The 57,671-nt window shown below is 40.4% G+C and carries 51 protein-coding genes and 3 pseudogenes; 21 read left to right on the top strand and 33 right to left on the bottom strand.

What is annotated here, in order from left to right:
* Window positions 1-58: 58 nt before the first annotated feature.
* From Xind_RS10350 to Xind_RS10325, 6 genes and pseudogenes are all read left to right on the top strand, one after another.
* A pseudogene (locus Xind_RS10350) lies at window positions 59-301 on the top strand (glycosyltransferase family 9 protein); the annotation flags it as partial.
* Window positions 298-1,428: a glycosyltransferase family 4 protein gene (locus Xind_RS10345; RefSeq protein ID WP_187650021.1), complete on the top strand. Its 1,131-nt coding sequence runs from the start codon at window positions 298-300 to the stop codon at window positions 1,426-1,428. The pseudogene Xind_RS10350 and the gene Xind_RS10345, both read left to right, overlap by 4 nt.
* Entirely contained in the window at window positions 1,425-2,528 is a 1,104-nt protein-coding gene (locus Xind_RS10340; RefSeq protein WP_187650020.1) for a glycosyltransferase, read from the top strand. Before Xind_RS10345 ends, Xind_RS10340 begins: the two co-directional genes overlap by 4 nt.
* Before the next feature lie 31 nt (window positions 2,529-2,559).
* Window positions 2,560-3,660: a glycosyltransferase family 9 protein gene (locus Xind_RS10335; RefSeq protein ID WP_246432508.1), complete on the top strand. Its 1,101-nt coding sequence runs from the start codon at window positions 2,560-2,562 to the stop codon at window positions 3,658-3,660.
* Between the two features lie 36 nt (window positions 3,661-3,696).
* Window positions 3,697-4,662 carry a polysaccharide deacetylase family protein gene (locus tag Xind_RS10330; protein ID WP_187650019.1) on the top strand — a complete coding sequence of 322 codons (966 nt, stop codon included), beginning with the start codon at window positions 3,697-3,699 and terminating at the stop codon, window positions 4,660-4,662.
* A 97-nt stretch (window positions 4,663-4,759) separates the two neighbouring features.
* Window positions 4,760-5,650, top strand: coding sequence for a GNAT family N-acetyltransferase (locus Xind_RS10325; protein ID WP_187650018.1), 891 nt, complete (start codon window positions 4,760-4,762; stop codon window positions 5,648-5,650).
* Here Xind_RS10325 and rfaC read toward each other — a convergent pair.
* The 3 genes from rfaC to rfaD are packed head-to-tail and all read right to left on the bottom strand — an operon-like array spanning window position 5,630 to window position 8,607.
* On the bottom strand, window positions 5,630-6,607 hold the full coding sequence (rfaC, locus tag Xind_RS10320; RefSeq protein WP_187650017.1) for a lipopolysaccharide heptosyltransferase RfaC: 978 nt from the start codon (window positions 6,605-6,607) through the stop codon (window positions 5,630-5,632). The genes Xind_RS10325 and rfaC overlap by 21 nt on opposite strands.
* Window positions 6,607-7,659 (bottom strand): ADP-heptose--LPS heptosyltransferase RfaF, encoded by a 1,053-nt coding sequence (gene rfaF / locus Xind_RS10315; protein WP_187650016.1) that lies wholly within the window; start codon window positions 7,657-7,659, stop codon window positions 6,607-6,609. Before rfaF ends, rfaC begins: the two co-directional genes overlap by 1 nt.
* A gap of 9 nt (window positions 7,660-7,668) precedes the next feature.
* Entirely contained in the window at window positions 7,669-8,607 is a 939-nt protein-coding gene (rfaD, locus tag Xind_RS10310; protein ID WP_187650015.1) for an ADP-glyceromanno-heptose 6-epimerase, read from the bottom strand.
* Window positions 8,608-8,844: 237 nt separating this feature from the next.
* Between rfaD and kbl the strand changes: the two genes are divergently transcribed.
* Both kbl and tdh read left to right on the top strand, forming a co-directional pair.
* A complete protein-coding gene (gene kbl / locus Xind_RS10305; protein ID WP_187650014.1) occupies window positions 8,845-10,041 on the top strand; it encodes a glycine C-acetyltransferase in 1,197 nt (398 codons plus the stop codon).
* Window positions 10,042-10,050: 9 nt separating this feature from the next.
* A complete protein-coding gene (tdh, locus tag Xind_RS10300) occupies window positions 10,051-11,076 on the top strand; it encodes an L-threonine 3-dehydrogenase (protein WP_187650013.1) in 1,026 nt (341 codons plus the stop codon).
* Window positions 11,077-11,120: 44 nt separating this feature from the next.
* Here tdh and Xind_RS10295 read toward each other — a convergent pair whose 3' ends face one another.
* A complete protein-coding gene (locus Xind_RS10295; protein WP_338114347.1) occupies window positions 11,121-12,104 on the bottom strand; it encodes a divergent polysaccharide deacetylase family protein in 984 nt (327 codons plus the stop codon).
* A 117-nt stretch (window positions 12,105-12,221) separates the two neighbouring features.
* On the bottom strand, window positions 12,222-13,523 hold the full coding sequence (envC, locus tag Xind_RS10290; protein WP_187650012.1) for a murein hydrolase activator EnvC: 1,302 nt from the start codon (window positions 13,521-13,523) through the stop codon (window positions 12,222-12,224).
* Between the two features lie 390 nt (window positions 13,524-13,913).
* Here envC and Xind_RS10285 point away from each other — a divergent pair, with 390 nt between their 5' ends.
* The 4 genes from Xind_RS10285 (at window position 13,914) to cysE (ending at window position 16,994) form a co-directional block, all read left to right on the top strand.
* Entirely contained in the window at window positions 13,914-14,351 is a 438-nt protein-coding gene (locus Xind_RS10285) for a rhodanese-like domain-containing protein (protein WP_047682729.1), read from the top strand.
* A 197-nt stretch (window positions 14,352-14,548) separates the two neighbouring features.
* A complete protein-coding gene (gene secB / locus Xind_RS10280) occupies window positions 14,549-15,019 on the top strand; it encodes a protein-export chaperone SecB (protein ID WP_187650011.1) in 471 nt (156 codons plus the stop codon).
* Window positions 15,019-16,038, top strand: a complete 1,020-nt coding sequence (gene gpsA / locus Xind_RS10275) for an NAD(P)H-dependent glycerol-3-phosphate dehydrogenase (protein ID WP_187650010.1) — start codon at window positions 15,019-15,021, stop codon at window positions 16,036-16,038. Before secB ends, gpsA begins: the two co-directional genes overlap by 1 nt.
* 134 nt (window positions 16,039-16,172) lie before the next feature.
* Complete coding sequence (gene cysE / locus Xind_RS10270; protein ID WP_099136550.1) at window positions 16,173-16,994, top strand: serine O-acetyltransferase; 822 nt, start codon at window positions 16,173-16,175, stop codon at window positions 16,992-16,994.
* Between the two features lie 176 nt (window positions 16,995-17,170).
* On the opposite strand, the gene Xind_RS10265 is transcribed toward cysE, so the two are convergent.
* The 12 genes and pseudogenes from Xind_RS10265 to Xind_RS10210 all read right to left on the bottom strand — a co-directional run bounded on the left by Xind_RS10265 (window position 17,171) and on the right by Xind_RS10210 (window position 30,932).
* On the bottom strand, window positions 17,171-18,655 hold the full coding sequence (locus Xind_RS10265) for a hypothetical protein (protein WP_187650009.1): 1,485 nt from the start codon (window positions 18,653-18,655) through the stop codon (window positions 17,171-17,173).
* Window positions 18,656-18,687: 32 nt separating this feature from the next.
* Complete coding sequence (locus tag Xind_RS10260; protein ID WP_187650056.1) at window positions 18,688-19,602, bottom strand: glycosyltransferase family 2 protein; 915 nt, start codon at window positions 19,600-19,602, stop codon at window positions 18,688-18,690.
* Complete coding sequence (locus Xind_RS10255) at window positions 19,602-19,964, bottom strand: GtrA family protein (protein WP_187650008.1); 363 nt, start codon at window positions 19,962-19,964, stop codon at window positions 19,602-19,604. Before Xind_RS10255 ends, Xind_RS10260 begins: the two co-directional genes overlap by 1 nt.
* A 146-nt stretch (window positions 19,965-20,110) precedes the next feature.
* A pseudogene (locus tag Xind_RS10250) lies at window positions 20,111-20,705 on the bottom strand (IS5 family transposase); the annotation flags it as partial.
* Window positions 20,706-20,980: 275 nt separating this feature from the next.
* Window positions 20,981-22,054, bottom strand: a complete 1,074-nt coding sequence (locus Xind_RS10245; protein WP_187650055.1) for an IS110 family RNA-guided transposase — start codon at window positions 22,052-22,054, stop codon at window positions 20,981-20,983.
* A 568-nt stretch (window positions 22,055-22,622) separates the two neighbouring features.
* The gene (trmL, locus tag Xind_RS10240) at window positions 22,623-23,126 is read right to left on the bottom strand and encodes a tRNA (uridine(34)/cytosine(34)/5-carboxymethylaminomethyluridine(34)-2'-O)-methyltransferase TrmL (RefSeq protein WP_187650007.1); all 504 of its coding nucleotides are present in this window, start codon (window positions 23,124-23,126) and stop codon (window positions 22,623-22,625) included.
* 109 nt (window positions 23,127-23,235) lie between these two features.
* Window positions 23,236-24,708, bottom strand: a complete 1,473-nt coding sequence (wbaP, locus tag Xind_RS10235; protein ID WP_081989057.1) for an undecaprenyl-phosphate galactose phosphotransferase WbaP — start codon at window positions 24,706-24,708, stop codon at window positions 23,236-23,238.
* Between the two features lie 67 nt (window positions 24,709-24,775).
* Window positions 24,776-26,209, bottom strand: coding sequence for a phosphomannomutase (locus Xind_RS10230; protein ID WP_187650006.1), 1,434 nt, complete (start codon window positions 26,207-26,209; stop codon window positions 24,776-24,778).
* Window positions 26,202-27,638, bottom strand: coding sequence for a mannose-1-phosphate guanylyltransferase/mannose-6-phosphate isomerase (locus Xind_RS10225; protein ID WP_187650005.1), 1,437 nt, complete (start codon window positions 27,636-27,638; stop codon window positions 26,202-26,204). Before Xind_RS10225 ends, Xind_RS10230 begins: the two co-directional genes overlap by 8 nt.
* A 16-nt stretch (window positions 27,639-27,654) precedes the next feature.
* Window positions 27,655-28,821, bottom strand: a complete 1,167-nt coding sequence (locus Xind_RS10220) for a glycosyltransferase family 4 protein (protein WP_187650004.1) — start codon at window positions 28,819-28,821, stop codon at window positions 27,655-27,657.
* Window positions 28,805-29,815, bottom strand: coding sequence for a glycosyltransferase family 4 protein (locus Xind_RS10215; protein ID WP_187650003.1), 1,011 nt, complete (start codon window positions 29,813-29,815; stop codon window positions 28,805-28,807). Before Xind_RS10215 ends, Xind_RS10220 begins: the two co-directional genes overlap by 17 nt.
* Before the next feature lie 79 nt (window positions 29,816-29,894).
* The gene (locus tag Xind_RS10210) at window positions 29,895-30,932 is read right to left on the bottom strand and encodes an IS630 family transposase (RefSeq protein WP_187650002.1); all 1,038 of its coding nucleotides are present in this window, start codon (window positions 30,930-30,932) and stop codon (window positions 29,895-29,897) included.
* Between the two features lie 102 nt (window positions 30,933-31,034).
* Between Xind_RS10210 and Xind_RS10205 the strand changes: the two genes are divergently transcribed.
* Window positions 31,035-31,798, top strand: a protein-coding gene (locus Xind_RS10205; RefSeq protein ID WP_476756467.1) for an IS1 family transposase whose coding sequence is annotated in 2 segments (ribosomal slippage) — window positions 31,035-31,278 and window positions 31,278-31,798 — 765 coding nt in all. Because the reading frame shifts where the segments join, the coding sequence is not laid out codon by codon here.
* 194 nt (window positions 31,799-31,992) lie between these two features.
* Here the strand turns inward: Xind_RS10205 and Xind_RS10200 are convergent.
* The 11 genes and pseudogenes from Xind_RS10200 to cpxR form a co-directional block, all read right to left on the bottom strand.
* Complete coding sequence (locus Xind_RS10200) at window positions 31,993-33,222, bottom strand: O-antigen ligase family protein (RefSeq protein ID WP_187650001.1); 1,230 nt, start codon at window positions 33,220-33,222, stop codon at window positions 31,993-31,995.
* Window positions 33,223-33,747: 525 nt separating this feature from the next.
* Window positions 33,748-34,017: pseudogene (locus tag Xind_RS10195) on the bottom strand (DUF4277 domain-containing protein); the annotation flags it as partial.
* Between the two features lie 412 nt (window positions 34,018-34,429).
* Window positions 34,430-35,431, bottom strand: coding sequence for a glycosyltransferase family 2 protein (locus tag Xind_RS10190; RefSeq protein WP_187650000.1), 1,002 nt, complete (start codon window positions 35,429-35,431; stop codon window positions 34,430-34,432).
* A complete protein-coding gene (locus Xind_RS10185) occupies window positions 35,428-36,717 on the bottom strand; it encodes an MATE family efflux transporter (RefSeq protein ID WP_187649999.1) in 1,290 nt (429 codons plus the stop codon). The genes Xind_RS10190 and Xind_RS10185 overlap by 4 nt, the downstream gene beginning before the upstream one ends.
* Before the next feature lie 51 nt (window positions 36,718-36,768).
* Window positions 36,769-37,662, bottom strand: a complete 894-nt coding sequence (locus Xind_RS10180) for an SDR family oxidoreductase (protein WP_187649998.1) — start codon at window positions 37,660-37,662, stop codon at window positions 36,769-36,771.
* 23 nt (window positions 37,663-37,685) lie between these two features.
* The gene (gene rfbH, locus Xind_RS10175; RefSeq protein WP_187649997.1) at window positions 37,686-38,999 is read right to left on the bottom strand and encodes a lipopolysaccharide biosynthesis protein RfbH; all 1,314 of its coding nucleotides are present in this window, start codon (window positions 38,997-38,999) and stop codon (window positions 37,686-37,688) included.
* A 141-nt stretch (window positions 39,000-39,140) separates the two neighbouring features.
* Window positions 39,141-40,214, bottom strand: coding sequence for a CDP-glucose 4,6-dehydratase (gene rfbG / locus Xind_RS10170; RefSeq protein ID WP_187649996.1), 1,074 nt, complete (start codon window positions 40,212-40,214; stop codon window positions 39,141-39,143).
* Window positions 40,215-40,219: 5 nt separating this feature from the next.
* Window positions 40,220-40,993: a glucose-1-phosphate cytidylyltransferase gene (gene rfbF, locus Xind_RS10165; protein ID WP_187649995.1), complete on the bottom strand. Its 774-nt coding sequence runs from the start codon at window positions 40,991-40,993 to the stop codon at window positions 40,220-40,222.
* 11 nt (window positions 40,994-41,004) lie between these two features.
* A complete protein-coding gene (locus tag Xind_RS10160; protein WP_187649994.1) occupies window positions 41,005-41,982 on the bottom strand; it encodes an FAD-binding oxidoreductase in 978 nt (325 codons plus the stop codon).
* 582 nt (window positions 41,983-42,564) lie between these two features.
* Window positions 42,565-43,935, bottom strand: a complete 1,371-nt coding sequence (gene cpxA, locus Xind_RS10155; protein WP_187649993.1) for an envelope stress sensor histidine kinase CpxA — start codon at window positions 43,933-43,935, stop codon at window positions 42,565-42,567.
* Window positions 43,932-44,624, bottom strand: coding sequence for an envelope stress response regulator transcription factor CpxR (gene cpxR / locus Xind_RS10150; protein WP_047682683.1), 693 nt, complete (start codon window positions 44,622-44,624; stop codon window positions 43,932-43,934). Before cpxR ends, cpxA begins: the two co-directional genes overlap by 4 nt.
* A gap of 153 nt (window positions 44,625-44,777) precedes the next feature.
* Here cpxR and Xind_RS10145 point away from each other — a divergent pair, with 153 nt between their 5' ends.
* From Xind_RS10145 to Xind_RS10125, 5 genes are all read left to right on the top strand, one after another.
* Window positions 44,778-45,263 (top strand): Spy/CpxP family protein refolding chaperone, encoded by a 486-nt coding sequence (locus Xind_RS10145; RefSeq protein WP_187649992.1) that lies wholly within the window; start codon window positions 44,778-44,780, stop codon window positions 45,261-45,263.
* A 361-nt stretch (window positions 45,264-45,624) separates the two neighbouring features.
* Complete coding sequence (locus Xind_RS10140) at window positions 45,625-46,266, top strand: lysophospholipid acyltransferase family protein (RefSeq protein WP_047682679.1); 642 nt, start codon at window positions 45,625-45,627, stop codon at window positions 46,264-46,266.
* A complete protein-coding gene (locus tag Xind_RS10135; RefSeq protein ID WP_187649991.1) occupies window positions 46,263-47,207 on the top strand; it encodes a phosphatidate cytidylyltransferase in 945 nt (314 codons plus the stop codon). The genes Xind_RS10140 and Xind_RS10135 overlap by 4 nt, the downstream gene beginning before the upstream one ends.
* 419 nt (window positions 47,208-47,626) lie before the next feature.
* A complete protein-coding gene (pfkA, locus tag Xind_RS10130; protein WP_187649990.1) occupies window positions 47,627-48,604 on the top strand; it encodes a 6-phosphofructokinase in 978 nt (325 codons plus the stop codon).
* A gap of 268 nt (window positions 48,605-48,872) precedes the next feature.
* Complete coding sequence (locus Xind_RS10125; protein ID WP_187650054.1) at window positions 48,873-49,856, top strand: sulfate ABC transporter substrate-binding protein; 984 nt, start codon at window positions 48,873-48,875, stop codon at window positions 49,854-49,856.
* A gap of 84 nt (window positions 49,857-49,940) precedes the next feature.
* Here the strand turns inward: Xind_RS10125 and tpiA are convergent, their stop codons facing one another.
* On the bottom strand, window positions 49,941-50,708 hold the full coding sequence (gene tpiA, locus Xind_RS10120) for a triose-phosphate isomerase (protein ID WP_047682669.1): 768 nt from the start codon (window positions 50,706-50,708) through the stop codon (window positions 49,941-49,943).
* Between the two features lie 132 nt (window positions 50,709-50,840).
* On the bottom strand, window positions 50,841-51,461 hold the full coding sequence (locus tag Xind_RS10115; protein ID WP_047682667.1) for a DUF1454 family protein: 621 nt from the start codon (window positions 51,459-51,461) through the stop codon (window positions 50,841-50,843).
* 79 nt (window positions 51,462-51,540) lie between these two features.
* On the opposite strand from Xind_RS10115, the gene Xind_RS10110 reads away from it, so the two are divergent.
* Entirely contained in the window at window positions 51,541-51,987 is a 447-nt protein-coding gene (locus Xind_RS10110) for a DUF805 domain-containing protein (RefSeq protein WP_047682665.1), read from the top strand.
* A gap of 123 nt (window positions 51,988-52,110) precedes the next feature.
* Here the strand turns inward: Xind_RS10110 and fpr are convergent, their stop codons facing one another.
* Window positions 52,111-52,857, bottom strand: a complete 747-nt coding sequence (gene fpr / locus Xind_RS10105) for a ferredoxin--NADP(+) reductase (protein WP_047682662.1) — start codon at window positions 52,855-52,857, stop codon at window positions 52,111-52,113.
* Between the two features lie 393 nt (window positions 52,858-53,250).
* Between fpr and emrD the strand changes: the two genes are divergently transcribed.
* Window positions 53,251-54,438, top strand: a complete 1,188-nt coding sequence (gene emrD, locus Xind_RS10100) for a multidrug efflux MFS transporter EmrD (protein ID WP_187649989.1) — start codon at window positions 53,251-53,253, stop codon at window positions 54,436-54,438.
* 138 nt (window positions 54,439-54,576) lie between these two features.
* Here emrD and glpK read toward each other — a convergent pair whose 3' ends face one another.
* Both glpK and Xind_RS10090 read right to left on the bottom strand, forming a co-directional pair.
* Window positions 54,577-56,100: a glycerol kinase GlpK gene (gene glpK, locus Xind_RS10095; protein ID WP_187649988.1), complete on the bottom strand. Its 1,524-nt coding sequence runs from the start codon at window positions 56,098-56,100 to the stop codon at window positions 54,577-54,579.
* A 70-nt stretch (window positions 56,101-56,170) separates the two neighbouring features.
* A complete protein-coding gene (locus Xind_RS10090) occupies window positions 56,171-56,968 on the bottom strand; it encodes an MIP/aquaporin family protein (RefSeq protein WP_187649987.1) in 798 nt (265 codons plus the stop codon).
* Between the two features lie 323 nt (window positions 56,969-57,291).
* Between Xind_RS10090 and zapB the strand changes: the two genes are divergently transcribed.
* Complete coding sequence (gene zapB, locus Xind_RS10085; protein ID WP_047682650.1) at window positions 57,292-57,534, top strand: cell division protein ZapB; 243 nt, start codon at window positions 57,292-57,294, stop codon at window positions 57,532-57,534.
* Window positions 57,535-57,671 lie beyond the last annotated feature (137 nt).

Raw genomic sequence — 57,671 nt, 5'->3', positions numbered from 1 at the left:
TATTTACAGATTCTGTTACAGGTTCTGTACAACTTATAGGATTGGATTCCCTAAAATTATTGGCGTTGATTCTGTTCCTGTGCCTATGGCTGCTGCATTAAAAACACTTTGTATTGCGTTAATGGGGCCATCTAAGATGATCTTTTGGCGCCCATGTCAGGGCAATGGGGAAGTGATCTGGGCAGGAAATTACGGTAAATTACCGGACCCTGATGAAATTGATATTAAAACAGATAATCGCTATTTAAGTTTGATCCCGACAGATGTTGTGATTAAAACGGCTCGGAGATATTTATCATGAAACCTGTTCGTCTTGCCATTGTTCGGCAAAAATATCGCCCTGATGGTGGTGCTGAACGTTTCATTTCCAGAGCTTTAGAAGCATTGGGTAATGAAAATCTACAATTAAATGTTATTACCCGCTCTTGGCAGGGAAGCATAAATCCAAACTGGCATGTGCACTTGGCCAATCCGTTGAAATGGGGACGCATTAGCCGTGAGAAGGGGTTTGCTGATGCATCCAGAACTCTTTGGCAAAAGGAACAATTCGATATCGTCCAAAGTCATGAACGAATAGCGGGATGTGATATTTATCGGGCTGGTGATGGCGTACATCAGCGGTGGTTGCAGCAAAGATCAAGAATCCTGCCAGCTTGGAAAAGTAAACTGCTTTTTGTCAGCCGTTACCATCGTTATGTCATGGATGCGGAGAAGAGAATGTATTTGTCTCCAGAGTTGAAGAAAGTTATCTGTAACTCTGAGATGGTCAAACAGGAAGTTATGGAAGATTTTGAGCTACCAGAAGAGAAAATTTCTGTGATTTATAATGCTATTGACCAGTCACAGTTTTTTCCTGCCGGAGAAGAGGAACGAATTGTGTTGCGACAGCAATATGCCATCCCAGCACGAGCTAAATGTCTGGTATATGTTGGGTCAGGTTTTGAAAGAAAAGGGCTGAAAGCCGCAATTAAAGCAATTAGTAAGACGGAAGCGTATCTATTGGTGATCGGGCAGGACAAGGAAGAAAATAAATATAAACAACTTGCTCATTCTCTTGGTTGCTATACTCGCATTAGGTTTCTAGGTGTACAAAAAAAGACGCTGCCATTTTATCAAATGGCTGATGGTTTATTACTACCGACATTATATGATCCTTTCCCGAATGTCATACTGGAAGCAATGGCATGTCGCTTACCAGTTATAACCAGTAAAACCTGTGGAGGAGCTGAGTTCATTGATTCGGGAGTAAATGGCTTTGTCTGTGATGCTTTGGATATAACGGGATTATCTGAAAGAATTTCCTTAATACCTTCGGATCATTTGACCAGTAAGATCGCTATGTCAGCAAAAGAAAAGATAACGGGTTATACTCCGGCTTATTTATCTCAGCAGCTTACTGAACTGTATAGCAAGGTGCTTTCTTTATGAAAGGGCATATCCTGTTTATCATTGATGGATTGCCGGGTGGTGGTGCTGAAAATGTCGTAGTTCGCCTGTGCCGTGGATTGCAACAGAGGGGCTTTGATATCACATTATTATCATTGTCTGATAAATGCGAATATTCGATTCCTGAACATGTTGATTTGGTTATTGATGCTGATAAGTATGCAGGTCCTTTTAGAAGACAGACTGAAATTTTTCGTAGAGCGAAATCAATGGATAAGGTTTTGGAAAAAATCTTGCGGCAAAAAGGAATTCCTGCGCTGGTAATATCCAATTTACACAAAACCGATCGTATAGTTGCAAGGTCTAAAGTATTAGAAAATTTGAATGTATGGTTTTGTATTCATGGTGTATTTTCTAAATCTTACCTCGAAAATAAAACAGGTCTGGCACGTTGGCTTAAAAAGCATAAAATCCAGCGTGTTTATCAGAATCGTAATTTAATTTGTGTTTCTGATGCAGTTGGCTTGGATTTACAGGAAAATCTATCTGTTGCTGCCAGAAGAATGGTCACTATTTACAACCCATTCAACATAACTGAAATTAAATTGAATTCCTTAGAAAACAATCCATATTCAGGTCAAAATTATATTCTCCATCTTGGACGATTTCACGAGGTGAAACGTCATGATCGCTTGTTAGAAGCATTTGCCATGGCTGCTATTCCTTGCAACTTATTAATTGCTGGTCATGGCGATGAAGAAATGACTGATAAAATTAAACAGAAAATTGTGGAACTTGGTTTACAATCCAGAGTTAAGCTAATTGGGTTTTTAACAAATCCTTTACCCGTAATACGTGAAGCTAAAGCTGTTGTTCTGAGTTCAGATAGTGAAGGATTAGGTAATGTATTAATTGAGGCGTTGATCTGTCAGACTCCAGTTGTCAGCACAGATTGTCCTGGTGGAATCAGTGAAATTATGGTGGGGGAATTAGAACAATATAAATCAGAACTTACTTCAGAATCATTGGCAGAAAAAATGCGTTTGGTTTATCAGAATCCCCCTTTAATTACGGAAAAAATGTATAAGAAATTTGATTTGGATATTGTACTTGATGAGTATTTTTCCTTGATAAAGCAGTAAAATTTTTGATGTTATCCTTTGAGATGTTCTAATGACTGAAAAAAAATTTAAAAAATTACGTGAAATAAATAGAAGAAAAAATTATTTTTTCAAAAAAATAAGGTTTAGTATAGGTAAAATATTTATTGATAAATGGAAAAAAAGAGAATTTTCTCTTATAGGTGTCAAAAAGGTTCTTTTTTTACGAGATGATAATAAAATTGGTGACATGATTGTATCCACACCAGTTTTAAAAGCATTGTCTCAGCAAGGTTATGAATTACATGTATTATCAGGCCGAACTAATTATTGTGTGATAGAAAATAATCCACATATAGATAAGGTATATTTCTATCCTGATAAAAATACAGATATACTTAAGTTAGGATTGAAATTGAAACAGGAAAAGTATGATCTTATTATTGATATGGGTGATCAAATTCCTGTTATCTATCTTTTGTTTATAAGACTAATTAATTCTAATCATGTAATTGGGTTTAATAAAGATAAAATAAATATTTATAACAAAAACATAACTTATTTAGGTTATAATTTACATATTACAGAAAGATATAAATCTTTGATGAATCATATGGAGATTTATAATTATAATATGCAGTATGACATATATGTTCCTGATGGTATCAAGGATAAAGTGCGTGATTTTTACTCTCGTTTGCCAGGAGCGGTAACTGTTGTCATTAATCCCTTTGCTGCTGATGAAAGGAGAAATATTTCTAAAGAACAATTGATTGGAATAACTTCTCATATTGGTTATTCATATCAGTCAGTCAATATTATATTGATTGGTAGTCCTGAAAAAATAAGTATGATTTCATATTTAGATAACTGTATTTTCAACCCATTTTGCGATTTTCTCAGTGCTGTAGAAATAATAAAATATGCTGATTTGATTATTTCGCCAGATACCTCAATTGTACATGTTGCTGCTGCATATGAGAAAAATACAATCGCACTATATGGTAATGATAAGCATGGAAATTATATCAATAATGATGTATGGGGACCGGGAAATAAAAACGCTATCCAATTAGTTCAGAAAAATATTAATAGCAAAATCAGTGAAATGCCTCTAGAGGTTATCTTAGAAAAGATAGATGTCTTTTTGTCCTTGTATACTTTTACTGAGTAATAATATTTCATATTTCTGTAATAAGGTATCTTTCTTATGACCAAACCAGCATTCATCATCACAATTGATACTGAAGGTGATAACCTTTGGCAAAATAGCGATAAAATTTCTACCGAAAATACTCAATATCTGCCCAGGTTCCAAAGCCTTTGTGAACGTTTTGGATTCAAACCCGTCTGGCTAACAAACTATGAAATGGCGATAGATGATAGCTATATCGAATTTGCTAAGGATGTCATTGCCAGAAACACAGGTGAAATCGGTATGCATTTGCATGCCTGGAACAATCCACCTATTATTCCTCTGACTGATGATGATATGTGCTATAAGCCTTATCTGATTGAATATCCTAAAAATCAGATAAAGGCAAAAATTGATTTAATGACAAATCTTCTTGAAGAAAAACTTCAGACTAAGATGCTGAGTCACCGTGCTGGACGCTGGGCATTTAACGAATATTATGCGCAATTATTGGTCGAGTATGGTTATCAGGTAGATTGTTCTGTTACTCCGAAAGTTAACTGGCGTTTTACCAAGGGAGATCCGAATGGAAATGGCGGAACAGATTATAGCCGTTTTCCATCTCATGCTTATTTTATGAATTTGCAGAATATTGCTAAAGAAGGCAACTCTTCTTTATTACAAGTGCCAATGAGTATTCAGCATAAGCATTCTCCGATCATGAATTTTATTAAACAAAAATATGATCATTTGCGAGGCAAGCAACGTTCTCCATCGGTTAATTGGTTACGCCCAAAAGGTGGGAATTTGAAACAAATGAAAGCTGTCGTTCGGCAAACTTTGGCATCTGGTAATGATTATGTTGAATTTATGCTGCATTCATCCGAGTTTATGCCGGGAGGAAGCCCGACTTTTCAGACGGAAGAAAAAATTGAGTTGCTTTATCAAGACTTAGAAGAATTGTTTGAATTCTTGAAACCACGGGTTCATGGTATGACATTGTCGGAATTTTATGACTATAAAAATAATGCATTTTTATAATTAACGGTCATAACTATTATTGGAAATAAAAAATATTTTTTTATAAAGTTGTAAAAAAATTAACTTAATATTAAAAAGCCATTTTATGGAATAGGATATGGAAAAAGTAAAATCATTTTTTTGGGGATGGAAAAAATGTAATTTCGAACAATATAAAGAAGTTCACGCTCTTTTTGGCGGTTGTGTATTAACACATCCCAACATCGTCTCTTTTTTAAATAGGCATATTGAAGGTAACCCGCTCTCCTTCTATTTTAAAGAAAAAGGCACTGCCGTTAAGGGAGCTTGCTTCTTTGTTAAAAACCAAAAATTAGTAGAAAAAATCCAGGGCACCTATCCACTGCCTTATGATGAAGTGATTTTCCCTATCGCAGCCGATGCGAAGTTATTTTTACCTATAAAATCAAAGAGATTATCTCCTATTCATAAAAATAATTTTATAAATGCCAGCTATAAGCCTCCTTTTAGTAAGCGTCAAATCTGCCTGATTAAAGAGAATTTCTCCTACAAAACCCGCCGCAACCGCAAGAATGAGATAAACAAATTCACTCGCGCAGGCGGAGAAATTCGTCTTTCAAGTGAATTCAGCGCTGAAGAATTGGTTGATATTTACATCAATTTATACCAAAAGCGTTGGAATTATCGTCATTCGCCAAAAGAACGTCAGCGTTTGCTTGAGATATACACAGAGCTTCGAGAGCATATATTTGGTTACGTGTTACTTATTAATGGTTCACCTTGTGCGTATGATTTTGTATTACGTGCCGATAGTCCTAAATGGATTTCATTTGATGCTATTAATGGAGGATATGATCCTGAGTATGCACATCTCAGTGTTGGTAGCATTTTGATGTGGGTTAATATCCAGTCAGCAAAAGCATTATGTCAGGCAGCAGATAAGACTATGCGTTATTCGTTGGGTAATCCTACTCTTGAATATAAAAGCCGCTGGTGTGAGACCTTCCCACTAGGCAAGGTTCTTATTTAATATCTTTTGCAAGAACAGCATGACTTCTGCCGGAGTAATACTCTGCATCGTATTATCCACTGATTTTAAGGTATGCTGTTCTTTTCCATACCCGCCAATCAAGCCAGGATCTGTCGGGCCAAACAGCGTAATATTTGGACGATCCAGGGCGGCAGTGAGATGGCTTAATCCTGTATCAACAGATACCACCGCTTTTGTGCCAGCAAGAACTTGTGCGACTTCTGCTAATGTTAATTTTGGTAACACATCAACATGAGGAAAACCATCTGCCAGCCGTAATGCCCGCTGATATTCATATTCAGTTCCCCAGGGGAGCTTGATGCGCATACCCGTTGGTTGAATCTCTGCGATCAGTTGGCGCCAATGGTTTTCTGGCCAATGTTTCTCATCACGAGTGGTGGCATGCAGGAATACCAGATAATCATTTCCATTTTCTGATTGTTGGTTCAGAAAGTGGCGGGCGATAGAATAATCACCTGTTTCTGTAGGCTTTTGATAACCAAGACTCTCTGCAAACAATGCACGAATTCGTTCTACAGCATGTTGCTGTTTGCTCACAGAATGGTGTTGATCGTAGAAAAAGCTGGCGAGTGGCTCACGAATGCTTTTTTTGTCATAGCCATGTTTTGGACCATGGGCTAGGCGTGTCACTAAAAAAGCACTTTTTAACAGCCCTTGAGCATCAATAATTACATCATATTTTCGTTGCTGTAACTGTTCCCTGAAACGTGCGCGTTCTTCACGGATATCTTTCCTGAACCAATTTTTTCTCCAGCGACGAATGGCAACAGGGATAACATTTTCAACTGCACTGTGCCATGTGGGTATTTGGGCGAATCCCTCTTCAACGACCCAATCAAATTGAATAACCGGTATGTACTGCATGGCATCTGTCAGTGCAGGTAGAGTATGTAACACATCGCCCATTGAAGACGTTTTTACCAGTAAAACACGCATTAACTCTGGTTCTCCGTCTGTAAAAGTTTTTCCAATGAGGCTAAAACCTGTTCTGGTTGAATATCAATAAGACTCTGATGATAACCACCTGCGCTGTCACCTTTCCTGATTTTATGAAAACCCGTAATCAGACGGATTACTTCGGCTTTGTCCGATAGTGGAGGAGTGAAGTCAGGGCTACTTGGCCCATATAATGCCACCAGAGGGCGGTTCAGAGCTGCTGCGATATGCATCAAACCTGAGTCATTTGTAACAATGGCATCACACGCTGCGATAATATTGACTGCCTGTTCAAGGGAAGTTTGTCCTGCGAGATTAAGACAGTTTTCCCGTGCATCTTCACTTAGAAGTGCACGGATATCTTCACCAGCTTCATTATCCTTAGCTGAACCAAATAACAATATTTGATAACCCTTTTGAGTAATTAACTGTTCAGCCAATGCGGCGTAATGATAATGTGGCCAACGTTTAGCCGGGCCAAACTCCGCACCGGGGCAAAAACCGATAATCGGGCGATGATCGGCGATGTTAAAGGCTGTTGTTGATTCAGCAATGTCTTCGTCACTGACAGCTAACTGAGGCCATAGCAGGGGTTGGGAAAGATCTTCAGCACTGTGTACAGTTTTCCTGTCATAGGCGAGAGCAACATAGCGCTGAACCATGAGTGGAAAGGCACTTTTATTCAGGACGCGGATATCATTCAGGAAACCATAGCGCATTTCACCACGCCAGCCTGTACGCAGAGGGATATTGGCAAAGAAAGGCACCAAAGCAGATTTGAAGGAGTTGGGGAGTACGTAAGCGTGATCATATTCACTTTCACGCAGTGCCAGTCCTAAACGACGACGTTCACCAAGCGCAAGCGCTCCGTGTCCCAGCGGCATTGCCAGCGCCTGATTAACTTCCGGCATCTTTGCCAGTAACGGGCGGCACCACGCTGGTGCCATCACATCAATTTCTGCATTTGGGTACAAAACCTTCAAGGTGCGGTAGAGGCTTTGCGACATCATCATGTCACCCACCCACGATGGGCCGATCACCAATATCTTCATAGAAGTCGATTAATTATCCTGATTGAGCCATTGCATATATTCAGTAACGCCTTCAGCAACGGTTTTGAATGCGTTGTCATAACCTGCTGCGCGAAGTTTTGTCAGATCAGCCTGAGTAAAGCTCTGATAGCGACCTTTTAGCTTTTCTGGAAATTCAATGTATTCTACAGCAGGAGATTTTTCCTTATGGAATTCAGTAACAGCGTCAGCAACCGCCTGGAAAGATTCAGCTCGGCCTGTACCACAGTTAAAAATGCCGGAAACACTATTTTTCCAGAACCACAGGTTTACTGCTGCAACGTCGCCAACATAAATAAAATCGCGTTGGAAATGTTCGCTGCCTGCAAATAATTTCGGGTTCTGGCCTTGGTGGATCTGGGTGTTTAAATGGTAGGCGACACTGGCCATACTGCCTTTATGTCCTTCACGTGGCCCGTATACATTGAAATAACGGAAGCCGCAAATTTGAGAATCGGCATGTGGCAAAATATCGCGAACATACTGATCAAAAAGAAATTTTGAGTAGCCGTAAACATTGAGAGGTTTCTCATACTGGCGTTCTTCAATGAAATTATCACTGCGCCCACCATAAGTTGCGGCAGAAGAGGCGTATAGGAATGGGATCTGACGATCGAGGCAGTAATGCAATACATCTTTAGAGTACTGATAGTTATTGTCCATCATATACTTGCCATCCCATTCGGTTGTGGATGAACAAGCACCTTCATGGAAAATGGCATCAATATCGCCCAAATCATCACCTGCAACGATACTGGCAATGAAATCTTCCTTATCCATATAATCGCTGATATCTAAATCAACCAGATTAACGAACTTTGTACCGTCTTTCAGATTATCAACAACCAGAATATCCTTATAACCTTCGTCATTCAGTGCCTTGACAATATTGCTGCCAATAAACCCTGCGCCGCCAGTGACAATAATCATTTGGCCCACCTCTAACTAGTCAGTTCACTTTATTTTAATGCGTATCATATCACTTAACCCTACTAACGACAGCAGGTGAAATAGGGGAATATCCTGAAATCCTGCTGCATCGCAGTCTCAAGGCCGTGATCAGCTTTACAAAGTTGATATTATCTTTCTGGCTGTGTCGTCACTGTCAGGATCTATAAGTAAAATACACCATACCTTTCACTTATCCAGGTAATCAGGAGAGAAATAATGTCAGCGTCGTTTTATCAGAAAATTAATGATCAGTTGGAACAAACCCGTGCGGAAGGGCTATTCAAAAGTGAACGTATTATTACTTCTGCGCAAAATGCCGATATTGCTGTTGCGGATGGCAACAACGTCATTAATTTCTGTGCCAATAACTACTTAGGGTTGGCTAATCACCCTGACCTGATCGCTGCCGCAAAAGCAGGAATGGATAGTCATGGATTTGGTATGGCATCCGTACGTTTTATTTGTGGTACGCAAGACACCCATAAAGAATTAGAAAATAAAATAGCTGAATTTTTGGGCATGGAAGATGCTATTCTGTATTCCTCATGTTTTGATGCTAATGGGGGGCTGTTTGAAACATTATTCGGTCCAGAAGACGCCATTATTTCAGATGCACTGAACCACGCTTCTATTATTGATGGTATTCGCCTATGTAAAGCAAAACGTTATCGTTATGCCAATAATGACATGCAAGAATTAAGAGCACAGTTGGAGAAAGCGAAAGCAGGAGATGCTCAGAATATCCTGATCGCAACTGATGGTGTGTTCTCAATGGATGGTGTCATTGCGGATCTGAAATCTATCTGTGATTTGGCGGATGAATTTGGTGCTATGGTCATGGTTGATGATTCTCATGCGGTAGGGTTTGTTGGCAAGCACGGCCGTGGTACTCATGAATATTGTGATGTCATGGGGCGTGTTGATATCATCACTGGCACACTCGGTAAAGCGTTAGGTGGGGCGTCCGGTGGTTATACCGCCGCACGTAAAGAAGTTGTGGAATGGTTGCGTCAGCGTTCACGCCCTTACCTATTTTCCAATTCTTTGGCTCCGGCTATTGTTGCGGCCTCCATCAAGGTATTGGATATGTTGAAAGATGGAGACGAATTGCGTGAACGTCTCTGGAAAAATGCCAACTTGTTCCGTGAAAAAATGACGGCAGCGGGTTTTACACTAGTGGGTGCAGATCACGCCATTATTCCGGTTATGTTGGGGGATGCGAAGCTGGCGCAGGAATTTGCCTCTGAGCTGCTGAAAGAAGGCATTTATGTGATTGGCTTCTTCTACCCTGTAGTCCCTAAAGGTCAAGCACGTATTCGTACCCAAATCTCTGCTGCTCATACCGAAGAACAAATTGAACGTGTTGTGGCTGCATTTACACGTATCGGTAAGCAGTTGAATATCATTACATAAGGTATCACTATGAAAGCGTTGTCAAAATTAAAGCCAGAAGAAGGTATTTGGATGACGGATGTGCCTACACCGGAACTGGGGCATAATGATGTGATGATTAAAATCCGTAAGACGGCAATTTGTGGAACGGATGTGCACATTTACAACTGGGATGATTGGTCTCAGAAGACTATTCCTGTGCCGATGGTAGTAGGGCATGAATACGTGGGAGAAGTGGTCGCAATTGGTCAGGAAGTCAAAGGATTCAAAATTGGCGATCGTGTATCTGGTGAAGGTCATATTACCTGTGGTTATTGCCGCAATTGTCGTGGTGGACGCACACATTTGTGCCGTAACACAACAGGAATTGGGGTAAACCGGGCTGGCTCATTTGCTGAGTATTTAGTTATTCCGGCATTCAATGCTTTTAAAATTCCAGACAATATTTCGGACGAACTGGCTGCGATTTTTGACCCATTTGGCAACGCTGTTCATACTGCACTCTCCTTTGATTTAGTTGGAGAAGATGTACTGGTATCGGGTGCCGGTCCTATCGGTATCATGGCTGCGGCTGTGTGTAAGCATGTCGGTGCACGTCATGTTGTGATCACCGATGTAAATGAATACCGTCTTGATTTAGCACGTAAAATTGGCGTTACTCGTGCTGTGAATGTCAGTAAGGAGAACCTGACGGATGTTATGTCAGAATTGGGCATGACTGAAGGCTTTGATATTGGTTTGGAGATGTCTGGTGCTCCGCCTGCATTCCGTACCTTATTGAACACGATGAATCATGGCGGGCGTATCGCTTTATTGGGTATACCTCCTTCAGATATGGCGATCGATTGGAGTCAGGTCATTTTTAAGGGACTGTTTATCAAAGGCATTTACGGACGTGAAATGTTTGAAACATGGTACAAAATGGCGACACTTATTCAGTCCGGTTTGGATTTAACTCCAATTATTACTCACCAATTCCCGATAGATGACTATCAGAAAGGCTTTGATATCATGCGCTCAGGGCAATCTGGTAAAGTTATTCTGAATTGGGATTAATTGAATTTCTGACAAAATTTTAAGCAAGCTGTCAAAATAGATTGCTAAAAATCAGGGCAGACGCTCATCTTTTTATGAGCGTCTGTTTTATTTTCCCGTATCTTATCTTTTTGTGGTCTCAAATGGCCCGTGCTATGCCGTTTCTCTTGTTTTGATGTGGAGTTCTGTAATTTTTCAAGCCCCTGATTTAAGACATCGACAATGACACTGGGAACCAATGTTTCCCCAACTATCCTGAAATAATCCAATTTGGATTCTAATACCGTTACCGATTTGATTTCAGCGGATTTCATGCATTTTTGTTTGGTGAGCGGGCTGATTTGTGAGTTGTTTTGTTTACTGGTTAGAGAATGATTGAGCAGCATACTGGGTGTTACCAGTTCAATATCATCTGGCAACGTTGCTAACCCTTGCTGTAATGCCCGAATAGTAGTTGGGTAAGGATGCCCGATGGCGATGGCAGAGCCTTGTTTGCGAGCCAGAGTAATAGCCCGGTTGAGTTGGTGCAGCACTTCTGCTTCTGTTTGTACATCGTCCAAGAAGATATTCCGGCGGAGTACTTGTACAGGTGTTCCCATTGAGGCTTTAGCGACCTGAGTATTACCGATAGTTACGCTGTCCAGAAAATAGAGACGATATTGAGATAATGCATTCATCACTTTTTTCATACCAGCGAGATTGGAGGTCATCGCGCTACCCATATGGTTGTTCACACCAATCGCATGAGGAACTTTTTTTATGGCATCGTGAATAATGTTTTCAACTTCCTTACTGCTCATGGCAGGATGCAGGGTATTTTTTTCTAATGGTTGTTTACTCATTGGTGCCATTGGCAGATGGATCAAGACCTCTCTACCTTGCTTATAGGCTTTTTGCGCCATTTCTCTGCCATATGGAGAATCAGGAAGTACGGCGATGGAAATTGCAGCAGGCATCTGCAATATCTTATTTTCATTGTAGACACGATAGCCAAAGTCATCAATGACAATGGCTAAGCGTGCGGCACGGGCATTCAGAGTAAATAACAAGAGAGTGATAAACAGCAGAACCCAAAACTTTGGTATCCGAAAGCGCAATATCCCAAATAATAGAGTGAATGAGTGAACGCACTTTATTAATAGATATTGCACAATTATGTCCTTCTCTTATTTTCCTAACCACGGTAATGGATTGACGGTACGCCCCTGACGGCGGATCTCAAAGTATAATGAAGGGTGCTGTTGCCCGCCGCTGCTACCAACCAGAGCTATCGGCTGACCTGCCCGGACTTGCTGGCCAACACTAACCAACAGGCTTTGGTTATAGCCATAAATACTCATATCTCCTTTACCGTGTTCAAGCACGACAACCAGACCATAGCCTTGTAACCAGTCTGCCAGTAATACCCGGCCATCTGAAATTGCTTTAACTTCCGTGCCTTCGGCTGCGGAGATAACCATGCCTTTCCAGCGTAACTCGCCTTGTATTGTTTCCCCAAAGCTGTGAATAACCCGCCCACGCACAGGCCAGATTGCTTGCCCGGCAGGGCGACCAAGCCCACCTGTTCGCGCCATAAGTGCGCGTTCATCTTCTGTAGGTTTATAGCTGGAGCCTTTTTGTTGAGCCTGTTTCTGCTTGGCTGCTATTTGCGCACGGACACGTGCAGCCTCACGCGCTTCACGCTCAGCGCGGGCTTTGGCTTCCCGTTCTGCTTTAGCAATTTTATTACGCAGACGAGTTTCGTTTTGCCGAAGCTCAGCCAGGCTTTGTTGATCTTTCTTCAATGAAGATTCAAGTACAGTCAGTGTTTTTTTCCGGGCAGAACGGGCAACTTCCATTTTTTGCTTTTGTTGCTTTTGGTTGCTGAGTACCGTTTGCTGTTCATTCAGTTTTTCTTGTTGCAGCTTTTTTTGTTGGTTAAGTTTGTCAGTTGTTTTTTGCAATTTAGTGATAGTTTCCTGACGAGCCTGATTCAGATAGCTGTAATAAGCCAGTATACGTTCTTTACGCTGTGTTTCTGGGCCATTAAACAATAATTCTAAACCCTGATGATTCCCTTGCCGGAATGCGGCATCTAATTGGCTGGCAAGTAGCTTACGCTGCTCTTTTTGCTGTATTTGCAGATGGTTAATACCTTTCGTCAATGACGAAATTTCATTTCCCAGTTTATTCAGGTGGACTTGTGTACTGTGGAGGGAACGCCCGACTTCTGAAATCGTCCCCTCTTGTTCCTTGAGTTGCTTGAGGAGCTCTGTACGTTGTTTTTGTTGTTGTTTGACGCTTTTCTCTTTCTCGGCAATATTCTGTTGAATATCTTTAAGTTGGTTTTTATTTTCTGAAATTTGATTGGCAAAGGCTCCCGTGCAGAAAAAAGCAAACAGTAGGGCACAGAACAGTAATACACTGTTTCTTGGTTGCCACTGTTTCTGCTGGTGAGGACAGCTTTTGGAATCCTTATTATCAGCCATTTGATTCAATACCTTGCCACGCTCTACTATATGTATAGTGCTTGATTTATAGCGCTTGCCTACATCCATCTGTCTGTCGCGCCCGATTATTTCATGTGAAATTGCCTCTGACCAGAGAATGGTCTATTTTTTTATCTTTTTGAACCACAATATAAATTTTAGTTAACTTAGCTCATTTATTATCGAAGATCCCGTATATGTCCAGTTTGACATGAAATATTTTAATGATGTATGACAATCAAGTGATTAATGAGGATTTTTTATTTTTTCTCGAAACTCTCCGCAAAATCTGCATTAGGTTGATGCTAATTGGCTGTAATTGACACAACACACAGGTATACTCTGTTACCTTAGATTTTTGTTATTAACTAATGGGAGTTGTTGCCCTCCATGCTGCAAGAAATCATGCAATTTATTAGTCGGAACACGATCCTGAGCCTTGTTTGGATTGCCCTGTTGGTGGCTGTCATTGTCCTGACAGTAAAAAGTGTATTCTCCAAGAGTAAAGATATCACTCGCGCACAGGTGATCCATTTAATCAATAAGGAAGATGCTATCGTCGTTGATTTACGCTCTCGTGACGATTTCCGCAGAGGGCATATCATTGGTTCTGTTAACCTGACACCCTCTGAGATTAAAGAGAATAATCTGGGTGAATTGGAAAAACATAAAAAGCAGCCTGTGATCATAGTCTCAGCGAATGGACTGGAATCTAAAACACCGGCAGAGAATCTGGTGAAGGCAGGCTTTGAACAAGTTTATACCCTGAAAGAGGGAATTGCCGGGTGGACGGGTGAAAACCTACCATTATCCCGAGGCAAGAAATAACGAATGCAGATGTAAGCAGTATATACCCAATACATTTCCAGATGCAGTGCGACGGCAAGGGAGTGAATCTCTGGGAGCATAGATAACGATGTGACTAGGCTGAATGAGCATAGCCAACAAAGCTGCAACTTGAAAGATGAAGGGTATACTTACATTATCAAGGTTTAATAAGGACGTATCAAAAGGTAAAAATTATTATGTCAGAACAAAACAACACCGAAATGGCTTTCCAGATCCAACGTGTATATACGAAAGACATTTCTTTCGAATCACCTAAGGCACCTCAAATTTTCCAACAAGAATGGCAGCCAGAGGTTAAATTAGATCTGGATACCGCTTCCAATGAATTAGTTCAGGGAGTCTATGAAGTTGTTCTGCGTGTCACTGTCACGGCGACACTAGGAGAAGAAACCGCATTCTTGTGCGAAGTTCAGCAGGCTGGTATTTTCTCTATTGATGGTATTGAAGGTACTCAACTGGCGCACTGCTTAGGTGCATATTGCCCGAACATTTTGTTCCCATATGCCCGTGAGTGCATCACTAACTTGGTGGGTCGTGGTACTTTCCCACAATTGAACCTGGCACCAGTTAATTTTGATGCTTTGTTCATGAATTACTTGCAACAGCAGTCTGATTCTCAGTCTGATGAGGCAATACAGGAAGCCTAATGAATACCGCTTCTATGACAGTAATCGGTGCCGGTTCATACGGCACCGCTTTAGCCATTACACTAGCCCGTAATGGACATGATGTTGTCCTTTGGGGCCATAACCCCGCACATATTCATGCCTTGCAGCAAGCCCGTTGTAATCAGGTATTTTTACCGGATGTTTCTTTCCCTGATGGCTTACAGCTTGAAGCCGATCTAAAAAGTGCTGTTTCAGCCAGCCTTAATATTCTGATTGTGGTTCCTAGCCATGTTTTTGGCGATGTCTTACAGCAGATAAAACCGCATTTACAACCAGATTCTCGTATTGTTTGGGCTACTAAAGGCCTCGAAGCGGAAACGGGTCGTTTATTGCAGGAGGTGGCGCGTGAGATATTAGGTCATGAAATCCCATTGGCGGTAGTCTCTGGCCCGACATTTGCGAAAGAACTGGCAGCGGGTTTACCGACAGCGATTGCCGTATCAGCGACAACACCTGAATTTGGTGAAGAACTCCAGCAGCTTTTCCATTGCGGCAAAAGCTTCCGGGTATACAAAAACCCTGATTTTATTGGCGTGCAACTTGGTGGGGCGATCAAGAACGTTATTGCCATTGGTGCAGGGATTTCGGATGGCATGGGGTTCGGTGCTAATGCTCGCACTGCATTGATTACCCGTGGATTAGCGGAAATGAGTCGCCTTGGTGCTGCTTTGGGGGCTGACCCATCCACATTTATGGGAATGGCAGGATTGGGTGATTTAGTGTTGACATGTACTGATAATCAATCCCGTAACCGTCGTTTTGGTATGAGGTTAGGGCAAGGAGTCAATGTTGACGCTGCACAGCGTGAGATTGGACAGGTTGTTGAAGGATATCGTAATACAAAAGAAGTCCGGGCATTAGCCAAGCGGGTTGGAGTTGAAATGCCTATCACGGAGCAAATTTACCAGATATTATATCGCAATAAAAATGTAATCGAAGCAGCTCAGGCATTATTGGGAAGAGCTACAAGGGATGAAGGAGAAAGTTCCCGCGCTTAATTAGATTAAAATCATCATAAATATTTTTTCCGGCATATGTCCAATAAACTCCAAGATGAAAGGCATAGTTCTGGGATAAATCAGGTGCGAATCCATTCGCGATGGTGAAAAACAATCACATGAGAATGATTGATATGTCTCAAGAAGAACTGAATGAAGTTTGGAAAAATATAAAAAATGAGGCGAGAGCGCTGGCAGATTGTGAGCCTATGTTAGCCAGTTTTTTTCACGCGACATTACTTAAACATGAAAACCTGGGCAGTGCTTTGAGCTATATGCTCGCAAACAAATTGGCGACCCCGATTATGCCGGCGATTGCGGTCAGGGAAGTTGTTGAAGACGCTTACAGCAGTGAGCCAAAGATGATCGAATCGGCCGCTCGTGATATTAAAGCTGTCCGGTTACGGGACCCTGCTGTCGACAAATACTCCACTCCTCTGCTTTATCTGAAAGGTTTTCATGCGCTACAAGCGTATCGCATCGCACATTGGCTGTGGAAACAAGATCGCAAAGCATTAGCGATTTACATGCAAAACCAGATTTCTGTTTCTTTTGGCGTAGATATCCATCCTGCGGCGAAAATTGGCTGTGGCATCATGCTTGACCACGCAACAGGAATTGTCATCGGTGAAACCGCAGTAGTTGAGAATGATGTTTCTATTCTGCAATCCGTAACACTCGGTGGTACAGGTAAAGCGTGTGGAGATCGGCACCCGAAAGTGCGTGAAGGAGTAATGATTGGCGCGGGTTCAAAAATTCTCGGCAACATAGAAATTGGCCGTGGTGCGAAGATTGGTGCGGGTTCAGTCGTATTAAGACCTGTTCCGCCGCATACCACTGTGGCAGGAGTACCCGCACGGATTGTTGGTAAACCGGAAAGTGATAAGCCGTCTCTGGATATGAACCAGCATTTTAACGGAATGAATAATGGATTCGAGAATGGGGATGGGATTTAAGATTCCTCTCTTTTTGAAATATAGAATTTAAAAAGACATTCAGCACGGTTAGGTGCTGAATGTCTACGTATCAATCCTGCAATTGCGTATCAATTAAATACAAAGTGGAATCCCATCCTGAATCTTCAATGACTATGGGGATAAAACAAAGGAGCACATATTATTCACCCGTATTTTTAACTAAATGGTATTCCTAATTTATGATTCAATGATTCATCTGGAATAACTGTTATATCAATATCATTCCTAATTATTCCATAAATCTTTAGAACTCGATTAATAGAAGGGCCTTCATATATAGGGAATGGCCAGTTATCATTATTATCACCCTTTGGTACAATTAGGTTTATTTTCCTTATGTTATTTTTATCTGCATATACAACCTGGTCTATAATGTTTTGACTTATGGCTAGGGCTATATTGTATTTTAAGTCAAGGTTATTTGATTCTTTCAGTGATGTATCTTGTGATATTGTTTTATTAATCAGCGAGATAATAATTATGGGCATGACATAATTTATTATTTTATAATTTGTTATCAGATATCCCATAGAGATGAGCGCAGATATAATGATGTACATAAATACCCCCCACATTACCACAGGTCTAGATGTATAATAACCACCAGCTCTTGCACATATCAAAATCAAAGCAACAAAAGTTATAGCGCAAGAAACTGTACAAACCAGAAATGCATACTTAAAATCATTATTTTCTTTTCTTTCTTTTTCTTTGTAAAAAAAGAAAGCACCAAGCAAAAGGAAAGTTAAAATAAAAACAATAAATAAAGGTTGACTTTTTTCAATTAGAGAGATAAAAAAATTGACAGCTCCATTTACATCAAGATCAGAGCTACCTATAGATTGCGCTCTACCGCCATTTATTTCATAGACAACAGAAACAAGCCAGAGCAGTAAAATAAATGTATGAAATGGTTTTTCTTTTAATGTTTTAATTAGAGAATACGAATTTTTAATAAAACTAGTCAGTATCGATACTCCGCAATATACTGCAAAAAAAACATTTGCGAACAGACTGGAAAATATACAAATATATGAAGCAAGAATCAACCAGCCAACATATATGTATCCTCTCTTTTTTAAATCATCATATGATAAAGATCCCTCATTCCTCATAAAATATAAAACAAGTGAGGAATTTATAAGGGCTGGAGTTATATAGTGATAAAAGCATGTTATATTTACCTCCCATAGCAGGTATAAACTTTGATTGTCGCTTGATGTTCTTAATGCACCAAATATACAAAGGTAATATACTGAAACCATTAATAAACTATTATACAATCCAACTTTTAGTTTATCTCTCATTAAAAGAAATAACTGCAAAAGAAACAGAGATACAAGAAATGATATGAAAATCGCAGTTGTATGTGATATGGCCTCAAGAAATCCAAATCCAAATGGCATTATGAGGTAAGTGGATATCATACCAATCCATGGAAACAATAGCTCTGGAGTTACCTTTATTGGATTAGCTGCTCCCCATTGCGGATATGCCTCTCTGTTTAGCGATAAATTGCCCCAGTCATCTCCAGATATTATTGTGACTGGATGAATTGTCATGAAGAACATAACCGTTGCAATAAACAATAATGCAAAAAACAAATAAATTGTAATTTTTTCTTTTTTATGGAAATTCATTAAACTACTCCCCATATTCAATAGTATTAATTTTATTTATGCTTTAAAATATATCTAGGACGATTTTTGGTTTCTATATATATCCTTCCTATATATTCTCCAAGCGCGCCAATCCCAATCAACTGAATTCCACCCAAAAACAGAATTGAAACAAGTAAAGATGGGTATCCTCGAACAGCGTTACCCCATACCAACTTATCTATAATCATCCATGCTCCGTAGAAAAATGAAAGAGCAGCTACCGAAAATCCAAGATATGTCCAAATCCGCAAAGGGAATGTCGAGAAGCTTGTTATCCCCTCAAGTGCTAGATTCCATAACTTCCATCCATTGAATTTAGAATCTCCAGCCACACGCTCGGCTCTGGTGTATTCAACAATATCGGTAAGTCCGCCAACCCAACTCAATACTCCTTTCATAAACAGGTTTTTTTCTGGCATGAGTTTTATGTTATCTACAACATTGCGAGACATCAGGCGGAAATCTCCAACATTATCTTCAATCTTTGGCGTACTGATTTTATTATGCAGTTTGTAAAACCATTCTGCGGTCTTTCGCTTCATGCGGCTATCGGTGGAACGGTCAGAGCGTTTAGCCAGAACCATATCCGTACCAGCCTGCCATTTCTCAATCAGGAGTGGAATCACTTCGATTGGATCCTGCAAATCAACGTCAATTGGGATTACAGCATCACCAGTTGCATGGTCAAGGCCAGCGAATAGAGCTGGCTCTTTGCCAAAGTTTCGGGTAAACGATAATGGGATGACAAGAGAGTCAGAAACTGCCAGTGCATTGATAATAGATTCTGTAGCATCTTTACTGCCGTCATTGATGAAGACAATTTCAACCTCGTACTGCTTTAATTCCCCAAATTCCCGTACCGTTTTATAAAAAATCGGTATCGCATCCTCTTCGTTAAAGACCGGAACAACCAATGATATTTTCATCATTCCTTTCCTCTGAATATTAAAAATTTTGAGTACATAAAACCTAATATCAAACTGGTTGCAGAGAACGAAACCAATGTTACGATAGGTTGCATATCCATTGCATCAGCTAGGCTTCCTGTCATATAGCTCATTAACCCCATAAACGAAATAAACGCAGAATATCTCCATCCAGTAGCTTTTTTCTGGAAAGTGATTTTAGCGTTTGCATAAAAAGAGAATGTCACAGCAGCAAGAAAACCAACCAAATTACTAATTGCTTGACTCGCGCCAAAAAAGTACAGCACTGCTGTAAACAATACCCAATGGATAGCGGTATTAATAACCCCTATTGAGAGATATTTTGTAAACAAAGCTAACATATTAATAAAACTATATAAAAATAATAGTGACGAATAATATCACCCAAGTAACCATTGGTCATTCATTAAATATGATCAACATGACTTTCTTTCTAGGGCGTGTTGACGTTTTGTATTCATCATTTATTCGACCCACATGGGTAGCCAGATAACGCATTTTCGACTAAATGACGATAACGATATAAACCCTTATCCCTCTTTTTATCCGAGTTTCGGTTATTTTTTCGGTAGGGAATAACCGACGTTGCCCCTTGTTCTTCGATATCATTTCTGAATGCCTGACTATCATACCCCTTGTCAGCGATGACAAAGTCCGGGGGCGGTGATTGCGCCACCAAACTTTTTGCATGCACAATGTCGTGAGTTTGCCCCTCGGATAATTCAAAATGAACAGGCAAACCATAACTGTCTACGGCCAAATGGATTTTAGTCGAGTCCTCCCCGGCTTTTCCCAATCGCTTCATTCTCCTTTGAAGCCGCGCCTGAACTGTGCTGATGAGCACGGACAATCCTGTCATCAATGAACAACCATTCAGTATCAGAATCTTTAGCTAATTCCTTGAATAATGAATCAAAAACACCTTTGTTTGACCGCGCATTAAAACGCTTAAAAACGGTATTCCATTTCCCATATTCAACAGGCAGTTCCCGCCAAGGGCTCCCGGTTCTCATTCGAAAAAGGATACCTGCCAGAATTAGGCGATGCGTTTTTTTATGGTAGACAAGCCGGTTTTGTTGCATGAATACAAATAGCTTATCTCACACAGGGTCTGATAACATGGGTCTTGGCATGATAGTTCTGGTTACGAGTTTTTTGGCGAAAATAAGGATACCAAATTATCATGCCATTCAAATCCCCTCGTTCAAACGTCAATACGCCCTAATACTACGGAAATAATTTATTTTTAATCAAAAGGTTACTCCAGAAATTTTCCCAGCGGCTCAGACTTTGTTTGATACCATAATGCCACAATAATTTACTAGTATAGTGACTACCTTGGATGCCCTTCTAAGTGTCAAGTCATTATTTGTATGCTATTGATCTGACGATTGCGGTTACGCAATAGCGTAAAGACCTCCCTTGATATATAGTGTTTTAAGCAACGTATTGCCTCAAGTTTTGAATGACCTTCCCCGATCCGCTTGGCAACATATTCCTGCGTTTTGGTATCTGTACGTAACCGACCAATCGCTATGATGTGAAGCGCACTGTGTGCTGCACGATCGCCACCACGATTGAGTCGGTGACGCTGATTTTTTCCTGAGGATACCGGTACCGGACTCACTCCGCATAACGCAGCAAAACCGGATTCTGAGTGTAGACGCTCTGGATTGTCTCCCGCCGTGATGAGCAGTTGGGAGGCACATTCATACCCCACTGCTTTGCATTTGAGCAGTTCCGGTGCAAGGTCATCAACGATAGCCGCTATCATGACGTCCAGCTCACCAATCTCATCCTGTAATTCCAGGTAGCGTCGGGCCAGTGATTTCAACGCAATACAGTAAGCCCCCTCAATATGACGATAGCGGGTCATATCCGGTTTTGATGCGGCCAGTGTGCGGATAAGCTGCATCCGGGTGAGTTTTCTGAGTTGATCCCGTAATTCTTCGGGGGCAGAGACGATTGTCATTTGGAGCATTTGTAGCGCTATGCGTCGTGCTGCCACGGCCGTTTTTCGGCATACCTTCAGGGTTCGAAGAGACTCAATCATGCCACTTCGTGTTTTAGGCGTGACTGTCCGGATGAGTGAAAATGCCGCATGAGCGGCACATTCAGCATCAATCGTATCGCTTTTTCCCCGTTTCCGGCGTTCCATTCTGTCGGGAGCTGTGACCTCCAGGACTTCAATCCCCGCAGCCTGGAGATATCGCAATAAACCCGCGCCGTAAGATCCTGTACATTCAATTCCCACCCTGATTAATGGCCCAAATGATTTCATCCAAGATAACATCTGGCGGTATCCTTGCCGGGTTGCTGGAAAAAATTCGTTCCCTACAACACAGTTATTGTGATCAACGACTGCCGCAACGTGTAGGTCTTTATGTGTATCAACCCCACCGATGACGCCTGCTGATAAGTTTTGCTGCATTTTAGCCATGGGATGAATTCTCAGTCAGAAGATACAAATAGTTTCCCCTGACAGATATCCCGGACAGGACAGTAAAGAGACAAGCCGTCAGGCCCTTCTTGAGTCACGCATATCAGCGAGGAGAAACCTCTCATGGAATTTTTCCTGTTACCGACAGATCCAGGGGAGGACACAAGAAGGTCGATCACTGTGTGGGTCAGGAAACAGAAAAAACGCCATACATCAGAAGAATAGATTGAAAAGCCTTCTATCTATAGAATCTGACAAGGGTATTCTTACTATCACTGTGAAACATCACACCTTGTGGCTTCTCTCTTGATTCAAAATCCATTTCTAATGCTTTCTTTGTTGACTCAGAGACTATTCAGTATCTTTTCTATGCAAAAGTAGGGCTAAGAATACCAAGTTGAAGAACTGAAGGCTGGTATTCAGATACCACTACATAAGTCTAATAGATCAAAACCGAAAAACGCCGTCAATCACATCAGCATAGGGAGTGTGAAGAACATGATAAATATCATACTATTTTAAAATCAGGAACGCGGTGCGGAATGACGGCTGCAATAGGTTAGTCTCGTAATAGCGCACCGGGATAACCGAGTTGCCGCCACGCTTCAAACACGACCACTGATACAGAATTAGAAAGATTCATGCTACGACTATCCGGTAGCATAGGAATTCTTATTTTCTGTTCAGGGGGCATGTTATCCAGCACATAAGATGGCAAGCCACGGGTTTCTGGGCCAAACATCAGATAATCCCCATCACGATAACTTACATTACTGTGCGCCGGAGTACCTTTTGTTGTTAGTGCAAATAGGCGTGCTCCAGAAGGGGATTGTGAATTGGTTGGACTAAGCCCTTCACTTTCCAAGAATGCATTGTAGTCGTGGTGTTGTTTGATATTGGCAAACTCATGGTAATCCAGCCCTGCACGACGCAGGCGTTTGTCATCCCATGTGAAACCCAATGGTTGGATGAGATGAAGCTGACAACCTGTATTGGCACACAGGCGGATAATATTACCCGTATTAGGCGGGATTTCTGGTTCGAATAGGACGATGTTTAGCATGTTTTAACGCCTTCATTACAATAATATTAACTGAATGAAGAGAGTTCATAAAAATTGGATTAGAAATATAAAAACTGTTTACAATCAGTAAAGTATTTTTATTCAAAGACTAATAAGCACCATCTCTTTTAAGTACTACATTAATTGTCTTAAATAAAATCGTAATATCATTCCAAAGCGCCCAGTTCTTTACATACCAGCTATCAAGATATACACGTGTTGCATAATCCACATCATTACGTCCACTTACTTGCCAGAGACCTGTCATTCCAGGTTTTGCCATGAGGTAATACGATTTGTCATCTCCATAACGTTCAAGTTCTTCTTGAACTATGGGTCTTGGACCAACAAGACTCATCTCTCCTTTAAACACATTTATCAACTGTGGAAGTTCATCAAGACTAGTTTTACGTAAAAAATGGCCGATAGGCGTGATTCTCGGATCATTTTTGAGTTTGAAATCTTTCTGCCATTCAGCTAAAGCATTCTGATCTGTTTTTAGTAAATTTTCCAAAACTTCCGCTGAGTTGCTAATCATAGAGCGAAATTTCAGACACTTGAATCGGTGTTCTCCTTGCCCTATGCGTTCATGCCCATAAAAAGGGGATGCTCCATCACGGGAAACTTTCCAACCGATGAAAAGAAACAGAGGAGAAAGAAGAATTAGTAAGAGAGAAGAAACGACAATATCAAATGTACGCTTAAGAATTATGGATGAACGCTTAGCTAGATTATTTTTAACTCTAAGCATTAAAAGTTCATGACTAAAGAAGTGGGACATATTTGTGCTATAGAGAGGAACACCACGTAATGTTGGGACTATCGATATATTTCGAACTCCATGAGCGGAGAGATAGCGCAACCATTCATCTTGCAATTCGTGTTGTTCATATTCAAGAGCGATAAAGATTTTATGCTGATGATATTTTTCCAGTAACTGCTCTGGAGTGATATGGAATAGAGGAAGTGTACTGACTGGACTGGTAGAACAATTATCGTTTGGAGCTACAAAACCAATGACTCCAAATCCAAGTAATTGTTCGCTGCATATAGCTAAGTAAGCGTCGCGAGCATTATTTCCGTTGCCAATGATGATAGTAGGCATACTCCAATATTTGAGTTTAATTAATAACTTCTTTGTCAGCCATCGAAATAATGGCAGGGTAAATATGGTAATCAGCCAAAACATTGCCCATTGATGGCGAGAGAAATTCCACTTAGAGATAGCAACTATTGCCAAATCAGCTATAGCTAGCCCGATTAGCATTAGGAGTGTTTCTTTCAGTTCATTCCAGAATGGCTTGCGGTAAGTGTAATGTCGTAAATGTCCCCAGGACCAAAAACATGTGACTAAGACAATGATCAGAAAACTCCAAGCTCTGGCTATATCTGATCCACTTTTGAAAACTAGAGAAAATGGAACATTTGTGCGAGTACTTTCAACCCACCATGAAAAAATAAAAGCGCCTGCCATAGCCAATAAATCGCTTGCCATCAGAGAGAAGCGATTAACAGATGCTGAATAGTTTCTATATTCAAGATGTTCTTCTTTTGAATGCTGGAACATTTCCGTTAATGCCATAATATTTACCTAAATTTAAAAGGGTGTTCGATAGAGCACTGAAGTGATTCCTCTACCGAAGTTGTTATTATTTTTGCGTCGCAAGTGTATATAAGCAAGTTTTAACAATTTCTTTTGCTTTGTTTATATCATCAGCCTCAACATAGCAACGTAGCTCAGGTGCATTACCGGATGGTCTCAGATGAACAATGGTGTTGTTACTAAGAGTCATCCTTAAACCATCAGTGAGATTAATATGAAGAATTTGATGGTTACCTAACCCTAATAAAGTCAATAGCTGTTTCGGATCCTTAATCCCCTTATTTAAAAGTTCCTTACTTAATATCGTTGGAAATTCTTTAAGTCTGTCAGAATGGGTATAACGTGAAGGTAGTGCATTTACTAGTGAAGAAATTCCTTTATCTTTACTTGAATTCAATACGATAAGTGCGGGTAAAAGCGCATCACGAGTGGGTAAAGCGGTCAATTTACTGCCTTCTACATCAATATCACTACCGAGTAAGAAGCCACCATTAGCCTCAAAACCAGCAATACGTTTAAATTGATGTGAAAGGGAGGCAAATTCGGCAATAACATAGGGGGAGCCGATTTTAGTTGAGACAACATCAATGAAGCGACCACAACTCTGTACTACGCTGTTGCAGCTCACAGGAACAGCCAGGGCTTCAATATCTAATGCATCAGCACATAGTAATCCAAGTATGTCACCCCTCAGCCATTCTCCGTGTTCATCTGCCAGTAGTGGGCGATCTCCATCACCGTCGGTAGAGAAGATAGCGTCCAGATCAAATTCTTCTGACCAGTTTTTAGCTTTGAGCCTATCTTCTTCTGTTACAGCTTCTGTATCAATAGGAACAAATTCATCGGTACGTTCAAGCGAAATAACTTCTGCTCCTAGTGATTTGAAGAGAGGAACATAAAGATCACGCCCAGCACTGGAGTGTTCATAAATACCTATACGTTTCCCTGTCAGCCGATTTGCGGAAAACAGAGAATGATAGCGATTTATATAGGCTTCTGCTGCATCTGGTAAGACGGACAGAGTTGTCATTTCAGTAAGTGGTTCAAAAATAACCTCGGCTGATAGGATAGCCATTTCATCGTCCTTAGAAATTTCTCCATCAGGCCGATAAAACTTGAGTCCATTACGGTCAAAAGGAATATGGCTACCAGTAACCATGATGCACGGCATTCCATCTTGCATTGCTTTATAGGCAAGTGCAGGTGTAGGGACCACACCATAATAAATGGGCTCAACGCCAGCTTGTCGGAGGGCAGTTGCACAAGCTACCGCTATGTCAGGACTGCTCGGACGATTATCGATCGCTAGTGCAATCTGAGAAGTTGCGTATCGCTTTTGCATTACGGATATAAAAGCATGAGTAAAAGCCGCACATGCATCTGGAATGAAATCAACAACCAGGCCACGGGCTCCGCTAGTACCAAACGCGATACCACTACCAGAAATAACTTCTCGACTATTTAGCTTCTTATTATTCATTTTCTTCTATTTCTACTCTGCCATAACGATCACTGAGACGAACGATATCATCTCCTCCAAGGTAAGCGCCCGATTGGATTTCTATTACTTCCAGCGGAACCTTACCAGGATTTTCCAGAGTATGTACAACCCCTACTGGTATATAGGTAGATTCATTCTCGGTAACCAAATAGGAGTTATTTCCTTGAGTCACCCGCGCTGTTCCTGCCACAACAATCCAATGTTCAGCACGGTGGTGATGCATTTGGGTAGATAAGCTTTCACCTGGCCTAACAGTAATTCGTTTAACTTGATAACGTTTCCCTTTATCTATGGAGTCGTATTTACCCCAAGGGCGATAAACCTCCCGATGCAAACGATGTTCGGAACGATCAGCTTTTTTCAGACTCTCAACAATCTTTTTAACATGTTGAACCTGAGTTTTATCTACAACCAGAATGGCATCTTTGGTCTGAACCACGACCAGATTTTTTACACCAACAAGACTGACAAGGCTGTTTTCAGAATAAACGTAATTATCGTTGCTATTGTGTTGTAGAACATCACCTTTAAATACATTGCCATCGTCGTCTTTTTCCGAGATATCCCACAAAGACGACCATGAACCGACATCAGACCAGCCAGCAGAAAGTGGAATAACTATTGCGTCATCAGTTTTTTCCATCACGGCATAGTCAACTGATTCGCTCGGACAGACAAGAAATGCTGATTTGTCTACCCGGACAAAGTCGAGATCGGGATTGATGGTTCCTACTGCGGTTACACAGGCTGAATAAATATCAGGGCGGAACGTTTTAAGTTCTTGAAGAAAGCGACTGGCGCGAAACAGAAACATGCCACTGTTCCAGTAATATTCACCACTTTGTAAATACTGTTCTGCGGTAATAGCATCTGGTTTTTCAACAAATTGAGCTACGGTAAAAGCGTCTTCTTGCTTAACTCCACGCTGAATATATCCATATCCAGTTTCTGCATGGGTAGGTACTATGCCGAAAGTGACCAATTTACCTGCGGTTGCATAGGGAATTGCTTGCTGTACTACCTTTGTAAAAGCTTCTTCATCCCGAATTATATGATCTGCTGCCAGAACTAATAACAGAGGATCTTCATCATTGTTCACGGTTTGAAGCGCTGTGAGTGCTGCCAAAGCAATTGCTGGAGCTGTATTACGTCCTGTTGGTTCAAGGATGATATTGTGGGCTAGTTTATCTAAATGTCTCAATTGTTCGGCGACCAGAAAACGATGATCTTCGTTACAAATGACTAAAGGGGATTCTGTCGATAGACACCTTAAGCGCTGCACAGTTGTTTGCAGCATGGTGAGCTCACCATCAAGTTTAAGAAATTGTTTTGGATATAACTCACGAGAAAGTGGCCATAACCGACTGCCGGAACCACCAGCCATGATGACGGGAACAACTGAATTCATAAAATATCTCAAGTAATTAATAATGAATTTGCTTTTTGGTTTGAAATTCTTGCCACTTATCTTCGACAAAGGAAGCAAATTCCTGAGCAAACCTTGCTTCTGAAAAACGTTCAGCATTTTTACGGCAGAATTGGGGATGGAACTGCTTAATATTACTTTCAAAGTGTTCTATTGTTGAGCAAAGTGATTCCACGTCCTGTTTTTCAAAAAATAACCCCGTTGGTTCTCGACTCCCTAATGGGCGAACTGTTTCGAGAGCGCCCCCTTTACCAAAAGCGATGATAGGGGTTCCACAAGCTTGTGCTTCAACAGGTGTGATCCCAAAGTCTTCTTCCGCAGCGAAGACAAATGCCTTGGCTCGTTGCATATGAGATTTAAGTTTTTCAAACGGCTGATAACCTAGTAAAGTAATATTGGAGTGTCCATCAGCTAATGTAGCAATCCGTTTATATTCACTGCCATCACCTATCACAATAAGCTTTTTATCCGGCATCTTGGCGAAGGCTTCAACGATCAGATCCATCTTCTTATAAGGCACCATGCGTGAAGCCGTGAAATAGAAATCTTCTTTTTGTTCAACACAGGGGAAATTTTCTACAGCAACAGGTGGATAGATAACAGTTGCATCACGACCATAAACTTTTTTGATTCTTCTAGCGATAAAATGAGAATTCGCAACAAAATGGTCAACACCATTGGCTGTACGATAATCCCACAGCCGTAATTTATGTAACAGCCATTTAGTCATCCATCCCTTGAGTCCTTTATTGAGACCTGACTCTCTTAAATATTGGTGTTGTAGATCCCAAGCATAACGCATTGGGGAGTGGACATAGCTAATATGTAGTTGATCAGGGCCTGTTAATACTCCTTTAGCAACTGCATGGGAGCTTGAAATCACTATATCGTCATGAGAAACATCAAGTTGTTCGATTGCCAAGGGCATTAGTGGTAAATATTTCTGATAATGCTTCTTTGCGCCTGGGAGTTTTTGAATAAAAGTAGTTGTTGGGTGAATATTATTAAAATGACCACGTTGAGAATCAGTTAAAAAGTCAACAACAGAATACATATTAGCAGTAGGATATAAGTTTAATATGGCTGAAGATACCTGCTCAGAGCCTGCATAACTTTGTAGCCATTCATGAACCAAGGCTATTTTTTTTTCATTTAACTTGTTCATTAGCTACTTGCTCCAAAACTTGTTGAACCCGTTCCGCAACTTTATCCCATGTAAACATCTTTGCCCTAGATAGACCTCGTTCAATCAATATACTTCTTAAATCCTTATCTGTGACTAACTGATTAATTCCATCAGCCATATCATCAAGTGAGTAGGGATCAACCAACAATGCAGCATCACCAGCAACTTCAGGTAAAGAGGTAACATTTGAGGTTAATACTGGTGTTCCACATGCCATTGCTTCTAGGATTGGAAGGCCAAATCCTTCATAAAGGGAAGGAAATAAGAGTCCTAATGCCCCTCGATAAAAGGAAGGTAGATCTTTATCATCGACAAAACCGTGGAAAACGATTCTTTCTGATAGATTGAATTCATAAATCAAACTTATTAATTCGTTAGTGGGATTACCTGTAAATAATAATTTGATTTCTGGATTAATATTACTTTTGGAGAAGGACTTAATAAGTGCTGATTCGTTTTTATGAAGTTTTCTGTTGCTGACACATAGCAGGTAGGGACCCCCTAGGTTAAATGGTTCTACTTCTATATTAAAAGATTTATCAACACCATTTCCGACGTTAATAACTTTATTTTCTGGTACACCGCTCCATTCTATGATTCTCTTTTTAGAATACTCTGATACTGTTAGTATCTTATTGCTATTAAAACATCCTCTTTTAATTATTAGATTATAAAATGCCTTTTTTAAAAAACTGCTATTTTCTTCACGATCCAAATGATTCAGATCATGGATAGTAAAAACAAAATTACATTTTGAGAATAACGGGGGAATATATCCTGGGCAAAAGGCGATATCATTTTTAGAAAACCCCATAAACTTAATAGATAGTAGCAGAGATGAGAGAGGGCTTGAAGGTTTACATTTGATACTATAAATTCCATCCCATTTTTTTATTTTATATATTTCTTCTGAAAATCGACCTATTCCCCCCATTGTGAGCCATGATTGGTCGAAAAATATTTTTTTATGCATTAGGTGTTACCATCACATGTGAATATTTATTCTTCATTTTTAATGAGGAATCTGATAGGGAAAGAGCTACTATACGCAATTAACTTGAAGATGCGGGTTTTAAAATCTGGAAGTTATCAGTCAACCGAGTGGTGAGTTCTTTCGCTTTTTCTGGCAATGTGACATGAAAAAAGTGACGCAGCGTTTCACGGAATGTTTTGGTATCCGGGAAATAGACATTGTTTCGTACCTGCTCATTCACATACTTCCATAATCGCTCAATCGGGTTGAGGTTAGGGCTGTAAGGCGGCAAGTAGTGCAACTCAATATTCAAAACCTCAGCAAAAAATTGAACGACTTCGGAACGGTGATAACCCGCACCAGCCAGAATAATGTGGATTTTTTGCGAAAGTGGGTAGGTTTCCCGGATTGAGCCGAAAAAAAGGACGACATTTTTCGCGTTAATCGTCGGATATTCACGAACAATAGTCTCTTCAATCCGTTGTAAATTAAGGGCACCCATGATGTTGAGTCGAATACGACTGCCCGTGGTTTTAACCACTTTGACGTGCTTCCGCCCGCTCTTCATCCAGCCATCACTTAATTTTGTGGACTGGGTCGGGTGAACCGCATCAATAAACAAAATAGGCGCATTCTGGCCACATTCTTCTTTCAGCGCGTTGTAGGTCTCAATAAACTGTTGCTGTTTATCCGCCTCAAATTTGTGCGGAGCACCCATTGGCTTCTTGTCGCTGATACCCTGACGGTGAAGCCATTTCGTCATTCCTGCGACAGTGAAAGTCACCTGCCATCGTACCCGAATATAGGCCACAATTTGTGCGGTAGTGTGCATCAAATTTGCCATCAGATACGCAACTAATTCTGTCGTTTGTTCGGCAGACAAACGGCTTTCAGAGCCCCCATTTTCAGGGGCGAGTTTTTCCTCAGAGAAGTAATCTTTCAGATGGCGACTCACCGTACTTTCATGGATCCGCAAAGCCTGAGCAATCAGCTGGGCCGTCCAGCCTTCTGAGGCCAAAAGCACGGCCTTGATGCGGTCACGTACTCGTCCATCGCGAGTCGTATCATGCATCAATTTGAGGGCTTCTTTTTGGGCATCTGTCAGATTAATTTTCATGGGCGCGATCCTGCTCTGATATGAATGAAAAATCAAGTATCTTCGGTCGTGGCTCTAAAGCGTGAATTTGATATTCTTGTGTTTTTTTAGTGGAACCCACATGTGACTGTCAAGATAGAAGTTGTTTGCCGATATTGCGGTCAAACCGAACCTGTACGTAAACACGGGACAGGTAAAGCAGGCTTCCCGCGCTATTATTGCAAGGATTGCCGGAAAACCTTTCAACTTAACTATCGTTACAATGGCCATAAACCTGACATGAAAGAGAAAATTGTTGATATGGCAATGAATGGCTCTGGTGTGAGAGACACTGGCCGCGTTTTAGGTGTCGGTATCAATACGGTAATACGCACTTTAAAAAACTCTCGCCAAAACAAGTAACAACGAGACAGGCCGTTTACGAAGATGTGACTCTCATCTGTGAATTAGATGAACAATGGTCTTTTGTGGGCAACAAAAAACAACGCCATTGGCTTTGGTATGCGTTTGATACAAAAAGAAAACAGGTCATAGCCCATGTATTCGGTCCGCGAACCGATGCAACCTGCCGCAAATTGCTCGACTTACTGACCCCTTTTAGCATTCGTTTCATCACGACGGATGACTGGGGGAGTTACACCCGAGAAATTGAGTCTGAAAAGCATTTAGTGGGAAAAATTTTTACTCAACGCATTGAGCGGCATAATCTCAATCTGCGTATTCATATCAAACGATTGGCAAGAAAAACAATTTGTTATTCACGTTCGATAGAAGTCCACGAAAAGCTGATTGGTGCATATATTGAAAAAACATCATTACAACGCTTTGGAGTCATGACCGTATCTTCAATGACGGCGGGTATACAATCCAAAAATATGGCTTCGTGATACATTATTCAAAATTCAGTATGAAAATTATTGCAAGTAACAAATATATAGTTTTAGTATTGTGAGTCTTAAGAGAACAACTAAATACACAATTGTCATCAGTTAAATAATTTATAGTGGGAAAATAATTTGTGTTTAAATACACTCACTCGCGGGAGTAGTTATCAGTGCTATCGATGTTTTAATATAATTATTTATTGTTTTATCAGTGATGGATTTTTATTTACATTATCTTTATATTTTATTGTCATGTAAAACCCGAGATAAACCCAAGGATAAAACATATATAATTGAGCACCTAAAATGAATGGAATAAAAAATAAAGCAATAAATATAACACCAATAATATCAAATCTAAACAGCCTAGCTATTATGAAGATAAATCCTAAAAAACCAAAAATTCCATTTTCTATCAGAAGAGTTAACATCCCTCCCAAACCTGTCAAATCCCATCCTTCAACTTCTGGAAATTCACTGCGATATTTTGCGTCATTTCTTACTAACGAATAAGCTCCTAAGCCAACTCCTATTATTGGATTATCCGCAAAAATCTTAGGTCCTATATATGATGCAGCTATTCTTCCCATGACAAAACTATTGTCATCATGTCTTTCTTTTAATATTTCTCTATAATTATTTATGTCTGCTATATAATTGTAAGCTACTTTATAAATTGTATATGATGATACTAACAAGCTAAATACTATAAAAAAAGAAAATTTTATAAAGTTTCTTGGTATTAAAAAGCTTCTAAGAATTTTGTTTTTCATCATGAAATAAACAGTTAAGAAAACTGAAAGAGATACTATTCCAGATTTTGATTGTGCTAATCCCATAATTAATGAGAATGTTAGTATATATATAATCCTCCTGTTTCCAATCAGCTCTAAAAAAAACAATGTACTTATGAAAAGACCATAAGGACCACCTTCTACATAAAAGCCCTTCAGTCTATGCATTGTCCCATAACTAACAAAGTCAGTACCTATGGCTATGTCAACACAAAAGATAATAAGTATTAATAATGATAAGTAAAAGTTATAACTGATGAATTTTGATATAAGTGAGCGTCCACTTTCCTTTTTATTCGTAACTAAATTCATTATTACTATTGCACTTGAAATGCAAAGCATTATTTCTATAAATCTAGCTAATGATATAATATACTTTGATTTTAATCCGCTATAATTTGAATATGCAGATGTTGGATAAAATGCAGCAATAAAAGAAAGGGATAATAGGAAAGTAAAAAATACTATCAGTGGAATGAACTCCTTATGGGATTTACGTATTATCAATGGAAAAATAAATAAAATGAGTAACTCCCATAATTTCAAAACCCCAATAGTAACATCTGTAAATTGACTTCCAATTGCATAAATAAAAATTACAAATGATGAGTATTTAATAGAGAGTACACTCATTTCAGATAATCCTGTAAATTTATTAGGTAGCTGTTCACTAGCACCCTTTTGATAAACTATATTTTTACTATTAACCAAGTAGGGAAATATATCGACTAAGCTGCATATTTGATAAGCATCGAGTTGAAATAACTGATGACTCGTTCTGGTCGGTGTTGTAACTTTCACATACAAGAACGTATCCGTTTTTTCGTTTTTTTATATTCAGCATTGCTGAGCTTCTGCGTATCATTCCTTTTACATCTCAGTTCTGGTATTCAATTGAGGATTATCTTTTTAAATGAGCACGATTATCTGAAATTACATCTGATTGCTTATATTCATTTAGCATGAATCTTTGTTGGTGTATTGAGCTTAAAAAAGCAAAATATTTACACAAAGAAACATATTTATTAGGACCAAGCAGTCGTTGTATAATCCTCATTAGGAAATTTATTTTTCTTGCTTTCTTAGATTCGCATAATAATTTCCCCAATATGTCCAGAAGTTCATGGTGGTACGATTGCATCCCTGTGACCATCCTATGTTATTGAAATTCAAAAATACTATGCCTGGACCAATTAAACGGCCAAGTGGTTTATGCTTGAAAAAGCCGGAAAACATGTGGAGCGTTCGGCTGTGAAAACCTAACCCGTTGAGGAGCCTTGCCAGAAAAACATCACCATGGGAGACGGCATGGCCAGAATATTTGGGTATCATGGCATCAATCATACGGGGTAAACCGATTTCATGGCAAAAAGCCGCAATAAGACTAAGGTGATCAAGGCGTTTGATGACGGGCTCAGGCATAGACATGTTTATTTTCCGGTAAATAAAAATAATAGATCAAAACTTGAGATCACTGTCAATCTCATCAATAGAACAAGTGTTAAAAAAAGATGAAGATCACACTCTTTTTAAATTAGAAATTGGGTGCGGAATGAGGGTTATATTATTGCATTGATATTAAATGCATTTTATTTTTCTGTGTGTAATTTAAATACATGTATAAAGACACCATATTAATATCTATAAGGCTCCATTGTCTGAAGTATATTTTCTTTTCTAAAGAGAAAGGCAGTGTTTTCAAATGATAGAATAATAAAATAAGAGAAAAAATAGCCTCATAATATTTTACGTTATTATTCCCGACGCTATGTCAATACTAATAAAAAATTATTTTGTCTATTAGCTAAATTATTTTAATAAACGGGAATCACTATAATATTTATAATTTAATCTTTCGTATAAAGGACTTGAGTTTGCCAGAATTTTTTAAATATCTAGCAAGCCCTCCCCAAAGAAATATAAATTCTGTCAAAAATTTACTATATCCCATTTCTTCATAATAATATAATAAATGTCGTTTATCTTCTTGATTACCATAACAAGCCATTGCTAATGATGTATATAACCAAGGTCTTTCTCTTAGTAATACACCATGCAACGCTTGAGTTATCGAGCAGGATTCTGTATAAAGATCATTAGATAATTTCAAATAACCTATAAAATCTATTTTAATTCTTTTTGCCATACCTGAACTTACAAAAAAATCATTATCACCTCTGCACAAAACTAGGGGAGAAGATATATATTTTAATATAGTTCCTTTATGATTAAGAATTCTAAGAAGAATATAAACATGTGAATATGCTGTACCTACATAGCTTTCGTCGAATTTAATTGCATTCCATCTGTTTCTCTTCACTATAATAGAGCTCAAATAGCTAAAAACTCCACCAATAGATTGGCAATGGTTAAAATAATTTACTAATTCATCATCTCCATTAATCACAAATGTAGAGGTATCACATAACAACCACTTTCGATGAGGATTTCTAACAACTTTCATAGAAATATCCATCTCTTTCCGATCGCAAAGGTAAATGTCATATCCTTTTGAAAGCAATACTTGTATCGAGGAAAGCGCCTCATTCGCAAGAATATCATCACTTCCGAATATCCAGCAATAATCGCCAGTTCCCATATTTACAGCTGAAAGAAAGTTTCTATCTGGTCCAATATTTTCATGGTGACGGTGATAATGTATTGGTATATTAAATTTTTTTCGCCAATTCGTAATCATCTTATCGGTCCCATCAGTAGATGCATTATCTGAGATGCATATCTCTATGTCTAAAGAATGATTTAATTGATTTGCTATACTTTCTATCAATGGCTCTAAATATTCCGCTCTGTTATAAGTCGGAATGCAGAATGATACTTTCATGCGTTTTTTACCTGTTTTATTTTATTTTTGTAAGCTAAAGGAAGTCCCCAAAAGACAGTAAGCAGAAACGAAAAAATTAATCCTAGTAAGATTCCATTTATACCTAAATTTTTGGATAAATACCATTGAGATAATATGCTAATTCCGGCTTGAAATGGAACAAAAAACCATAATATTTTAAGATGATTCATGCTTTGAAGGAGCATTGCGTAGGTATCAGTCCATACTCTAATACAAAAATATATTGCTAGTAATATTAATACTTCGAAGCTTAGAGCATAATTAATTTCTTTTGCTATAAGGTTGAATATTTTGGCTTTGAATAAATAAATAAACGTTGTGCTTAAGCATATAAATATAATACCGAAAACAATATTTATAATTATTATTTTATTTAGTCGTTTCCATTCGCATTTTACTCTTAGTTCAGCACATACTGGCCATAATGCCTGTAACACAGCACTATAAATAAAAAAAACAAGAGAAAATATTTTCATCATTATCGTATATTTGACAATGTCAGATGGACTTAATCTCTGTGATATGACAATATAGTCTACTTGTAATACTAGCATTGATAAAAATGCAAAAAAAAGAAACCCAATGGATCTCTTAGTAATTATAACGTAATATTTTACGTCAACTTTAACATGAGATATTTTAGCATATCTATATATAAGATAACACAGGGAGATAGCTCCTACGGGAGCATAAAGAGCCATTAAAGCTCCACTAACATTTGTATATATACCATATTTTAGGATAAATACGACACTTAATAGTCCTAGAATATATGAAATTGCATTATATATATTTGCTTTCCATCCTAAGAATTCAGAAAATAATATTTTGTAAGAAACAGTTCCTATACCAATTATACTAAATATTACACTTGCTATAAAAAAAGAATTTCTATTTTCATGATCTATTATAGTACCAAATGAAGATAAATAAAGTGAAGACAGAAAATCTGATGAGATATAAAAAAATAGTATAAAAAATATTAGAGATAAGACAACAAGTTGTATTGATGCTTTAATGAGTCCATCATAGCTCTCTTTATTTACCCTTGATTCTGATATATAATTCTGGAGGCTATTTCCAACGCCAAGATCAACAAGAGTACACCATGCTAATAGTCCAGTAAGTAGACTAAATACAGCATATTTATCTTCACCTAATAAGGGTATCAAATAAGAAATGCTAATGATTTGAACGCCGGCGATAATTATTTTAGAAAGCCATGAGGAGCTTGCTACAATAAGATGGTTTGGTATTTTTAGCAATTTTAAAGCCTGTTTAATTTAGAATAATATTTTTCTGTTAATAACTAATAGTCATACTATGCCAACCATAGCCTTTATGCCTTTTTTATAATCAAACTTAGGATGCCAACCTAATGCAGATAATGAAGAGATATCTGCAAATGAATCCATTATTTCATTATCACGATGAGGTAATACACCATATTTTATTTGAGTATTAGTATAAGGAAAACACTCTTTCATACATTCTATGAAATCTTTCATAAAAACAGAGTATCCTAATCCTACTTGATATTCAGAGTATATAGGCAAACATTTTGATTCTAATATTGTGATAAAAGCATCAACAACATCGGATACATAAATAAAATCTCGCCGTTGCATTCCATCAGTGCATTTTATTTCTTTATGATTTTTCTTAAAGGCATCTAAAATAAATGGAATAAATTTTCCTTGACTATCTCCAGGGCCATAAATATGTTCTAGCCTCATATTAATAAATGAAAATCCATATTTATTAGATAATAATTTACCCCATTCATTTAAATGTTGTTTGGTTATTATATAAGGACGCATATATTGATAATTAAAATGCGGCTTTGAAAAATAGCTATCAGTATTAATGAATAAAGGTATGTTATTTTTAATTATAACTTCAAGTAATTGAAGAGGTTTTATTACATTTCCATTCTCAATTTCAATAAAATTATCTAGCTCACGCCCATATACAGTTGCTAAATGGATTACAGCCAAAAAGTCGGAATTTTTTTTGTGGTATTTAATAACATCCTCAATTTCTTGCCATTCACACCAAATTAGTTGTGAGCTTCTGCATAATGGTTTGTTAATTTTAGAACGAGTAATTGCAATGACAGAAATATTTTGATTTAATAAAGAGTTAATTAAATGAGAGCCTATAAATCCACTACCTCCACTTAATATAACTGTTTTTGATTTTTCTACCATTGCGATTTACCTATAATGATTAATTAAAAACTAACCCCAAAGAACTCTTCAAACTTAGTAATGACATGATCCAAGTGGTCTTTAGTCAAGCCAGGATAAATACCAATCCAGAATGTTTGATGCATGATACGGTCGGTATTAGTCAACTCACCAACCACACGATACTCGCGGTTAGCAAAATAAGGTTGGCGAGTCAGATTTCCGGCAAACAGCAAACGTGTACCGATTTTGGCTTCGTCCAAGAACTTGAGAAGTTCAACACGGTTAATTCCACTGGTTTCTTTTAATGTGATAGGGAAACCAAACCAAGAAGGTTCTGAATTTTCGGTTGCTTCAGGTAATTCAAGGAACTCGGTGCAGTTTGCCAGCCCTGCTTTCAGATAGGCAAAGTTAGCCTTACGCTGTTCAACAAATTCTTCAACGCGCTCCAATTGAGCCAGCCCACAGGCAGCCTGCATGTCGGTGATCTTCAAGTTGTAACCGAGATGAGAATAGGTGTACTTGTGATCATAACCATGAGGCAATGATCCCAGTTGCTGACCAAAACGTTTGCCACAGGTATTATCGCAGCCGGGTGCACAATAACAATCGCGTCCCCAATCACGGAAAGATTCAATAATCGTTTTTAGTTTAGCTGACTTAGTGAACACAGCACCACCTTCACCCATAGTAATATGGTGCGCAGGATAGAAGCTAACGGTGCCAATATCACCGAATGTTCCAACCATTTTTCCATCATAACGAGTGCCGAGAGCATCACAGCAGTCTTCAATAAGCCATAATTTGTATTTATCAGCTATGCGGCGTACTTCAGCCAAATTAAATGGGTTACCCAATGTGTGGGCGACCATGATAGCTTTAGTTTTTTCAGTGACGGCAGCTTCAATTAGTGTTGAGTCAATGTTGTAAGTTGGAATATCTACATCGACAAAGACAGGAATAAGACCATTTTGAATAGATGGGTTAACAGTCGTTGGAAAGCCGGCTGCTACAGTGATGACTTCATCCCCTGGTTTCAGCGCACGTTCTCCCAATTTGTGAGATGTCAAAGCCGTTAAGGCTAACAGGTTAGCAGATGAACCTGATGTTGTGGTTAGCACATGGGGTACGCCAATATACTCACCTAGTTTTTTCTCAAAGGCATCATTAAAACGCCCGGTAGTCAGCCAACCATCTAGTGATGCTTCAACCATTAGTTGCAGTTCTCGGGAGCCGATTACTTTACCAGAAGGTGGTACTACGCTAGTACCTGCTACAAAAGGTTTAGGCGCCATTGCCTCCTCTGCATACTGAGCAACCAGTGAGGAGATCTGTTCACGCAATGCTTGAGCACTCATTAATTCATTTCCTGTCAATCGATTGTATTACTTGTTCTTGTCAGCAATATAAAAGGGGGAAATATGTTACGGCTATATAGGTTAAAAGCCATATATACCCTATCTCCTGAAATCTGTAGGTATAACCGTAACAAAGTTACCTTATTGTGCCGCCATATAATCGCGGATTTCACGAAGTGAAACTTCACGCATATCTTCACCGGACAACCATGCTTTATGCCAGTTAACGATACGTTCTAGCGTATTAACTAAATCCCAGCGCGGATGCCAATTCATTCTTACTTTAGCTTTGGAGCAATCTAGCTTGAGGTAATGAGCTTCATGTGGATGTTCTGTACCATCAAGTTGCCAAGTAGCACTTTCTCCCCATAATTGGATCATGGTTTCAACGATAAACTGAACGGGTTTGGCATCATTGTCATTGGGGCCAAAGTTCCATCCCTCGGCAAAGTTACAGCCATCTTTATAAAGATGTTGAGCTAGCAGTAGATAGCCGGAAAGTGGTTCTAGAACGTGTTGCCATGGACGAATCGAGTATGGATTGCGAATAACTACAGGTTCGTTATTCTGGAAAGAACGTAAAATATCTGGGATCAGTCGATCTTTAGCCCAATCACCACCGCCGATAACATTACCAGCACGAACTGAGGCCAAAGCAACTCCATGATGTGCGTAATCTTTGGGACTAAAGAAAGAGCTACGGTAGGCCGAAGCTACTAGTTCTGCACATCCTTTACTATTGGAGTAAGGATCGTAGCCACCCATTGCTTCATTTTCACGATATCCCCAAACCCATTCTTTATTTTCGTAGCATTTATCACTGGTGATATTTACAACAGCTTTAACTCCCTCAATCTGTTTGATGGTTTCTAGTAGATAGACAGTACCCATTACATTGGTGGAATAGGTTTCAACTGGGTTATCGTAGGAGAGCCTTACTAAAGGCTGAGCAGCCATATGAAAGACTATTTCGGGTTTGAAGTCAGCCATGGCTTGACGTAGATGGAAGAAATCGCGGATATCTCCCTCTTCAGAAAGTAATCCTTTGTAAACACTTGCTGTTTCAAATAGGCTGGGCTCAGTTGGGGCAGGGAGTGAATAGCCACGAACAGTTGCCCCCATCTCTTCAAGCCAGAGGGAAAGCCAACCACCTTTAAAACCAGTATGACCAGTAAGGAAAACACGCTTTCCGCTCCAGAAGTTCACATCAATCACAGTGTTTACTCCCAAATTTTCCAGGGGGCCTGTTCTTTTAACCATAACTCTTCAAGATGATGCTTGTCGCGTAGAGTATCCATCGGTTGCCAGAATCCTGTATGTTCATATGCCATCAATTCCCCTTGTTCTGCCAAGGTCATCAAAGGTTCCTGTTCCCAGATAGTGGCATCGTTATTGATAAGATTAATTACCTTAGGATTGAGTACAAAGAAACCGCCATTGATCATGGCCCCATCTCCTTTGGGTTTCTCTTTGAAGGAACGGATCTGTTTATTTTGGATATCAAGTGCTCCAAATCGTCCAGGAGGGAAAGTTGCGGTAAGGGTAGCTAATTTCCCATGGCTACGATGAAAATCTATAGTACCCTGGATATCTACGTCGGCAACACCATCTCCATAGGTAAATAGAAAAGCATCATCGTTTTTTACATATTCTGCTACTCGTTTTAGACGACCACCAGTCATAGAGGCATCTCCGGTATCAACTAACGTTACATTCCAAGGCTCTGCTCGTTTTTCGTGAACTTCCATTCGATTTTCTGTCATACGGAATGTTACGTCAGACATATGCAGGAAATAGTTGGCAAAATATTCCTTGATAACATATCCCTTGTAGCCACAGCAGATAATAAAGTCATTGATGCCATGAGCAGAATACATTTTCATGATATGCCACAAGATAGGCTTGCCACCAATTTCTACCATTGGTTTCGGTTTTACGATAGTTTCTTCGCTTAGGCGAGTACCCAGCCCACCGGCAAGAATTACAGCCTTCATTATTTCCTCATTTATTTAGATACGGTAAATGCATCAGAGAAGAAGTGTTTGCCAGACAGTTCTTTTTTTACAAAATCAGCTCTTGCAGCTTCAATCATCATTGGGGAACCACAAGCATACACGGCAAATGTTGAGAGGCTATGAAAATCCTCTATTACTGCTTTATGTACGAATCCTTTTCTTCCTGACCATTGAGAATCTTCACCAGATATGACTGGTACATAACGTATATTTTCGTGTTTATCTGCCCATTCTATTGGGAGATTCGAGTAGAAATCAGAGCTATTGTTCATTCCCCAATAGATGTGAATATCGCGTTTGGAATCTTGTTGAATAAGTTTTTCAACCATAGACTTAACTGGAGCAAATCCTGTGCCGCCAGCAAGAAAAATAATGGGGCGTACATCGTCTCTGACAAAGAAAGTTCCTATTGGCCCTTCTAACCTCAATAAGGTATTTATAGCCAAGTTATTAAACAAGAGGCCACTCATAGCACCATTATTGACTCGGCGAATATGTAACTCAATTCCATCTTGAATATTAGCGTTAGCGATGGAGTAACTACGTACTATCCCTTGATAATGTAGATTGATGTATTGACCAGGTAGGAATGCAAAAGATGCAGTGGGTGGCAGCCTAAATTTAATGATTATATATTCATCCGCTATTATATTAGTTGAACTAACTTTGCAGGGAACAATCTTTTGTGTTATCTCAGCAAGTTCCGGGTAATATTCAGCTTCTATAGTAACCTCGTCAGAGGTAGGCTTGCATTGACAAGTTAGAAAACGATCGCCAGTTTTGTAGACATTCTCTTGTTTATCGGATACTTCCCCAGCAATCAAAACGGATTCACACATACCACACGAACCATTCTTGCAGCTATACTCTAGTACCACGCCAGATTCTAGAGCGGACTCCAGAACTGTCTTACTTTTTATTGCCCTGAATGTGATTTGAGAAGGAGATAGTTTAACTGTTGTGGTCATATTTACTCAATATATTGTATTTTTTAATGCAGAGGCAGTTTGGTCTTTAGCTGAAAGTTGAAGAGTTATTTCTAAAACCAGTCAATTACAAGCTTTTCATTATTTCATATTGTCAGATTTTAACTTATTGAATTTTATATTTTCTTGTAAATGAATAAAAATCGGCATGGTGTCTAGGAATGAAATTTCAAGAAGATAGTATAAGCTCAAATGATTTTGATGGAATCAATGCAGAGAACACAGAGCCTATGAAACCAGCTCCATCAGTAACCAGAATTTTCATTTTTAAATTTTTCGGCTGATTTTAAGATGATGCAGAATTGGAAAGGGAATATATATTTCTATATCTGATTAAAGCTACCGCACTAGGTTACGGCTCCCAGAGTGCCTATCACTAATCGTGGATTGGTTATCTGTTTGATATAAAAATGTTTTTCTCTAAATATAAATCACTATATGAGTAATTTTCATTAATACGCGACGAGAGTAGACTCTCAATGCCTCAAGGTCAAGCATAATAGTCTTTTTTTTTAAATTATTACATACTGTTATTAACTAAATTTCGGTCAGGGCGCCATCCACCTACCGCCCATGCAACGGTAACCAAATCACCAACCGTAGCCCCCCTAAAGGGCTATCTTCTGCTTTAACCCAACCTCGATGCTGTTCTACCGCAGTTTGTACTATCGCTAACCCCAATCCAGTTCCGCCTGATTCTCTATCCCTCGCTTCGTCTGTCCGGTAAAACGGGCGGAAGATATGTTCACGGTCTTCAGGGTTGACCCCAGGGCCATCATCATCAACTGTAATCGTCACGCCATGATTATCAGCTTTAAATGCAACAGCGATATGGCTGCTGGAATAGCGAAGGGCGTTGCGGACGATGTTTTCTAGCGCACTGCCAAGTACTGCCGGGTTGCAGTAAATAGTCCATGAACCAGGGGGAGAAACGATATCCAGCGTTTTGTTCATCTGTTCGACTTCAAATTTGGCATTTTCCAATATGTCATTCCATATCTCACTGGCTTTGACATTTTCACGCAGTAACTCGTTCTTATGTTGGTTGCGGGAAAGTATTAAAAGGTCATTAATCATGCCATCCAGACGCTGAGTTTCTGTTTCAATGCGCTCCAGTTCTTTGCTTTCTCCGTGGCGGCGGCGTAGCAATGCTGTTGCAAGTTGTAAGCGGGTAAGGGGAGTGCGTAATTCGTGCGAAATATCGGATATCAGCCGTTGTTGGGCGGTTACCATTCTTTCTAATGCACTGATCATTTGGTTGAAACTGCTGCCAGCAGCCAGAAATTCTTGTGGGCCTGATTCCAGTTCGGGATGTTGTCTTAGATTACCTTTTGCTACTTCATCTGCCGCGTTTTTTAACTTACGGGCAGGTTTTGCTAAACTCCATGCCAGCCATAGGAGTAGTGGTGCACTGATTAACATGGTTGCCGCAGGCAGCAGGAAAGGGCGATCAAACATCAAATTAATAAAATCTGATTGTGGGCTGCCTGCTGGCCGAAGCTGGTAGAGATGATAGTAATCTCCACCATCACGTATTGAAAATGGCCCAAGTATTTCTATGCGACCATATTTTTTCTTTTTAGGGTGGTCTGTATTGTCAGATTGGCCGAGGAAATTGCGAACAACCTGCATAAAATTTTTCTCATGACCAACGACACGCCCTTCAGTAGTAGCAAGATATAAGAATTGATCTGGTGGTGCCCATTGGGCAATGGCACGATCTAGCCTGAGCCACCAGAATAGATCATTGGGTGGATAACGAGTTAATTCTTCTCCAATATGTTTGGCTATCTGGTTGCCTTGCTGATATTCACTGTCTAATAGTGGGGTTAATTGCCTTGAGTCCAGTTTGGGCGCCATTAGCGCGACCATCAAAACGAGCGCCAGCGTTAGCCAGAAAATGGCAAATATGCGGGCTGTTAGGCTATTGATCATTTCGCTGAAACCATTAAATATCCGCGTCCACGTAACGTTTTAAACCAGGGTAATTCATCAGTCCGGTTGGGTAATTTACGACGAAGGTTAGAAATATGCATGTCTATGGCTCTGTCAAAAGGTGTGAGTCGTTTTCCTAATACTTCTTGACTTAAATGTTCACGGGAAACCACTTGCCCCAAATGTTGAGCCAATAAGTAGAGAAGTGTGAATTCTGTTCCAGTTAAATCCAGAATATTGCCATCAAAGCTGGCTTCCTGGCGCCCTGGGTTGAGTTGCAGTTTATCGACTTCGAGCACAGGTGTACCGTTGTCAGCTTGTTGTTCGTTCCAGTTGGAACGACGTAAAATCGCGCGTATACGGGCTACCAGTTCACGATCGTTAAAAGGCTTAGGTAAGTAATCATCTGCCCCCAGTTCTAGCCCCAGAACGCGGTCTAAATCGCTTCCTCGAGCCGTTAACATAATAACGGGAGTTTGGTGGTATTGACGTAGCTCCTTCAATGTCTCGATGCCGTTTTTACGTGGCATCATGATATCCAGTAGTAACAAGTCAATTGAAGAATCGATAAATTGTAATGCCTGCTCACCATCATGGGCGATCACTACACTGAATCCTTCCATTTCTAGTAATTCTTTTAATAAAGATGTTAGTTCGCGGTCATCATCAACTAATAATATCTTATGCATTCATTCTTCCTCCAAGAGCAAAATACGATAACAAATTTTGCTATTCCATGACTTTACGTACTTTTACATGCTCTGACGCTAGTTTGCAGCCACAAGGCTATATTACCTGCACTGAATCGAATAGTGCTATTCGATAAAGCGAGGGATTATTAAATGCGTAAAATAGCAACATTAGCTTTAGCGTCAATGTCTGTGTTTGGAACGGCAATGGCCTTAGCTGAAATTGCTGATGCGTATAATGCCTCCGAGGCTGATTCCTCACTGTTTTGTCTGCCATACGACAAGGGTGATTCTGGTTATTACCAACGTAACTATAACTATAGTTGTGTCTTTGGGGGAATTACATTAACTGAACAGCAACGACAGCAGATGTGGGATTTAGTGAAAAAACGGCATCTGCATGAGCAAGTAAGGGCGGATATACAGGCAGAACGTTGGAAGATGTATAATCTTCTGACTGCAAAGAATTTTGATGAAGCTGCGGTAAGATCGCAGCTTGAAAAAGTAGCAAAGCAGAATATTGATCTCAGTGTAGAGATAGCGCGTATTCGTCATCAAATGTATCAATTGCTGACATTGGAGCAAGAACAACAGCTCCGAAAGTGTTATAAGGCGCGAATTATTCGGGAATTGAACTGATTCTGCTATACCTATATGACGTGAAGTAATATCAATAACGATTTTCCTTGCCATAGACACCATCCCTGTCTTTCAGCCCCCTTGAGGGGCTTTTTTTTGTCCTCACATAGGGTATATCATAAGTTGTTTTCCTACTGATAATTTATGAGAAATAGCTTGCGGATTACTGGATTTAATTGAATTTATTAGCTGTTTACACATCATGTATAGGCTATCTGAAGCCTTGTCATATCTGAATAGGCCATAGGCCTGTTGTTATCTCAAACAATCTTGATTATCTTACCTTCTTGCAAGCCCTTAATTAAACAAATCTTATCACTGTTACTCTATATAAAAATAAATAGGGATAGGGATACCCTGTATGAAAAAAACTCATAAAATTAGCTTCCTGTCAAAATGTATGGGGGCGATGTTATCGGGCCTATGTCGTATCTTGACTGGTGTGCGGGTGCGATGGATAGGTTGTCAGCCTTCGACCAAAAGTCGTATTTATTATGCTAATCACACCAGCCACCTTGATGGATTAGTGATTTGGTCTGGGCTCCCTTCTGCGTTGCGTCATCTGGTTCATCCCGTTGCGGCCCGTGATTATTGGGATAAAACCCGTCTACGTCGTTATCTGATGCATAAGATATTTTGTGCGGTTTTAATCGAGCGCCAAGGCGAGAATACTCACAAAGAAGAAGTTCTTGCGCCGTTGACGGGGATTCTGGAGCGAAAAGAATCTTTAATTTTCTTTCCAGAAGGGACTCGCGGAGATGGTGAACAAATCAATCCATTCAAGAGTGGCCTGTATTATTTGGCTCGTAAGTATCCTGATGCTGAACTCATTCCGGTTTATCTGGAAAATTTAAATCGCGTTTTACCAAAGGGAAAGATATTGCTGGTGCCAATTATTTGTTCGGCCAGATTCGGTCAGCCATTGGATAAATTGACTGAGAATGAAAGTAAAGCCGCATTCTTGCAACGTGCCCAGGCTGCATTGGAGGAGTTAGTGCTATGATGGGAGTAGGCCATAATTTGATGCTGCTATTTGGCGGTATATTTGGTGCATTAATTATTGCTAGCGTGATTGGTGGGGTTTTGTCATTTCGTTATGCGGGAGAAAAGCGTAATGCGAGTATCGATAACCTGAATGCCCGTATTCGGGGCTGGTGGATGATGTGCATCGTCTGTGTCCTGGCTGTGGTTGTTGGGCCTGTCGGGTCAGTTATATTATTTGCTGTTATGTCTTTTTTTGCCCTGCGCGAATTTATCACTTTAACGCCGACTCGCCGTGGTGACCATGAGGCTTTATTCTGGTGCTTCTTCTGCTTTATACCTGTGCAGTATGTTTTGGTGGGCATGCAGTGGTATGAGTTGTTTTCGATATTTATTCCTGTTTACGTATTTCTGTTTTTACCTGCCCGCATTGCTTTGGTTGGTGATACTACTCGTTTTCTGGAGCGCACCGCAAAAATTCAGTGGGGTATGTTGGTAACTGTATTTGCCCTTAGTCATGCGCCCGCTTTGTTGATGTTGGATATTCCTGGGTATGAAGGTCAAAATATTGAGTTATTGTTGTTCCTGATGATTGTGGTGCAGATGTCTGATGTTTGGCAGTATGTGTTCGGGAAATTATTTGGTAAACGTTCCATTGTGCCGAAATTAAGCCCCAAAAAAACGGTTGAAGGGTTTTTTGGCGGTATCTTGGCTTCGGTATTGCTAGGGATGTCACTGTATTGGGTGACACCCTTTTCTCCGTGGGAAGCCGGACTGATATCATTGGCTATTACACTGATGGGGTTTATCGGCGGGTTATGTATGTCTGCAATTAAGCGTGACAGCGGAGTGAAAGACTTTGGTGAAATTATTGAAGGTCACGGCGGCATGCTGGATAGAATCGATTCGCTTTGTTTCTCTGCCCCTATCTTTTTCCATCTAACACGCTATTTTTATACCTGAAATAGACCATCCTGAATAATCCTAAGGGCTTTCGCTGATAAACATAAATTTTAATTGATGGTTCAGTATTGTTGCATTGGCTGTGACAGTATTGGGCTGTGTATTGTTGATTGGAAACATTTTTGCGTAATCAGTGTTTCAGTGCCGATATTATTTATTTACCAAGATCCTTGCCTATTGTGCCAGTGGCACGTAAAAATTGTTGGGATTGATGGGAGAATTTATTCATAATCAAAAAATCGTCAAAAAGTAAACAAAATATTAATGCAGACTGAGTATTTTTCCGTATCATGGGCACTGTTGAATCAATTCAGCTAATGAAGTGACAATCAGGTTTGGCAAAATCTGCTGTAAATCTTCCTGTCAGGGAAGGCAGTCAGCAGATTGGCAAATATTACATCTATAAGTCAGAGGTCATCATGATCAACAAGATTAAAAGAATCGGAGTCTTAACGAGTGGCGGAGATGCGCCGGGTATGAACGCCGCTATTCGTGGAGTTGTTCGTGCCGCTTTAACCGAAGGGTTAGAAGTTTATGGTATTTATGATGGCTATCTGGGGTTGTATGAAAACAGGATGAAGAAGCTCGATCGCTTTAGCGTTTCCGATATGATTAATCGTGGTGGAACGTTTTTAGGATCAGCGCGTTTTCCTGAGTTCAGAGATGATAAGGTGCGGGAAATCGCTATTGAAAATATGCGCAAAAGTGAAATTGATGCGCTGGTGGTGATTGGTGGTGATGGCTCTTATCTGGGAGCGAAAAAGCTGACTGAGGCAGGTTTCCCATGTATCGGTCTGCCCGGTACGATCGATAATGATGTGGCGGGAACTGATTATACAATCGGTTATTTTACGGCACTGGAGACGGTTGTTGAAGCGATTGATCGTCTGCGCGATACCTCAACTTCCCACAAACGTATCTCTATTGTTGAAGTAATGGGACGTTATTGTGGTGATCTGACTCTATCCGCAGCGATTGCCGGTGGATGTGAGTTTATTGTCCTGCCTGAACGTGAAATTCCTTTTGATCGTGAAGAACTATTAGCAGAAATTAAAGCTGGTATCCAGAAAGGTAAACGTCATGCCATCGTCGCTATTACTGAACATGTTTGTGAAGTAGATGAGCTGGCAAAATATATTGAAACAGAAACACGCCATGAAACTCGTGCAACGGTATTAGGCCATATTCAGCGTGGCGGTGCGCCGGTGGCTTATGACCGCATTCTGGCATCACGCATGGGGGCTTATTCTGTCCAGTTGCTACTGGAAGGTCATGGTGGCCGCTGTGTTGGTATCCAGAATGAGAAACTTATCCATCATGATATTATTGATGCGGTGCAAAATATGCAGCGTTTCTTTAAGAAAGATTGGTTGGAAACAGCGAAAAAACTCTACTGATTCTGTTCTGGTTACTCCTCTTCCCTACTAGTAAGTTCATTTTTCAGATACAGCCATATGATATATATGGCTGTTCTTTTTTGTTCGTCATATTCCTGTTGTGAATAAGTGGAAATTTTAAATTATTTCTGCGTCAGAACGCTTTCTGTCAGTTTTTATGGAGAAAATCATAAATAATTTAGGAGAGCATTTTACGATGGTTACGCAATGGGAGGTTAAGCAATGGAAGATAATGAACTGGAGCACGACAAGGTATTCTGCTCTGATAATGTTATTCTTGGTCATATTGACAGGAGGAAAGGTATGGGCGAAAGATGTGCAACTCTTGAATGTTTCTTATGATCCGACGCGTGAGTTGTATCAACAATATAATCAGGCATTCAGTCAATATTGGCAGCAGAAAACCGGAGAACGGGTAACGATCCGACAATCGCATGGTGGTTCAGGCAAGCAGGCAACTTCAGTGATTAATGGCCTTCAGGCAGATGTCGTAACATTGGCGTTGGCATATGATGTGGATGCGATTGCAGAGCGTGGTAGTATTGCTAAAAACTGGCTCCAGCGTTTACCGGATAATTCCGCGCCTTATACATCAACGATTGTTTTTCTGGTGAGAAAAGGGAATCCCAAACAGATTAAAGATTGGTCAGATTTGATCCGTCCTGATGTTTCTGTTGTAACACCAAATCCCAAAACATCCGGTGGTGCACGTTGGAACTATCTGGCTGCCTGGGGATATAGTTTGGTGCACAACAACCAGGATCAAGCTAAGGCAAAAGCATTTGTGAAGGCGTTGTATAAAAATGTTGAAGTATTGGATTCTGGTGCTCGTGGGGCAACCAATACTTTTGTTGAACGCGGTATCGGTGATGTACTGATTGCATGGGAAAATGAAGCATTGCTGGCGATTAATGCTCTAGATAAGGAAGGTGAAGGAAAATTCGAAATTATCACTCCAAGCATTTCTATTCTGGCAGAACCAACGGTGGCTGTTGTCGATAAAGTGGTTGATAAACGAGGTACACGCGAATTGGCAACTGAATATCTGAAATACCTTTATTCACCGATTGGGCAGGAAATTGCTGCAAAAAATTATTATCGTCCCCGTGATAAAGCCATTGCAGAAAAGTACCGTGCTATTTTCCCTGAGTTGAAAGTATTTACAATTGATGAGGTATTTGGTGGCTGGAAAAAAGCACAGAAGGAACACTTTTCTACTGGTGGCATATTTGATGAGATTATTCGGCGTTAATAATGGCTAGAAGAAATAAGAATTAGAAAAATAACCGCGACCAGATAACTTGGTGGCGGTTATTTTGTAACTGTTTGAGGTGTCTTAGGCTTTTTTCGCTTCCGCAGCCGCTTTCACGATAACAGCAAAGGCATCAGCTTTCAGTGATGCACCACCAACCAGAGCACCGTCGATATCTGGTTGGGTAAACAATTCAGCCGCATTGCCGGCGTTAACAGAGCCGCCGTATTGGATGATAACTTGCTCAGCAATGGCTGCATCTTGTTTAGCGATGTGGTCACGAATGAATTTATGGACAGCCTGGGCTTGCGCTGGTGTTGCTGATTTGCCGGTGCCGATTGCCCAAACGGGCTCGTAAGCAATGATTGCACCTTCGAAGGCCTCTGCGCCCAATGTGTTAAGAACAGCATCGATTTGGCGTGCACATACTGTTTCTGTCTGGCCCGCTTCGTTTTCTTGTTCGGTTTCACCAATGCATAGAACCGGAATAAGGCCTTGTTCTTTCAGGACAGCAAATTTTTTTGCTATGAATTCATCGCTTTCTTTGTGGTAAGTGCGGCGTTCAGAGTGGCCGATGATAATATATCTTGCGCCCACATCTTTCAGCATTTCTGCGGATGTTTCGCCTGTGAATGCACCAGAAAGGTTAACGCCAACATCTTGTGCACCCAGAGCGATACGGCTGCCGGCCAGTGCACTTTTTGCCAGAGAAACATACACAGTTGGTGGTGCGATAGCGACGTCACAGCCATCAATGTTGCTCAATTCTTTACGCAGGCCTGTGATCAGGTCGTTAACCATGTGGGTACTGCCATTGAGTTTCCAGTTACCCATAACTAATGGATGTCGCATATTTTTCCCTCCAACCAGAAAATAATTAAATTGCGAACTGAATTAATATTCTTCAATGAATGGCTTCATGTCATTTAAGTGGAAGGCCGACAGTATAAAGATCATCGGCCAGAATAGCTCTGCGCTATGTCACTAATTTTCATTTACTGGTACGTCAGATAGCGATAGCTTAATCGGTTCAATAGCGAAGGTCATTATATTTTCGCTGCTGTTTACGATGATATAGCGTATTGCCCCCATTTTTCGGCTGTAAAATGACTGCTTTTCTGCCGTCTTGAGGAGTTTCTCCGTTTTCTCTTTAATTTGTTCTGGGGAAAGTGTTGGTTCAAATTGGCCGATCAAGGCAACGATATACTGTTTGGTCAGCAAAAGGTTCTGTTCTTTTTCCTGCTCATTTTGGGATGGTAATAAAGTAATTTGCAGGCTTTTAATTTTCTCGCTACCTCTCTCCAGCACGGCTGAAGAGTAGATTTTTTCGTTGATTTTACTGGCGGCGCGGATAAAAGGCAGTGAGATATCTTTGCTCGTAATGACTTTATATTCATGCAGAAGAGTTTCAGGGTGTTTTTTGTTGTATTTTTCCCGGAATGTCGGGATGGTATCTTCAAAAGCCGGGGAATCTGGCAAGAGATACATGAGTTGCGGGTGTATACCTGATGTGACAGAAGGCTCACCCGCAGCAGTTGAGAATGGTAAACCGATGCTAAAAGCGATTAATATTGTCACCAGAAGTTTATTTATGTCTGTTTTCATGTTGTTACTCGCCGAGTGTCAAGCGCGGAAATAAAGTGTAAATAGCAGAAAAACAGCATCCACAATTGGAAAAGAGTACATGACATTACAACAATGGGGATTCTCATTCAAAGGTCGCATCGGGCGACGGGAATTTTGGGTCGGAATCGGTATCTGTTTCGCTCTGATTTTTATACTCCTGACTCTGCATGGAATGAATGTTCTCCCCATGAATTATGCAGCGGTAAGTACGGCCTTGATATTGTATCCGACAACAGCAATTTTTTCGAAACGCTTGCATGACCGTAATAAACGTGGTGGCTGGACGTTGCTGCTGGCATTGGCCTGGGTGTTGCTTTCCCTTAATTGGAGCGCAATGGCACCGATATGGCAATGGGGTATTGGTCGTTTTATTCCGACATTGATTTTTGTCATGATTATGCTGGATTGCGGTGTATTTCGTGGAACAGAAGGGCCAAACCGTTTTGGCAAATCGGCAGAAAGGGTTGATCACATTTCTGCTGACAATCCGGTACAAAAACGTTGATTAACTGTATATACCGAATAGATTTATCTACCCAACAGATTTCAAGATACCGCCAATAAAGCGGTGTCTTGAAAGATGAAGATCTTTGAAGAGGTGATAAGAAGTAAAAGTTATGGTTGATCGTTACCAGTATTGTTCGCTGGTAACATGGCCCGGTTTACGGCGCAGGTGTTTTTCCATGCCGCGTTGCTCTTTCAGTAGTTGCCGGGTATCTCTGACCATCTGAGGGTTTCCGCACAGCATCACGTGGCTGTTTTCTGCCTGCATAGGTAAACCGACGGCTGCTTCCATTTCACCATTTTCAATGAGTGCCGGGATCCGCCCCATCAATGAATACTGGCATTTTTCCCGACTGACGATAGTTTGGATCCGCAGTTTTCCCTGAAAAGATTTCTCTAATTGCTGCATGAGTGGTAAATAACTTAAGTCCTGCTCCAGCCTGACGGCATGCACCAGAATGATATTTTCAAATCGTTCCAAATCACTCCCTTGCTGAAGAATAGAAAGGTAAGGCCCGATGGCTGTCCCGGTCGAGAGCATCCACAGGTTTTGGCAGTCAGGAATTTCATCAAGGATAAAAAAACCTGCCGCTTGTTCTGTGACCAGCAATTCATCACCTTTCTGCAAGGCAGCAAGTCGTGGACTGAGCTTTCCTTCCGGCACAGTGACTAAATAAAACTCAAGGTTATCGTTATTGGGAGAATTGACGTAAGAATAAGCTCGTTGGATGCGCTCTCCTTCAACTTCGAGAGCAAGTTTTGCAAATTGTCCAGCAGTGAATTTTTCTATTGGTGCACATAGCTTGATACTGAATAGTGAGTCTGTCCAATTGATTATCTCTGTGACTTTTCCTGTAACCCAGTTTGCCATTGCATTTAGCCTCTCTACACGATACTGAGTGAGTAACAATACGGAGTGAAATAGATGGAGTGAATTGGCGCTCCTTTGACGAGATTTTACGCGATTGAGTGAAATAGCCTTATCAATTACGTGTCACAGTCTCATTGACTATATTTTTGCTATTTTTATGGGGTATATGTACATTTTTATTGACATTTATGGGAAATATGACTGCCATTTTTTCCATGTGTGAAATTGTATACTGCCAAGAAAAAATATAAATTGACCGGGAAAATTCAATCTAATGAAGTCAGTATGTCAGGTTTGTTTATTAATAACCTGGGGGCTTTGTTATTGCTGTTATTCCTTAAATGAAACCGGGTACACGTGTATTTTGTTTAAATAACATTGTATGTGAGTGCGATGAGAAAAATAGTGCATTTTAATTTATTGCTAATGTTAATTGCGTTGGCCGCTGTCGGGCAGATGACCCAGACAATTTATGTTCCAGTTATTGCAGATATGGCGAATTACTTCGGGAAACCTGCGGGTGAAGTACAGCGTGTTATGGCGGCATACTTATTCTCTTATGGACTCTCACAGCTCTTTTATGGACCATTATCGGATAAAATTGGTCGTCGTCCCGTTATTTTGACAGGAATGTCAATTTTTCTGGTTGCCACAACTTGTGCACTGTTTTCCTCCAGTTTATTGATATTAGTAATAGCCAGTGTATTTCAAGGCTTAGGCACGGGGGTCGGAGGAGTAATGGTGCGCACTATGCCAAGAGATTTATACACGGGGACAGAATTGCGTTATGCCAATAGTCTGTTGAATATGGCGATATTGGTCAGCCCTTTATTAGCACCGATGGTAGGCGGTATCGTAGGCCATTATTTTGGTTGGCGTGCTTGCTATTTGTTTTTATTGCTGTTGGGGGCAACTGTAACTTTGTTTTTATTCCGGCATTTACCGGAAACCCGCCCGGAGCAAACAAAGCAGAGCACGATGCTGATCTCTTTTCACCAATTGTTATCCAATGGTGTTTTTGTTTCTTACCTGATTATGTTGGTTGGTAGTCTGGCGGGTGTGGCTGTTTTTGAGGCCAGCTGCGGGGTTTTGATGGGGGCTGTTTTAGGATTGGACAGTTTAACTGTCAGTATTCTGTTTATCCTGCCGATCCCTGCTGCATTTCTGGGCTCATGGTATGCAGGACGTGAAAACAAAACGTTTTATCAATTGATGTGGAATTCCGTCATCTGTTGTTTGTTAGCAGGCACGTTGATGTGGTTGCCAGGATGGTTGGGGATTATTAATATCTGGACGCTGTTGATCCCGGCTGCATTGTTCTTTTTTGGCGCTGGTATGTTGTTCCCGCTGGCAACGACGGGGGCTATGGAGCCATTTCCTTATCTGGCTGGTGCAGCGGGGGCGTTGGTAGGTGGATTACAGAATATAGGGTCAGGCGCGGCTACATGGTTATCGGCGATGTTGCCACAAAATGGCCAGTTCAGTATTGGTATGCTGATGTTTTTTATGGCTCTGCTTATTCTATTGTGCTGGTTGCCAATTTCTCAGCGGATACAACATCAGGAACAGACAGTCGGATAAAGACGGCGAATATTGGTAGTAGGCAAAAATATTGAAGTGAGAAAGCTCTGACAGAGCAGTACTGCCATATAAAAAGTACTGTAATGTCAGAGCATTATGTTTCAATTTGGGGGTTATTTCACCTTAAAGGTTTGTTTTTCAAGCGCGGTCTTCCCATTCTTGAGCACGGGCAACCGCTTTTTTCCAACCGTTGTATCTGTGATTACGTTCTGTAGTTTCAATACTTGGACGGAATTCTTTTTCGATAGTTGCCTTACTTTTCACTTCGTCAAGATCTTTCCAGAAACCGACAGCTAAACCAGCAAGGAAGGCGGCACCTAATGCTGTGCTTTCGCGTATTTCAGGGCGCTCGACACGTGTGCCGAGAATATCAGACTGGAATTGCATCAAGAAATTATTGGCAACCGCACCACCATCTACGCGCAGTGCTTGCAGGCGTGTACCAGAATCGGCTTGCATTGCATCCAATACATCACGGGTTTGGTAAGCGATGGATTCGAGTGTGGCACGAATAATATGGTTACTGTTTGCACCACGAGTCAGGCCGAAAATGGCGCCACGGGCGTAAGGATCCCAATAAGGGGCTCCAAGACCGGTAAAGGCCGGAACAACATAAACGCCATTACTGTCTTTTACTTTTTTGGCGAAGTATTCGGAGTCTGCTGCATCTGCAATAAGTTTCAGTTCATCACGCAGCCACTGAATAGACGCACCACCTACAAATACGGCACCTTCCAGCGCATAGTTGACTTCACCTCGTGGCCCACAGGCGATGGTAGTCAGCAGCCCATGATTGGAACGTACGGCATCAGTTCCCGTATTCATCAGCAGGAAGCAGCCTGTGCCATAAGTGTTTTTTGCCATGCCAGGATGGACACATAACTGACCATAGAGTGCAGCTTGTTGATCCCCTGCAATTCCTGCAATAGGAATACGAGTACCACCTTTACCACCGATGTTGGTTTGACCATAAATTTCAGAAGATGCGGCAACTTTTGGCAACATAACGCGAGGAATACCCAACTCATCAAGGATTTTCTGATCCCAGTCGAGATTATGGATGTTGAATAGCATAGTACGGGAAGCATTGGTGTAATCGGTGACATGCACGCGACCTTGTGTCATTTTCCAAACCAACCAAGTATCAACTGTGCCGAATAACAGTTCGCCATTTTCAGCACGCAGGCGGACACCCTCAATATTGTCCAAGATCCATTTTATTTTTGTGCCGGAAAAATAGGGATCAATCACCAGACCAGTGTTATGACGGATATATTCTTCCAGACCTTCTTTTTTCTTCAGTTTTGTACAAATATCTGCTGTCCGGCGACATTGCCATACAATGGCATTGTAAACAGGTTTACCTGTTTCTTTTTCCCAGATGATAGTTGTTTCTCGTTGATTAGTGATACCAATACTGGCAATTTGATCTGTGCGGATATCTGCTTTTGCCAGCACTTCGACCAATGTTGAGCTTTGGCTGGCCCAGATTTCCATTGGATCGTGCTCCACCCAGCCTGGCTTAGGATATATTTGTGGAAACTCACGTTGTGAAATACAGACAATATTAGCGTCGTGATCAAGTATTACTGCCCGTGAACTGGTTGTCCCTTGATCCAAAGCAACGATATATTTTTTATCCGTCATATTTTCTGTTGTCATAACTATAACCTGGTTTTATTCAAAAATTTTTTTACTTTTTATCTGTTATCATCTGTCAAGGGCAGCAAAACTAAGCTCCATAGGGTAAATGGCGGGTAATCAGTTTGCGATAACCAAATGCCCCCAGAATTGCACCAACAACGGGGGCTACCAACGGAACAAGGAAATAAGGGATGTCCCGACCACCAGTCAGAGCAATATTTCCCCATCCGGCTAAATAAGCAACTAACTTAGGGCCGAAATCACGAGCGGGATTCAGGGCAAATCCGGTCAGGGGGCCAAAAGAACCACCGATAACAGCAATTAAAATACCGATAACCAGTGGTGCCAAAGGACCACGTGGAATGCCATTGCCATCATCTGTTATTGCCAGAATCAGGCAAAGCAAAACAGCCGCGATGATAACTTCAACAATAAATGCATGGAATACGGAAATTTGTGATGCAGGGTAAGTGGAAAATACTCCAGCCGTGAAAAGACTTTCTTGTGATCCACGAACAATGTTGTGAACTTGCTCATAATCAAGGAAAAGGTTGTAATACATCATATAGACGATAGCTGCGGCAACAAAACCGCCTAACATTTGAGCAATGATGTAAGGGAGTACTTTTTTTCTGTCAAAACTGGCAAATAGGCATAGCGCAATGGTTACTGCTGGATTCAGGTGTGCACCAGAAATTCCGGCAGTAAGGTAAACAGCCAGGGCAACACCAAAGCCCCAGATAATGCTGATTTCCCATAGACCCAGTTGTGCTCCTGCAAGACGGGCAGCAGCAACACAGCCTAAGCCGAAGAAAACAAGTAATGCAGTACCCAGAAATTCTGAAATGCATTGACCTGATAATGTTGGAGTGGTGGTCTGACTCATTTCTATATCCTATAAAAAGTACAGAGAGGAGATTAATTATTAGTCCTTTCTTGCTGCGTTCTGGTTACGCAGAGAAAGGCGATGTGAATTTATCGTTAATGAGCGGAAACGAGAAATAGCGAAATTGAAATCTGCGTGTTGCGTCAACAAAATGAGCGAATTCGCATTTAATTGTGGTTTTATTGGTCGCTGAAATGTGATCTTATCTCCATTTAGGATTAGTCACTATATTTCTCGTTATGCCACACATTAGAAGTATGAAACTAGACAGTCGTTAACAGGCTAAATACAATCAAGGCATTGCTTATAAGAGGGGCTAAAGAATGTCATTTGAAGTTTTTGAAAAGCTAGAATCTAAAGTTCAGCAGGCAATTGATACCATCACTTTGCTGCAAATGGAAATTGAAGAATTAAAAGAAAAGAACACAGTGTTATCTCAGGATGTCCAAAATATAACAGATAGCCGTGATTCGCTGGTACGTGAAAATGAACAGCTCAAACAAGAACAATCAGCATGGCAAGATCGCTTACGTACCTTGTTGGGTAAGATGGAAGATGTTCAGTAAGGTATCCGATAGTTTTGCGAAAAAAGGGCGATAACTACCTGTCTCTTGATCACATCTATAGCTCAAGAGACTGTGCAAGCAAGTAACCTTCAAGGATGGTTTGTAATATGAACCATCCTTCCCATAGCCTTTCCCAT

The sequence above is a fragment of the Xenorhabdus indica genome (genome assembly GCF_014467235.1).
In the GTDB taxonomy this organism is placed as follows: domain Bacteria; phylum Pseudomonadota; class Gammaproteobacteria; order Enterobacterales; family Enterobacteriaceae; genus Xenorhabdus; species Xenorhabdus indica.
This window is presented reverse-complemented; position numbering and strand designations above follow the sequence as displayed.

Excerpts from the sequence above, each read along its gene's own strand:
- Xind_RS10345 (WP_187650021.1), top strand. The coding sequence starts at position 298 with ATGAAACCTGTTCGTCTTGCCATTGTTCGGCAAAAATATCGCCCTGAT.
- Xind_RS10340 (WP_187650020.1), top strand. The coding sequence starts at position 1,425 with ATGAAAGGGCATATCCTGTTTATCATTGATGGATTGCCGGGTGGTGGT.
- Xind_RS10335 (WP_246432508.1), top strand. The coding sequence starts at position 2,560 with ATGACTGAAAAAAAATTTAAAAAATTACGTGAAATAAATAGAAGAAAA.
- Xind_RS10330 (WP_187650019.1), top strand. The coding sequence starts at position 3,697 with ATGACCAAACCAGCATTCATCATCACAATTGATACTGAAGGTGATAAC.
- Xind_RS10325 (WP_187650018.1), top strand. The coding sequence starts at position 4,760 with ATGGAAAAAGTAAAATCATTTTTTTGGGGATGGAAAAAATGTAATTTC.
- rfaC (WP_187650017.1), bottom strand. The coding sequence starts at position 6,607 with ATGCGTGTTTTACTGGTAAAAACGTCTTCAATGGGCGATGTGTTACAT.
- rfaF (WP_187650016.1), bottom strand. The coding sequence starts at position 7,659 with ATGAAGATATTGGTGATCGGCCCATCGTGGGTGGGTGACATGATGATG.
- rfaD (WP_187650015.1), bottom strand. The coding sequence starts at position 8,607 with ATGATTATTGTCACTGGCGGCGCAGGGTTTATTGGCAGCAATATTGTC.
- kbl (WP_187650014.1), top strand. The coding sequence starts at position 8,845 with ATGTCAGCGTCGTTTTATCAGAAAATTAATGATCAGTTGGAACAAACC.
- tdh (WP_187650013.1), top strand. The coding sequence starts at position 10,051 with ATGAAAGCGTTGTCAAAATTAAAGCCAGAAGAAGGTATTTGGATGACG.
- envC (WP_187650012.1), bottom strand. The coding sequence starts at position 13,523 with ATGGCTGATAATAAGGATTCCAAAAGCTGTCCTCACCAGCAGAAACAG.
- Xind_RS10285 (WP_047682729.1), top strand. The coding sequence starts at position 13,914 with ATGCTGCAAGAAATCATGCAATTTATTAGTCGGAACACGATCCTGAGC.
- secB (WP_187650011.1), top strand. The coding sequence starts at position 14,549 with ATGTCAGAACAAAACAACACCGAAATGGCTTTCCAGATCCAACGTGTA.
- gpsA (WP_187650010.1), top strand. The coding sequence starts at position 15,019 with ATGAATACCGCTTCTATGACAGTAATCGGTGCCGGTTCATACGGCACC.
- cysE (WP_099136550.1), top strand. The coding sequence starts at position 16,173 with ATGTCTCAAGAAGAACTGAATGAAGTTTGGAAAAATATAAAAAATGAG.
- Xind_RS10265 (WP_187650009.1), bottom strand. The coding sequence starts at position 18,655 with ATGAATTTCCATAAAAAAGAAAAAATTACAATTTATTTGTTTTTTGCA.
- Xind_RS10260 (WP_187650056.1), bottom strand. The coding sequence starts at position 19,602 with ATGAAAATATCATTGGTTGTTCCGGTCTTTAACGAAGAGGATGCGATA.
- Xind_RS10255 (WP_187650008.1), bottom strand. The coding sequence starts at position 19,964 with ATGTTAGCTTTGTTTACAAAATATCTCTCAATAGGGGTTATTAATACC.
- Xind_RS10245 (WP_187650055.1), bottom strand. The coding sequence starts at position 22,054 with ATGCAGCAAAACTTATCAGCAGGCGTCATCGGTGGGGTTGATACACAT.
- trmL (WP_187650007.1), bottom strand. The coding sequence starts at position 23,126 with ATGCTAAACATCGTCCTATTCGAACCAGAAATCCCGCCTAATACGGGT.
- wbaP (WP_081989057.1), bottom strand. The coding sequence starts at position 24,708 with ATGGCATTAACGGAAATGTTCCAGCATTCAAAAGAAGAACATCTTGAA.
- Xind_RS10230 (WP_187650006.1), bottom strand. The coding sequence starts at position 26,209 with ATGAATAATAAGAAGCTAAATAGTCGAGAAGTTATTTCTGGTAGTGGT.
- Xind_RS10225 (WP_187650005.1), bottom strand. The coding sequence starts at position 27,638 with ATGAATTCAGTTGTTCCCGTCATCATGGCTGGTGGTTCCGGCAGTCGG.
- Xind_RS10220 (WP_187650004.1), bottom strand. The coding sequence starts at position 28,821 with ATGAACAAGTTAAATGAAAAAAAAATAGCCTTGGTTCATGAATGGCTA.
- Xind_RS10215 (WP_187650003.1), bottom strand. The coding sequence starts at position 29,815 with ATGCATAAAAAAATATTTTTCGACCAATCATGGCTCACAATGGGGGGA.
- Xind_RS10210 (WP_187650002.1), bottom strand. The coding sequence starts at position 30,932 with ATGAAAATTAATCTGACAGATGCCCAAAAAGAAGCCCTCAAATTGATG.
- Xind_RS10200 (WP_187650001.1), bottom strand. The coding sequence starts at position 33,222 with ATGAGTGTACTCTCTATTAAATACTCATCATTTGTAATTTTTATTTAT.
- Xind_RS10190 (WP_187650000.1), bottom strand. The coding sequence starts at position 35,431 with ATGAAAGTATCATTCTGCATTCCGACTTATAACAGAGCGGAATATTTA.
- Xind_RS10180 (WP_187649998.1), bottom strand. The coding sequence starts at position 37,662 with ATGGTAGAAAAATCAAAAACAGTTATATTAAGTGGAGGTAGTGGATTT.
- rfbH (WP_187649997.1), bottom strand. The coding sequence starts at position 38,999 with ATGAGTGCTCAAGCATTGCGTGAACAGATCTCCTCACTGGTTGCTCAG.
- rfbF (WP_187649995.1), bottom strand. The coding sequence starts at position 40,993 with ATGAAGGCTGTAATTCTTGCCGGTGGGCTGGGTACTCGCCTAAGCGAA.
- Xind_RS10160 (WP_187649994.1), bottom strand. The coding sequence starts at position 41,982 with ATGACCACAACAGTTAAACTATCTCCTTCTCAAATCACATTCAGGGCA.
- cpxA (WP_187649993.1), bottom strand. The coding sequence starts at position 43,935 with ATGATCAATAGCCTAACAGCCCGCATATTTGCCATTTTCTGGCTAACG.
- cpxR (WP_047682683.1), bottom strand. The coding sequence starts at position 44,624 with ATGCATAAGATATTATTAGTTGATGATGACCGCGAACTAACATCTTTA.
- Xind_RS10145 (WP_187649992.1), top strand. The coding sequence starts at position 44,778 with ATGCGTAAAATAGCAACATTAGCTTTAGCGTCAATGTCTGTGTTTGGA.
- Xind_RS10140 (WP_047682679.1), top strand. The coding sequence starts at position 45,625 with ATGAAAAAAACTCATAAAATTAGCTTCCTGTCAAAATGTATGGGGGCG.
- Xind_RS10135 (WP_187649991.1), top strand. The coding sequence starts at position 46,263 with ATGATGGGAGTAGGCCATAATTTGATGCTGCTATTTGGCGGTATATTT.
- pfkA (WP_187649990.1), top strand. The coding sequence starts at position 47,627 with ATGATCAACAAGATTAAAAGAATCGGAGTCTTAACGAGTGGCGGAGAT.
- Xind_RS10125 (WP_187650054.1), top strand. The coding sequence starts at position 48,873 with ATGTTATTCTTGGTCATATTGACAGGAGGAAAGGTATGGGCGAAAGAT.
- tpiA (WP_047682669.1), bottom strand. The coding sequence starts at position 50,708 with ATGCGACATCCATTAGTTATGGGTAACTGGAAACTCAATGGCAGTACC.
- Xind_RS10115 (WP_047682667.1), bottom strand. The coding sequence starts at position 51,461 with ATGAAAACAGACATAAATAAACTTCTGGTGACAATATTAATCGCTTTT.
- Xind_RS10110 (WP_047682665.1), top strand. The coding sequence starts at position 51,541 with ATGACATTACAACAATGGGGATTCTCATTCAAAGGTCGCATCGGGCGA.
- fpr (WP_047682662.1), bottom strand. The coding sequence starts at position 52,857 with ATGGCAAACTGGGTTACAGGAAAAGTCACAGAGATAATCAATTGGACA.
- emrD (WP_187649989.1), top strand. The coding sequence starts at position 53,251 with ATGAGAAAAATAGTGCATTTTAATTTATTGCTAATGTTAATTGCGTTG.
- glpK (WP_187649988.1), bottom strand. The coding sequence starts at position 56,100 with ATGACAACAGAAAATATGACGGATAAAAAATATATCGTTGCTTTGGAT.
- Xind_RS10090 (WP_187649987.1), bottom strand. The coding sequence starts at position 56,968 with ATGAGTCAGACCACCACTCCAACATTATCAGGTCAATGCATTTCAGAA.
- zapB (WP_047682650.1), top strand. The coding sequence starts at position 57,292 with ATGTCATTTGAAGTTTTTGAAAAGCTAGAATCTAAAGTTCAGCAGGCA.